The 53,353-nt window shown below is 64.7% G+C and carries 50 protein-coding genes (1 of these 50 running past the window's edge); 29 read left to right on the top strand and 21 right to left on the bottom strand.

The features are described from left to right. Positions 1–187, bottom strand: a 187-nt coding sequence (locus A3AS_RS0126120) for a helix-turn-helix domain-containing protein (RefSeq protein WP_026202372.1), incomplete at its 3' end; no start/stop codon positions are given. A 122-nt stretch (positions 188–309) separates the two neighbouring features. Here A3AS_RS0126120 and A3AS_RS0126115 point away from each other — a divergent pair. Next, positions 310–1,053, top strand: a complete 744-nt coding sequence (locus A3AS_RS0126115) for a DUF2786 domain-containing protein (protein WP_018320488.1) — start codon at positions 310–312, stop codon at positions 1,051–1,053. Positions 1,054–1,136: 83 nt separating this feature from the next. Here A3AS_RS0126115 and A3AS_RS0126110 read toward each other — a convergent pair whose 3' ends face one another. Next, entirely contained in the window at positions 1,137–1,745 is a 609-nt protein-coding gene (locus tag A3AS_RS0126110) for a hypothetical protein (RefSeq protein WP_026202371.1), read from the bottom strand. 268 nt (positions 1,746–2,013) lie between these two features. Here A3AS_RS0126110 and A3AS_RS0126105 point away from each other — a divergent pair, with 268 nt between their 5' ends. The 3 genes from A3AS_RS0126105 to A3AS_RS0126095 all read left to right on the top strand — a co-directional run bounded on the left by A3AS_RS0126105 (position 2,014) and on the right by A3AS_RS0126095 (position 5,091). After that, the gene (locus tag A3AS_RS0126105) at positions 2,014–4,047 is read left to right on the top strand and encodes a VTT domain-containing protein (protein ID WP_018320487.1); all 2,034 of its coding nucleotides are present in this window, start codon (positions 2,014–2,016) and stop codon (positions 4,045–4,047) included. Beyond that, on the top strand, positions 4,047–4,739 hold the full coding sequence (locus tag A3AS_RS0126100) for an endonuclease/exonuclease/phosphatase family protein (RefSeq protein WP_018320486.1): 693 nt from the start codon (positions 4,047–4,049) through the stop codon (positions 4,737–4,739). Before A3AS_RS0126105 ends, A3AS_RS0126100 begins: the two co-directional genes overlap by 1 nt. 160 nt (positions 4,740–4,899) lie before the next feature. Beyond that, complete coding sequence (locus A3AS_RS0126095; RefSeq protein WP_018320485.1) at positions 4,900–5,091, top strand: hypothetical protein; 192 nt, start codon at positions 4,900–4,902, stop codon at positions 5,089–5,091. Between the two features lie 58 nt (positions 5,092–5,149). Here the strand turns inward: A3AS_RS0126095 and A3AS_RS0126090 are convergent, their stop codons facing one another. After that, positions 5,150–5,374: a hypothetical protein gene (locus A3AS_RS0126090; RefSeq protein ID WP_018320484.1), complete on the bottom strand. Its 225-nt coding sequence runs from the start codon at positions 5,372–5,374 to the stop codon at positions 5,150–5,152. 259 nt (positions 5,375–5,633) lie between these two features. On the opposite strand from A3AS_RS0126090, the gene A3AS_RS0126085 reads away from it, so the two are divergent. Next, complete coding sequence (locus A3AS_RS0126085; protein ID WP_038970337.1) at positions 5,634–5,954, top strand: DUF1476 domain-containing protein; 321 nt, start codon at positions 5,634–5,636, stop codon at positions 5,952–5,954. A gap of 17 nt (positions 5,955–5,971) precedes the next feature. On the opposite strand, the gene A3AS_RS0126080 is transcribed toward A3AS_RS0126085, so the two are convergent. Then, positions 5,972–6,550: a TIGR00645 family protein gene (locus A3AS_RS0126080; protein ID WP_018320482.1), complete on the bottom strand. Its 579-nt coding sequence runs from the start codon at positions 6,548–6,550 to the stop codon at positions 5,972–5,974. Between the two features lie 158 nt (positions 6,551–6,708). On the opposite strand from A3AS_RS0126080, the gene A3AS_RS0126075 reads away from it, so the two are divergent. Beyond that, positions 6,709–6,999 carry a hypothetical protein gene (locus A3AS_RS0126075; protein ID WP_018320481.1) on the top strand — a complete coding sequence of 97 codons (291 nt, stop codon included), beginning with the start codon at positions 6,709–6,711 and terminating at the stop codon, positions 6,997–6,999. Between the two features lie 17 nt (positions 7,000–7,016). Here A3AS_RS0126075 and A3AS_RS49820 read toward each other — a convergent pair whose 3' ends face one another. After that, entirely contained in the window at positions 7,017–7,145 is a 129-nt protein-coding gene (locus tag A3AS_RS49820) for a hypothetical protein (protein WP_018320480.1), read from the bottom strand. 786 nt (positions 7,146–7,931) lie between these two features. Between A3AS_RS49820 and A3AS_RS0126055 the strand changes: the two genes are divergently transcribed. Then, complete coding sequence (locus tag A3AS_RS0126055) at positions 7,932–8,858, top strand: septal ring lytic transglycosylase RlpA family protein (RefSeq protein ID WP_049814989.1); 927 nt, start codon at positions 7,932–7,934, stop codon at positions 8,856–8,858. On the opposite strand, the gene A3AS_RS0126050 is transcribed toward A3AS_RS0126055, so the two are convergent. After that, entirely contained in the window at positions 8,855–9,808 is a 954-nt protein-coding gene (locus tag A3AS_RS0126050; protein WP_018320478.1) for an alpha/beta fold hydrolase, read from the bottom strand. The genes A3AS_RS0126055 and A3AS_RS0126050 overlap by 4 nt on opposite strands. Before the next feature lie 153 nt (positions 9,809–9,961). On the opposite strand from A3AS_RS0126050, the gene A3AS_RS0126045 reads away from it, so the two are divergent. The 9 genes from A3AS_RS0126045 to A3AS_RS0126005 all read left to right on the top strand — a co-directional run bounded on the left by A3AS_RS0126045 (position 9,962) and on the right by A3AS_RS0126005 (position 19,758). Continuing rightward, positions 9,962–11,224 (top strand): D-alanyl-D-alanine carboxypeptidase family protein, encoded by a 1,263-nt coding sequence (locus A3AS_RS0126045; protein WP_018320477.1) that lies wholly within the window; start codon positions 9,962–9,964, stop codon positions 11,222–11,224. Between the two features lie 2 nt (positions 11,225–11,226). Next, entirely contained in the window at positions 11,227–11,913 is a 687-nt protein-coding gene (tmk, locus tag A3AS_RS0126040) for a dTMP kinase (RefSeq protein ID WP_018320476.1), read from the top strand. After that, positions 11,910–12,956 (top strand): DNA polymerase III subunit delta', encoded by a 1,047-nt coding sequence (locus A3AS_RS0126035; RefSeq protein ID WP_018320475.1) that lies wholly within the window; start codon positions 11,910–11,912, stop codon positions 12,954–12,956. Before tmk ends, A3AS_RS0126035 begins: the two co-directional genes overlap by 4 nt. 107 nt (positions 12,957–13,063) lie before the next feature. Next, a complete protein-coding gene (gene metG / locus A3AS_RS0126030) occupies positions 13,064–15,067 on the top strand; it encodes a methionine--tRNA ligase (RefSeq protein WP_020508741.1) in 2,004 nt (667 codons plus the stop codon). 12 nt (positions 15,068–15,079) lie between these two features. Next, positions 15,080–15,856, top strand: a complete 777-nt coding sequence (locus A3AS_RS0126025) for a TatD family hydrolase (protein WP_018320474.1) — start codon at positions 15,080–15,082, stop codon at positions 15,854–15,856. A 13-nt stretch (positions 15,857–15,869) separates the two neighbouring features. After that, positions 15,870–16,667 (top strand): MBL fold metallo-hydrolase, encoded by a 798-nt coding sequence (locus A3AS_RS0126020; protein WP_018320473.1) that lies wholly within the window; start codon positions 15,870–15,872, stop codon positions 16,665–16,667. 211 nt (positions 16,668–16,878) lie between these two features. Continuing rightward, the gene (locus A3AS_RS0126015; protein WP_018320472.1) at positions 16,879–17,427 is read left to right on the top strand and encodes a TRAP transporter small permease; all 549 of its coding nucleotides are present in this window, start codon (positions 16,879–16,881) and stop codon (positions 17,425–17,427) included. A gap of 2 nt (positions 17,428–17,429) precedes the next feature. After that, a complete protein-coding gene (locus A3AS_RS0126010; protein WP_018320471.1) occupies positions 17,430–18,743 on the top strand; it encodes a TRAP transporter large permease in 1,314 nt (437 codons plus the stop codon). A gap of 37 nt (positions 18,744–18,780) precedes the next feature. Next, complete coding sequence (locus tag A3AS_RS0126005) at positions 18,781–19,758, top strand: TRAP transporter substrate-binding protein (RefSeq protein ID WP_026202368.1); 978 nt, start codon at positions 18,781–18,783, stop codon at positions 19,756–19,758. Between the two features lie 90 nt (positions 19,759–19,848). Here the strand turns inward: A3AS_RS0126005 and A3AS_RS0126000 are convergent, their stop codons facing one another. The 4 genes from A3AS_RS0126000 to A3AS_RS0125985 form a co-directional block, all read right to left on the bottom strand. After that, positions 19,849–21,498, bottom strand: a complete 1,650-nt coding sequence (locus tag A3AS_RS0126000; protein ID WP_026202367.1) for an acyl-CoA synthetase — start codon at positions 21,496–21,498, stop codon at positions 19,849–19,851. Positions 21,499–21,519: 21 nt separating this feature from the next. Further along, the gene (locus A3AS_RS0125995) at positions 21,520–23,409 is read right to left on the bottom strand and encodes a TRAP transporter large permease subunit (RefSeq protein ID WP_018320468.1); all 1,890 of its coding nucleotides are present in this window, start codon (positions 23,407–23,409) and stop codon (positions 21,520–21,522) included. 15 nt (positions 23,410–23,424) lie between these two features. Next, positions 23,425–24,456: a TRAP transporter substrate-binding protein gene (locus A3AS_RS0125990; protein ID WP_018320467.1), complete on the bottom strand. Its 1,032-nt coding sequence runs from the start codon at positions 24,454–24,456 to the stop codon at positions 23,425–23,427. A gap of 475 nt (positions 24,457–24,931) precedes the next feature. Further along, on the bottom strand, positions 24,932–25,807 hold the full coding sequence (locus A3AS_RS0125985; RefSeq protein ID WP_018320466.1) for a ferritin family protein: 876 nt from the start codon (positions 25,805–25,807) through the stop codon (positions 24,932–24,934). A gap of 251 nt (positions 25,808–26,058) precedes the next feature. Here A3AS_RS0125985 and A3AS_RS0125980 point away from each other — a divergent pair, with 251 nt between their 5' ends. Genes A3AS_RS0125980 through A3AS_RS0125950 form a run of 7 tightly spaced genes read left to right on the top strand, consistent with a single transcriptional unit; the run spans position 26,059 to position 34,935 of the window. Beyond that, positions 26,059–28,284: a NosR/NirI family protein gene (locus A3AS_RS0125980; protein ID WP_245283287.1), complete on the top strand. Its 2,226-nt coding sequence runs from the start codon at positions 26,059–26,061 to the stop codon at positions 28,282–28,284. 22 nt (positions 28,285–28,306) lie between these two features. Then, entirely contained in the window at positions 28,307–30,253 is a 1,947-nt protein-coding gene (gene nosZ, locus A3AS_RS0125975; protein ID WP_018320465.1) for a TAT-dependent nitrous-oxide reductase, read from the top strand. Positions 30,254–30,295: 42 nt separating this feature from the next. Next, complete coding sequence (locus tag A3AS_RS0125970; protein WP_049814987.1) at positions 30,296–31,633, top strand: nitrous oxide reductase family maturation protein NosD; 1,338 nt, start codon at positions 30,296–30,298, stop codon at positions 31,631–31,633. Next, positions 31,630–32,550: an ABC transporter ATP-binding protein gene (locus tag A3AS_RS0125965; protein WP_018320463.1), complete on the top strand. Its 921-nt coding sequence runs from the start codon at positions 31,630–31,632 to the stop codon at positions 32,548–32,550. The genes A3AS_RS0125970 and A3AS_RS0125965 overlap by 4 nt, the downstream gene beginning before the upstream one ends. Further along, entirely contained in the window at positions 32,547–33,374 is an 828-nt protein-coding gene (locus A3AS_RS0125960) for an ABC transporter permease subunit (RefSeq protein ID WP_018320462.1), read from the top strand. Before A3AS_RS0125965 ends, A3AS_RS0125960 begins: the two co-directional genes overlap by 4 nt. After that, positions 33,371–33,943: a nitrous oxide reductase accessory protein NosL gene (locus tag A3AS_RS0125955; RefSeq protein WP_018320461.1), complete on the top strand. Its 573-nt coding sequence runs from the start codon at positions 33,371–33,373 to the stop codon at positions 33,941–33,943. Before A3AS_RS0125960 ends, A3AS_RS0125955 begins: the two co-directional genes overlap by 4 nt. Further along, positions 33,940–34,935, top strand: a complete 996-nt coding sequence (locus A3AS_RS0125950) for an FAD:protein FMN transferase (protein WP_018320460.1) — start codon at positions 33,940–33,942, stop codon at positions 34,933–34,935. Before A3AS_RS0125955 ends, A3AS_RS0125950 begins: the two co-directional genes overlap by 4 nt. A gap of 9 nt (positions 34,936–34,944) precedes the next feature. On the opposite strand, the gene A3AS_RS0125945 is transcribed toward A3AS_RS0125950, so the two are convergent. The 5 genes from A3AS_RS0125945 to A3AS_RS0125925 form a co-directional block, all read right to left on the bottom strand. Then, positions 34,945–35,772, bottom strand: a complete 828-nt coding sequence (locus A3AS_RS0125945) for a hypothetical protein (RefSeq protein ID WP_018320459.1) — start codon at positions 35,770–35,772, stop codon at positions 34,945–34,947. An 85-nt stretch (positions 35,773–35,857) separates the two neighbouring features. After that, positions 35,858–37,147 carry a siderophore utilization protein FsrB gene (fsrB, locus tag A3AS_RS0125940; RefSeq protein WP_018320458.1) on the bottom strand — a complete coding sequence of 430 codons (1,290 nt, stop codon included), beginning with the start codon at positions 37,145–37,147 and terminating at the stop codon, positions 35,858–35,860. Between the two features lie 56 nt (positions 37,148–37,203). Further along, on the bottom strand, positions 37,204–39,198 hold the full coding sequence (locus tag A3AS_RS0125935; protein WP_026202365.1) for a TonB-dependent siderophore receptor: 1,995 nt from the start codon (positions 39,196–39,198) through the stop codon (positions 37,204–37,206). A gap of 625 nt (positions 39,199–39,823) precedes the next feature. After that, the gene (locus tag A3AS_RS0125930) at positions 39,824–41,821 is read right to left on the bottom strand and encodes a primary-amine oxidase (RefSeq protein WP_018320456.1); all 1,998 of its coding nucleotides are present in this window, start codon (positions 41,819–41,821) and stop codon (positions 39,824–39,826) included. Between the two features lie 15 nt (positions 41,822–41,836). Beyond that, on the bottom strand, positions 41,837–43,027 hold the full coding sequence (locus A3AS_RS0125925; protein ID WP_018320455.1) for a serine hydrolase: 1,191 nt from the start codon (positions 43,025–43,027) through the stop codon (positions 41,837–41,839). 181 nt (positions 43,028–43,208) lie between these two features. On the opposite strand from A3AS_RS0125925, the gene A3AS_RS0125920 reads away from it, so the two are divergent. Next, positions 43,209–44,195 carry a helix-turn-helix domain-containing protein gene (locus A3AS_RS0125920; RefSeq protein ID WP_018320454.1) on the top strand — a complete coding sequence of 329 codons (987 nt, stop codon included), beginning with the start codon at positions 43,209–43,211 and terminating at the stop codon, positions 44,193–44,195. Between the two features lie 6 nt (positions 44,196–44,201). Here the strand turns inward: A3AS_RS0125920 and A3AS_RS0125915 are convergent, their stop codons facing one another. The 4 genes from A3AS_RS0125915 to A3AS_RS0125900 all read right to left on the bottom strand — a co-directional run bounded on the left by A3AS_RS0125915 (position 44,202) and on the right by A3AS_RS0125900 (position 48,636). Next, positions 44,202–44,867 carry a methionine ABC transporter permease gene (locus A3AS_RS0125915; RefSeq protein WP_018320453.1) on the bottom strand — a complete coding sequence of 222 codons (666 nt, stop codon included), beginning with the start codon at positions 44,865–44,867 and terminating at the stop codon, positions 44,202–44,204. Continuing rightward, on the bottom strand, positions 44,857–46,008 hold the full coding sequence (locus A3AS_RS0125910) for a methionine ABC transporter ATP-binding protein (protein WP_018320452.1): 1,152 nt from the start codon (positions 46,006–46,008) through the stop codon (positions 44,857–44,859). The genes A3AS_RS0125915 and A3AS_RS0125910 overlap by 11 nt, the downstream gene beginning before the upstream one ends. A 237-nt stretch (positions 46,009–46,245) precedes the next feature. Further along, positions 46,246–47,718 carry a DASS family sodium-coupled anion symporter gene (locus A3AS_RS0125905; protein ID WP_018320451.1) on the bottom strand — a complete coding sequence of 491 codons (1,473 nt, stop codon included), beginning with the start codon at positions 47,716–47,718 and terminating at the stop codon, positions 46,246–46,248. A 111-nt stretch (positions 47,719–47,829) separates the two neighbouring features. Then, the gene (locus tag A3AS_RS0125900; protein WP_026202364.1) at positions 47,830–48,636 is read right to left on the bottom strand and encodes an enoyl-CoA hydratase/isomerase family protein; all 807 of its coding nucleotides are present in this window, start codon (positions 48,634–48,636) and stop codon (positions 47,830–47,832) included. Between the two features lie 121 nt (positions 48,637–48,757). Here A3AS_RS0125900 and nthA point away from each other — a divergent pair, with 121 nt between their 5' ends. Genes nthA through A3AS_RS0125885 form a run of 3 tightly spaced genes read left to right on the top strand, consistent with a single transcriptional unit; the run spans position 48,758 to position 50,429 of the window. Then, positions 48,758–49,393, top strand: a complete 636-nt coding sequence (nthA, locus tag A3AS_RS0125895) for a nitrile hydratase subunit alpha (RefSeq protein ID WP_018320449.1) — start codon at positions 48,758–48,760, stop codon at positions 49,391–49,393. After that, positions 49,390–50,052, top strand: a complete 663-nt coding sequence (gene nthB / locus A3AS_RS0125890; RefSeq protein WP_018320448.1) for a nitrile hydratase subunit beta — start codon at positions 49,390–49,392, stop codon at positions 50,050–50,052. Before nthA ends, nthB begins: the two co-directional genes overlap by 4 nt. Further along, positions 50,049–50,429: a nitrile hydratase accessory protein gene (locus A3AS_RS0125885; protein WP_018320447.1), complete on the top strand. Its 381-nt coding sequence runs from the start codon at positions 50,049–50,051 to the stop codon at positions 50,427–50,429. The genes nthB and A3AS_RS0125885 overlap by 4 nt, the downstream gene beginning before the upstream one ends. 156 nt (positions 50,430–50,585) lie before the next feature. On the opposite strand, the gene queC is transcribed toward A3AS_RS0125885, so the two are convergent. After that, positions 50,586–51,299: a 7-cyano-7-deazaguanine synthase QueC gene (gene queC, locus A3AS_RS0125880; protein ID WP_018320446.1), complete on the bottom strand. Its 714-nt coding sequence runs from the start codon at positions 51,297–51,299 to the stop codon at positions 50,586–50,588. Positions 51,300–51,425: 126 nt separating this feature from the next. On the opposite strand from queC, the gene mazG reads away from it, so the two are divergent. Both mazG and A3AS_RS0125870 read left to right on the top strand, forming a co-directional pair. After that, entirely contained in the window at positions 51,426–52,244 is an 819-nt protein-coding gene (gene mazG, locus A3AS_RS0125875) for a nucleoside triphosphate pyrophosphohydrolase (RefSeq protein WP_018320445.1), read from the top strand. Positions 52,245–52,255: 11 nt separating this feature from the next. Continuing rightward, on the top strand, positions 52,256–52,714 hold the full coding sequence (locus A3AS_RS0125870; protein ID WP_018320444.1) for a GNAT family N-acetyltransferase: 459 nt from the start codon (positions 52,256–52,258) through the stop codon (positions 52,712–52,714). A gap of 106 nt (positions 52,715–52,820) precedes the next feature. On the opposite strand, the gene hflX is transcribed toward A3AS_RS0125870, so the two are convergent. Next, positions 52,821–53,353: the final stretch of a GTPase HflX gene (gene hflX, locus A3AS_RS0125865; RefSeq protein WP_018320443.1), read on the bottom strand. 850 nt of this gene lie beyond the right edge of the window; the window shows 533 of its 1,383 coding nt (coding positions 851–1,383); the start codon falls outside the window, past its right edge; its stop codon occupies positions 52,821–52,823.

Here is a 53,353-nt window from a genome sequence, read left to right as displayed (position 1 = left end):
GGACCGGCCGCCGGGAGCGATCGCTCAGGGCCTCGAGACCGTACTCCTTATAGCGATCGAAGATCTTGTAGCCGGTCTTGCGCGATATGCCGAACTCGCGGCAGACCTCGGACATGGCTTCTCCTTCCAGAAGCCGGGCGACAAAGCGAAGGCGTTCTTCCATGACCGAACTCGCTCTCCACGGCATCGCCACCTCCCGCAGAACAAAAGCGGAAAGTGTAACCCATGTGTCCGGTACGTTCTGTCACCTATGTCTCGGGCCGCTCACGAACGGGGTCTCTCGGTCGGGCTTTCCCGAGCAGGTGATCGGTGGACCAGGCGTTAAATCCGGACGGGCTCGGCAAGCTCAAGCTCCGCATTCAGGCGTTGCGCGCCAAGACCATCGCCAATGGCTGTACCGAGGACGAGGCGCTGTCTGCCGCCGCCAAGGTTGCCGAACTGCTGGATCGCCACGATTTGTCGCTCTCCGACGTCGAGTTGCGCGCCTCGCCGTGCGAACGGAGGGTCTTTGAGACCCATCGCAAGAAGCGAATTCCGCTCGACGACTGCATCGGCGCGATCGCTCATTTCTGCGATTGCCGGGTCTGGCGCGAGAAGAACCCGGCCGGCGAGAACATCTATGTGTTCTTCGGTCTCGGCGCCGATGTCGAGGTCGCGCATTACCTGGCCGAGCTGATCGACGGCGCCGTGCGCGCCGAACTTGGCCGCTTCAAGACCTCGGTCGACTACGCCCGGTTCCGGCACCAAGAGCGGCATCTGGCCAATGCCTCCTTCGCGCTCGGGATGGTGGCGTCGATCGCGGACAGGCTGGTGGCAATCAAGGCCAGTCGCGATCAGGTCAACGAAGGCACCGGCCGCGGGCTGGTGGTCCTCAAGACCTCGGTGGTCGATGCAGAATTCGACAAGCTCGACCTCAAGCTCCGGACCCAGCGCAGCACCGGACGGATGGTGTCGATGACGGCCTATGAAGCCGGTGGCGACGCCGGAGCGTCGCTAGCCATTCATTCCGGCCTTGGTAGAGCGCGGTCAGGGGCCACTGCCAAAGGAAGCTGAGCGCATCAGGGCGCGTGAGCTACGCCGTGCCACAGCCCTACGCCCGTCTTTTTCGAGTGGGCAGCCTTGGCAAACCGAAAACCTCAGCTCTTCGGACCGCCACCCTTCAGCGCGTTCCAGGCGGCCTGGTTCGCCTGATCGAACGCCTTCCGGGACTCGGCGAGCGCCTCGCTCAGGACCGACCAGGATTCGCTGCCGGCCTGCTTCAGCTTCTGCAGACGCGCTTCGGCTTCGGACGCATCGGATTTCATCTGCTTGAGCGCGGCATCGACATCGACGGTGCGGGCTGCGGTCACTTTACCCGCGGCCTCGCGGAATTTGTCCGCCGCTTCGCGCCAGGCCTTGGCCTGTGCCGCTGCAACGTCCTTGAAGGTGGCCTGCTGCTGCTCCAACTGTTTGCCGGCGCCTTCGAAGTAGGTTTTCACCTGGGCCTCGAATCCAGCCCACTGCTTTTCCAAATCGGCCTTGGCGTCCGTCCAGGCGGCTTCACCTGCTTCCGCCTGGGTCTTGAGCATCGCCTGAAACGCGTCACGGCGCGTCGTCAGATCGGACAGAAGTTGATCCGTCTTCACCTTGGACTCGGCCTTGGCCTGACCTGCCTTGACCTCAAACGAAGCCAATGCGGCGTCCATCTCGTCGATCCGCTCCTTGGCCCAATTGAGGTAGAAGTGCATGCTGCTCTGCTGTGACATGGCCGTCTCCATCTGCTTTCCGACGTGAGGTTCCCAGAGCTTCGGCCTGCTCGTATTGACCTGTCTCAATGATGTTGCGGTCTCACGAAATTGCGACGGCGCACAGCGCAGACTCAGTGCCTGGCAACCTCGACCTCCTGGATTCGTGGAACCCCTTGAGCATTCAGCGCGTTTAGACGCGAATGCAAATTGCGAGGTCCACCTGCTTCAGAGCTCATCCACCCTGATACCCGGCGACACCGTCTGGCGGCGGTGCAAGGCGCGGCGCGTGGCGGTTCTGAACGATGCGGCCGCTTATTTCGCGGCCCTGCGCGAGGCGCTGCTCGCGGCGCAGGATCTCGTCTACATCGTCGGGTGGGATATCCATAGCGAGACCAGGCTGGTCGGATCGTCGGGGCGGGCGGATGACGGCTTGCCGGAACAGCTCGGCCCATTTCTGTGCGCCCTCGTTCACCGCCGGCCGGACCTGCGGATCAACATTCTGGTCTGGGACTTCGTCTCGTTCTACGCCTCCGAACGGGAATGGAATTCCGCGGCCAAATTCACCGCCGACACGGACGGCCGCGTCCGATTTCATCTGGATTCCACGCTTCCGTTCGGCTCGGCCCAGCACCAGAAGATCGTCTCTATCGACGGTTCACTGGCGTTCGTCGGCGGGCTCGATCTGACGATCAGACGCTGGGACACGAGCGATCATCGCGTCGATCACGAACTGCGCTGCGACCCCCAGGGCAAGCCATACCCGCCGTTTCATGATGTTCAATGCGTGGTCGACGGGGATGCTGCCGCCTCGCTGTTCGAACTCGCCGAGGAGCGCTGGCGTGCGGCAGGCCAACAGATGCAGGATCGGCATGCGCAAAAGAGTATGCGCTGGCCGTCGCATGTGCCGGTCGAGGCTGAGCTCATGCCGGTTGGGATCGCCCGGACCGAGGTGGTCTGTCCTGCAGGTTCGACCATCAGGGAGGTCGAACGCTCCTTGATTGCAGCGATCCGGTCCGCGACGAGCTTCATCTACATCGAGAACCAGTTCACCAGCGCGATCAAGATCGCGCATGAGTTGGCGGAGCAGATGCAGCGCGTGCCGTCGCTCCGGGTTCTGGTCGTCGCTCCAAAACTGCATTCCTCGTGGCTGGAATCCCAGGCCATGCAGAACGGCCGTGGCGCGTTCATCGACTGCTTCAGCGAGGCTGGCGTGGCAGATCGCATCCGCTTCGTCTACCCGGTCACACGAGAGGGAGACACGGAAGCGGCCGTGATGGTGCACAGCAAGCTCATGATCGTCGATGACAGGATCTTGAGGATCGGCTCGGCCAATTTGAACAACCGGTCGATGGGCGCCGACAGCGAATGTGATCTGATCTTTGAAGCCGCATCCGACGAACATCGCGAGTTCGTCGCTTCAGTTCGGCATCGCCTGGTAGCCCATTTTTGTGGCCTCGACGAACAGAGCGTCAGGCAAAACGACGATCGTCTTCTTGCTCTTATGGACGAGGTGTCGAAAGCCGATGGCCCGAAGACGCTGCGGGCAGTGGAAGCCTCCGTCCTGACCAGCACTCTGGCCACGATGGTTCAGCCGGTGGCGGACCCTGAGCGGCCCCTTCATCTCGAGCGGGCGGCATCGCGCATGTGGAGCACGAAGACCGTCATCGGGATCGTATCGATCGCCGTGGCGCTTTTTGGCTTGGCAATAGCCTGGTCGTACACCTCCTTGAGCGATTTGGCCGACACGGGCCGCGTCTCGAATTTGCTGTCGACTTACTCCCAGTCCGTCTGGGGGCCGCCACTCGCAATCGCGGCTTTTGTCGTTGGCGGGCTGGTGGTGTTTCCGGTGCTCGTGCTCATTGCAGCAACGGCTGCCGCGCTTGGGCCATGGCTGGGTTTCGCCACGGCGATCGCCGGCGTCTTGCTCAGCGCCTTCGTCCTTTTCGTGATCGGGCGGGCCCTCGGACGGCAGCGGCTCCAGCAGTTGCTCGGACGACGCGCCGCGCGGATCCAGGACCGCGTTGTCGGCAAGGGCGTCCTGGCTGTCGTCGTCATCCGGATGATTCCCATCGCACCGTTCTCGGTCGTGAACGTCGTGGCTGGCGCGAGCACGCTGCCTTTACGCGACTTCCTGCTCGGAACCCTGCTTGGCATGACGCCCGGTATTCTTGCCATGGCCGTGCTGGGGGCTCAGATCGCGGATTTGGCCCGCAATGCATCCTGGAGCAGCATGTTGCTGTTGGTGCTGGCGTTCCTGGGCTGGCTCGGCGTCTGCGCAGGCGCGCAATTCCTCGCGACCTGGCTCGCCGGGAGGCGCTGATGGCGCCGGTGCGTTTCATGACGTGGAATGTGCACGGCACGTTCAATCTCAATCCGAAGTTCGATCTGGAGGGGGTCTGTTCCATCCTTCGCAAATGGGCTCCTGATGTCGTCGCGCTTCAGGAGGTGGATTCGCGATCGAGGTCCGACGATCCGTTTGCGAAGCTGGCGAGTGTCGTCGGCGATCATCGCGTTCACGCCAAGTCGATTGTCACCGCGGATGGCGACTACGGTCAGATGCTCCTGAGCCGCTTTCCGTTCTCCGGGGTGCCCGAAATCGTCGACGTGTCGTATCGGGAGCGCGAGCCACGCAGGGCCATTGCCGCTGGCCTCCTGACGCCGGTCGGTGACGTGCGCGTGGTTGCCACGCATCTCGGCCTGAGCATCCACGAGCGGCATGCCCAGGCACAAACCCTGGTGAGCCTGGTGAAACCCGAAAGGACCGTCGTCCTCGGCGATTTCAACGATTGGTTTTGGGTCAAGTCGGTGCGGCGCGTGCTCGCGCAGGCCTGCCCCAACCGTACGCGGCTGCGCACCTTCCCATCGCGCTTGCCCCTGATGCGGCTCGACCGGATTTATGCGACCTCTGATAGCCGGATCGCGAAAGTCTGGACCGACACGGAGGCGAGGGCGTTCTCGGACCACCTGCCCGTCATCGCCGAGGTTGATATCCAGGGGCCTTCGAGAGCCTAGAAAAAGCTTTATTCTACAACGGCATAGCTACTGTGCATGGGGTTGTTTTTCGATATTTGTTGGGGCGGCGTTCGGGCGGGGCGGACCGCTCGAGTTCCAATTTGCAGGGCCGCCGGGTCCGCCCAGTGGAACCCTTTCGCCGGGTCTGCGTTGTCTCCGCATGACTGAAGACCTTTCCTTCCGACGCAAACCCCTGACCCCCGAGCAGCGCCAGGCGCGCGATGCGGCACGCCGGATCGAGGCCGAAAAGGCCATGCGCGACCATGAAGAGGCGCAGAAGGCGTTTTACGCCAACAAGGAGCGGCTGAAGGCCGAACGGCTGGCGCGCGAGGCGGCGGCGGCGAAGGCCTGATCCAGCGCGGGTCCCGCCCGCAATCTTCTGATGCGATCTGTCCGGGCGATGCCGCCGGCTAGTGCCGTTTCGGCGTCCGCGTCGCGCTCCAAGCCAGCTTCAGCGCCTGGACGGCCCCTGTGAACGCGCCGCGGGGCGATTGCGCCTCGATGGCTTCGGCTGCGATGCGGCAATCGTCGGCGACCTTGAGCAGCCCGCTTTTCGCGAGGTCCATGGTGGAGAGGGCGGCCTGCTCCAGGCAGACCCGTTCAAGCCGTCGAAACTCCCGCAGCTCTTTGTTCATGCGTCAGCTCTCGGTATGCCCCAAGCCATGCGGCGCTGAGTCTGCTTAACGATCAGTAAACGATCTCTGCCTAGCCGAGCCGGCTGGCGCCGGGCTTGTGCGGGCCATGCACGCGCCCGGCGCGGGGGCGCATCGGCAGGCTTGACGGCGTTTGGCTTCCGCCGGAAGCTTCAACTGATCCGAACTGACGTGAAGCACGGGAGACGTTCGCCCCCAGCCAGTCCGACACCCATCAGCGCAAGCGCAAATGGAGCTGACCATGACCACGTTCGACAAGCGCGAGCAGGGTTTTGAGGCCAAGTTCGTCCACGACGAGGAATTCATGTTCAAGGCCACCGCCCGGTCCAACAAGCTGCTCGGGCTTTGGGCTGCAGGCCAACTCGGGCTGAGCGGCGATGCCGCGGCAAGCTACGCCACCACGCTGGTGACGGACCATCTGGAGAGCCGGGCGATCGCCGATGTCGTAGACAAGGTGTCAGGCGATCTCGCCGCCAAGGGCATCGCGCGTGAGCAGGTCGCGCTGAAGCTTCAGGAGTGCCTGCACCAGGCGCTGGCGCAGCTCGAAGTGGACAAGCAATAAGGTCGACGTTGGTAACCTCACTCGGCCTGCTTGCGCGTGCCGGAGTCACCGAGCCTGTCGACATAGGCAATGCCGATCGCCGAAACGACGAAGGTGAGGTGGATCAGCACCTGCCACATCACGCCGGTCTCGGTGAAGCCGGCGCGGTTCGAGCCGAGATTGCCGGCCTCGATGAAGGTGCGCAGCAGCGCGATCGAGGAGATGCCGATGATGGCCATGGCGAGCTTGATCTTGAGCACGCTCGCATTGACGTGGCCGAGCCATTCCGGCTCGTCGGGATGGCCCTGCAGGTCGAGCCGCGAGACGAACGTCTCGTAGCCGCCGACGATCACCATCACGAGCAGGTTGGAGATCATCACGACGTCGATCAGCGCCAGCACACTCATCATGATCTGCTGCTCGGTGAGGTCGAGGGCGTGCCAGGAGAGGTGCCAGAGCTCTTTCAGGAACAGCGCGATGTAGACGCATTGCGCCACGATCAGTCCGAGATAGAGCGGCAGTTGCAGCCAGCGCGAGCCGAAGATGATCATCGGCAGCAGGCCGAGGCGCGGCGAGGGCGAACGAGGTTCGGATTGGGGTGAAGGCTCAACCGACATTCAGGCTGCATCCTCGCAATCGAAACGATCGCTTTCATCTAGCCCGACAACATGGCCGGCGGAAGACGCGCCGCACGTCCCGCCATCGGCTGATCGCGCCATTTCGTGCTAGCGTGCCGAACGGCCATCGCGCGACGGTGTGGATCGGGAGGCGGGGAGTGACGAGGAGCGGCTTTCGCAGATGGTCCGGCGGCATCGCGCTCGCCGGCGCAATCATGATTGGCGCGGGCACCGCGGAGGTCTCGGCGACACCGCTGACGCCGTTTCGCTACGAGGCGCAGGCGCAGCGTCATTGCCCGCACGACAAGGTGGTCTGGCTCGACTTCCGGAAGGGCATCTACTACCGCAAGGGTCAGAAGCGGTACGGCCAGGGGTTCGACGGCAGCTTCGTCTGCCTGAACGAGGCCCATGACAGCCGCTATCGCCGCTCCCTGCTGGGTCTGCGCTGAGTGGCGCGTGACGCCGGCTATTTCTGCGCCGGCAGCCTGACCGGCACGTGCGGGGAGGTGCTGATGACCCGGGGGCTTCCGTCCGGATAGGTGCGGTCGCCGCGGATCAGGGATTCCAGGACCAGGAAGAATTTCTCGGCAAGCATTTGTGTCACCCTCGTTGGTGATGGCCTCTGGAAATGAGTCGAGGCACCGAACGCGGGAATTCAATCAACAGATTGGGAGCGGGACATTGGCGCATACTGCGCCGCGGTGGAGCTGTGCTGGAGGGTAACGAAGCGGGGCTCAGGCGAACGCCAGTGCCACCAGGCTCGAGCAGAGCAGAACCAAGCCGCCGGCGGTCAATGCCAGGAAGCCGTCAGATACCAGGTCATGGTTACGCATGTGACACCTGCCGCTCTCGTTTTCGATGCTCGCTCGGATCGATCAAAATTGTCCGAACTCGCCGCTTGAAAGAGGTGATGCTTGCCGTCGGCGCGAGTGCCCTTAGGCCCTCGTGCGGTAGCCTTCAAACGCATGGGCCAGGAAGATCCCCGCGCTTACCAGACCCATCAGTGCCGAAACCGTCTCGATCATCGTTAAATTCCAAATCCCGCCCTTGCAGCCGAGAGAACGCGTGCGGCCTTGCACAGTCAAAAGAATTCCAGTGAAGGCAGCGACAATGGGGGTGGAGTGAGGATTTGGCGCAACAGAATGTCCAGCCGTGGCACAGGGTTGGCGCCATCGCTCCGTAGAACAACGGAAAAATGCGAACGTCTCGTTTACCATCCCGGCGGGATCGCTGTGGGCTCCCCATTTCCGCCGTGTTCGGGTTGCGTTATCGTTACCGCATCCGACGCGGTGGTGGGCCGCCTCGGATTAAAGGACCGGACAGCGCTCCCCGTAGCCAAAGCGGGGTGGGTACACCTCCGGCAAAGTGGTATTTGGGGCGCATGGGGATCCGACGGTCAGATTCGGTTTTGCGGGCCGCGCGTGGCGCTGCGGCGGTCGCGGCCTGCGTTGCGCTGGCCAATTGCGCCTCCTCCAACAAATTCGCCAGCCGCGTCGATCCGAAATACGGCGTGTCCTCGAGCCCCCGGGTCGTGGCGTTCGGGGACCCGGTCCCGAAGGGCGGCGGCACCTACCGCGTCGGCAAGCCCTATGTCGTGGCCGGCCGGACCTACGTGCCCGAGGAGGACGTCAACTACCGCGCCGAGGGCATGGCGTCCTGGTACGGCGATGACTTCCACGGCCGCCTGACCGCCAATGGCGAAGTGTTCGACATGACCTCGCTGACCGCGGCGCATCCGACCCTGCCGATGCCGTCCTATGCGCGGGTGACCAATGTCTCGAACGGCAAGTCGCTGATCGTGCGCGTCAATGACCGCGGCCCCTATCACGGCAACCGCCTCATCGATGTCTCGAACAAGGCCGCCGAACTGCTTGAATTCAAAGGCAACGGCGTCGCCAAGGTTCGCGTCGAATATGTCGGCCGGGCGCCGCTCGAAGGCTCCGACGACCGCCAGCTTCTGGCGACCCTGCGCACCGGCGTTCCGGCGCCGTCGCCCTCGATGGTCCGGGTCGCCTCGGCCAAGCCCTTCGTGCCGGAATTGCCGGGATCGAGCCGCGGTGCCATTCGCGGCGACGTGCCGATGCCGGAGGGGCGGCCCTATAATCTCGGCACCACCTCCGCCGACATGGCCTCGCTCAATGCGACCTCGGAAATGTCGGCCTCGAGCCGCGGCCGGGGGCGGGCGGTCCACAACGCGCGCGCCGTGTCCTATGACGCGGACGGCCGCTACGCGGCGGAGAACGCGCCGTCATCGGCCGACGGGGCCGCCGAGGCCCGCAGCATCCTGAGCGGCCGCGGGCTCTATTAGGCTGCGCTTTCCTTCAGGAATTGCACCAGCGCCGCGTTCACCTCGTCGGGCCGTTCCTGCTGCACCCAATGGCCGGCGCCCTCGATGATCAGCTTCTGCTTCAGATTGGGCAGCACGCGCTCGAGCTCGTTGACGCGCTTGGCACCGATCAGGCCGGTGATGACGGCGTCCCTGGAGCCGGCGATGAACAGCGAGGGCTGATGGATCTGCGCGTCCTGCCAGGGCGCCGTCAGCTCCCAATTGCGGTCGATGTTGCGGTACCAGTTCAGCCCGCCGCGAAAGCCGGACTTGCGGAAGCTTTCGGTGAAATAGGCGAGGTCGGCCTCGCCGAGCCAGCCGGGCAGCGGCTCCTCGGTGGTGGCGTGGCTGAGAAAGCCCTTGCCCTCCTGCACGAACATGGCGGCAGTGGGATCGGCAAGGCCGCGTCCGCCGAGCACGATGCGCATGGTGCGGGCGACGTCTCGTTCCAGCTCGGCCTCGGCGACGCCGGGCGCCTGGAAGTACTGCCAGTAGAAATTGGTGACGCCGCCCTGGCGCAAGAGGTCGAGCGGCTTGCCGCGGCCGCGGAACGGCGGCGGCACGCTGAGGCCCGCGACCGCCGTGAAGATGTCGGGCCGGAACAGCGCCGCATGCCAGGCAACCGGTGCGCCCCAATCGTGGCCGACCACCATCGCCTTGGTCTCGCCGAGCGCCTGCACGAGACCGACCATGTCGCCGACCGTGTCGAAAATCGAGTAGGCTGCGACCTCAGGCGGCGCGGCGCTCTGGCCGTAGCCGCGCATGTCGGGGGCGACGACGTGAAACCCGGCCGCGGCCAGCGCGGGGATCTGGTGGCGCCAGGAATAGGAAAGCTCCGGCCAGCCATGGCACAGCACGACCAGCGCACCCTGGCCGGCTTCGCGGATGAAGAGATCGATGCCGTTGGCCTTGATCACGCGGGTGGAGGACATCGCTTTTCCGCCTTGTTTCAGGGGTTTGGTCGAAAAACATAAGGCGCCACGATAGGGGCGCGGCGAGAATCGTGCAATCTCAGGGACAGGCGTCGAACCGCGTGTTGTTCGCATCTGTTCCAACTGTTAGAACGCCTCTCTCAGGGCTTCGCCATGGCATTTCGTCTTCCTTTGCTTAGTCGTAACTGGCTCACAGCCGGAACACTGGCGCGCGGGCTGGTCGCCGCGATTCTGGTGGCAAGCATCGGCTGGAGCGGGGCGCTTCTGGCCGCCAACCAGAGCATCCAGGGCGCCAAGAAGCCTGATGATGCCGGATTCGACGGCGATGCCCCGACCGCGATCCTGATCGAGGCCTCCTCAGGCAGCGTGCTGTTCGAGAAGAACGCCGACGAGCTCCGAGCGCCCTCCAGCATGATGAAGCTGATGACGGCGGAGGTCGTCTTCAATGCCATCAAGAAGGGCGACATCAAGCTGACCGACGAGTACCGGATCAGCGAGAACGCCTGGCGCCGGGGCGGCGCGCCCTCGGGCGGCTCGACCATGTTCGCCGCCATCAACAGCAAGGTCTCGGTCGACGATCTCCTGCACGGCGCGATCATCCAGAGCGGCAACGATGCCTGCATCGCGCTCGCCGAGGCCATGGCGGGCAACGAGAAGATTTTCGCGGCGGACTTCATGACCAAGCGCGCCCGCGAGCTCGGCATGACCAAATCGACCTTCGGCAACTCCAACGGTTTGCCCGACCCCGCCAACAAGATGACGGTGCGCGAGCTTGGCATGCTCGCCCGGCACATCATCCTGGACTTTCCGGAGTTCTACAAACTGTTCGGCGAGAAAGAGTACACCTGGAACAAGATCCGCCAGCCCAACCGCAATCCGCTGCTCAATTCGATGGAAGGCGCCGACGGGCTGAAGACCGGCTATACCAAGGAGGGCGGCTACGGCATGGTCGGCTCGGCGGTGCAGAACGGCACGCGGCTGATTGTCGTCGTCAACGGACTGGAAGACCCCGAGGATCGCGCGACGGAAGCCAAGAAAATGCTGGAATGGGGTTTCCGCAATTTCGAGACCCGCACGCTGATCGCGGCCGAGCAGCCGGTCGGCTACGCCAAGGTGTTCGGCGGCGAGAGCCGCTCGGTCAAGCTCGTCGCCAAGACTCCGGTGAAGGTGATGGTGCACAAGAACGGCAGCGACAAGCTGATTGCGCGCGTCGTCTATAGCGGTCCGGTGCGGGCGCCGGTCGAGGCCGGCCAACGGGTCGGCGTGGTCAAGGTCTGGCGCAGCGGCAACATCGCGGTGGAGACGCCGGTCTATGCGGCGGAAGCGATCGGCACTGGCTCGACCGTGCGACGCGCGATCGACGGCGCCAGCGAGCTCGTGATCGGCATGTTCCGCGCAGGCGCCGAGAAGCTCTGATCATGAGTGAGAGCGCGCTACAGCGGCCGTCCGGACGCGGACGCTTCGTCACCTTTGAAGGCGGCGAGGGCACGGGCAAGTCGACCCAGATCAAGAAGCTTGCCGACCGCCTCAAGGCGGCAAAGCTCCGCATCCGCGTCACGCGCGAGCCGGGCGGCTCGCCGGGCGCGGAGATCATGCGTCATCTGGTGCTGTCGGGCATGGGCAAGCTGCTCGGCCCCGAGGCGGAAACGCTGCTGTTCGCCGCCGCGCGCGATGACCATGTCCGCACCGTGATCCTGCCTGCGCTCAACCAGGGCACCTGGGTGCTGTGCGACCGCTTCGCCGACTCGACGCGGGCCTATCAGGGCAGCCTCGGCCAGGTGCCTGAGGGCCTGATCAACGCGATGCAGCGGGTCACGATCGGCGATCTCAAGCCGGACCTCACCATCATTCTCGATCTGCCGGTCGAGATCGGCCTGCAACGCGCCGCCGCGCGCCGCGGCAACAGCACGCCCGACCGGTTCGAAGGCGAGAAGCTCGGTTTTCACCAGGGCCTGCGCGAGGCCTATCGCAAGATTGCCGAGGACGATCCCGCACGCTGCGTGCTGATCGACGCCAATTCCGACCCTGACACGGTCGCAGGCCGTGTCTGGACGGCGCTGCGCGATCGTCTCCTTCCCACACCAGCCTCGGTGGTTTCCGTATGAGCCCGCGTCAGACCGAGCGTGAAACCGCCATTCCGCATCCGCGCGAGACATCGAAACTGTTCGGTCATCGCGAAGCCGAGACCGCGCTGCTGACGGCCTATCGCAGCGGCCGCATCCCTCACGCCTGGCTGATCGGCGGTCCGCAGGGCATCGGCAAGGCGACCCTGGCCTATCGAATGGCGCGCTTCGTGCTAGCCCATGGCCAGCCGCTGGGGGAAGCCGTGCAGCGCGCCGAAGACCTCGCGATCGATCCCGATGACGCCGTGGCGCGGCAGGTGGCGGCCGGCTCGCATGGCGGCCTGCTGACGCTGGAGCGTACCGCCAACGATCGCGGCGTGATGCGCACCGTGATCACCGTGGACGAGACGCGCGAGACGATCGGCTTCTTCGGCTCGACTGCTGCGGCCGAAGGCTGGCGCGTCTGCATCGTCGACACCGTCGACGAGCTCAATCCGAATGCAGCCAACGCGCTGCTGAAAATCCTTGAGGAACCGCCGCAGCAATCGCTGTTCCTTTTGGTCAGCCACGCGCCCGCGCGCGTGCTCGCCACCATCCAGTCGCGCTGCCGCAAGCTGCGCCTGCGATCGCTCGCCACGGATGATGTGATTGGCGCTGCGGCTTCGGCCGCCGATCTCGATCCGAGCGATCCCGCGCTGCGCGAGGCGGCGGAGGCCTCCGAGGGCAGCGTTGCACGGGCCCTGACGCTGCTCGGCGGCGATGCGCTCAAGCTCCAGCAGCGCACGGCGGCGCTGCTCGCGCGCCTGCCGCAGGTCGATCCGCGCGAATTGCACACGCTCGGCGATTCGCTTCCCACCAGCGACCGCGTCGCGCTCGCCGCCTTCATCGACGGCATCGATCGCTGGATCGCGGAACGCCTGCATGCGGATGAGGCCAATGCCAACCAGAACCTGCCGCGCCTTGCGCGCCTAGCTGAGGTATGGGAAAAGATCGTCCGCGCCGCGCGCGACACCGAAACCTATAATCTGGAGCGCAAGCCCTTGGTGTTCTCGGTGTTCGGCTGGCTGGCGGACGCAACGCGCTAAAGCATGATCCGGAAAGTGCGCAGCGGTTTTCCGAAAGATCATGCGCAAATCAATAATCGAACCCAGGTTCGTTTCCAGATTTCGAGAAGCCGGTAAAGGAATTCGTCGTGGCAACGCGAGCTAAGAAAACTGCTAAAGGCAAGGGCCGCAACAAGGCTGCGAAGAAAGCCGCAAAGAAGGCCGTGAAGGCGCGTGCGTCCAAGGCCAACGCCAAGGCGGCCAAGAAAGTCAAGAAGACCAAGAAGGCCACGGCCAAGAAGGGCGCGAAGAGCACCGTGAAGACGGCAAAGAAGGCGGTCAAGGAGGCTGCGAAGAAGCCGGCCGCCGCCAAGAAGCCAGCTAACAAATCAGCCAAGAAATCCGCCAAGAAATCCGCCGAGGCTCCCGCGAAGACGGTGGCCAAGAAGGCGAGGGTGGTCGCGCCTGTGATCGCAGCGCCGGCCCCCGCCGCCACGCCGCCGAAGGTTGTCAAGCCGAAGGCACCCCGCGCGCCGAAGCCCGCTGCGGCTCCGCAAGCCGCAATGCCCGCAGCCACACCAAAGGCTGCAGCGCCCGTGGCCGCGCCCGCGCGCGACAATGTCTTCTACATCACGACAGCGATCGCCTATCCCAATGGCAGTCCGCATATCGGCCACGCCTATGAAGCGATCGCGACCGACGTGCTGGCACGCTTTGCGCGGCTCGACGGCAAGGACGTGTTCTTCCTGACCGGCACCGACGAGCACGGCCAGAAGATGGTGCAGACGGCGGCCGGCGAGAACATGGCCGTCTCAGCGCTCGCGGCCCGCAATGCCGGTCGCTTCAAGGAGATGGACGAGCGTCTGAACGTGTCGTTCGACCGCTTCATCCGCACCACCGAGGAGCAGCATCATCGCTCCAGCCAGGAGATCTGGCGGCGCATGGAAGCGAACGGCGATATCTATGCCGACATCTATGCCGGCTGGTATTCCGTGCGGGACGAGGCGTATTACGCCGAGGATGAGACGCGCTTGAACGATGACGGCGTCCGGCTCGGCCCGCAGGGCACGCCGGTCGAATGGGTCGAGGAGAAGAGCTATTTCTTCCGGCTGTCGGCATACCAGGACAAGCTGTTGAAGCTCTATGCGGATCAGCCTGACTTCATCGGGCCGGACTCCCGCAAGAACGAGGTGGTGAGCTTCGTCAGAGGCGGCCTGCGTGATCTCTCGATCTCGCGCACCACCTTCGATTGGGGCGTCAAGGTGCCTGGTGACGAAGAGCACGTGATGTATGTCTGGGTCGACGCGCTGACCAACTACATCACCGGCGTCGGCTTCCCCGATGAGAACGACGGAAACTGGCGCTATTGGCCGGCCGACGTGCATATCATCGGCAAGGACATCATCCGTTTCCACGCGGTGTATTGGCCGGCGTTCCTGCTGTCGGCCGGGATTCCGCTGCCGAAGCGCGTCTATGCCCACGGCTTCCTGTTCAGCAGGGGCGAGAAGATGTCGAAGTCGGTCGGCAACGTCGTCGATCCCTTCAATCTTGCCGACCAGTACGGCGTCGACCAGGTGCGCTATTTCTTCCTGCGCGAGGTGCCGTTCGGACAGGACGGCAACTACAATCACGAGGCCATCGTGGCGCGCATCAACGCCGATCTCGCCAACGATCTCGGCAACCTCGCGCAGCGTTCGCTGTCGATGATCGCCAAGCAGCTCGGCGGCGTGCTGCCCGAGCCCGGCGAATTCAGCGACAACGACAAGGCAATCCTGGCAATGGCCGACGGCATGGTCGCCGCATCGCGCGAGGCCATGGCAACGCAGCAGATCCATCACTGGCTCAACGCCGTCTGGGCCGTGGTCGCGGAGGCCAACCGCTATTTCGCGGGCGAGGCGCCGTGGGCGCTCGCCAAGACCGACCCGGCCAGGCAGAAGACGGTGCTCTACGTCACCGCCGAAGTCGTGCGCCAGATCGCGATCCTGGCGCAGCCCGCGATGCCGACCGCCTCGGGATTGCTGCTCGACAGCCTCGGCGTCCCGGACGGGGAGCGCAACTTCGCCATGCTCGGCGGTGCCAAGCGCATCGCGCCCGGCTCGTCCCTGCCGGCACCGACGCCGGCGTTCCCGCGCTACATCGAGCCGGCAGCCTAGGACGTTTGCGCGATGCTGGTCGACAGCCACTGCCATCTGGATTTTCCGGACTTTGCGGAAGATCTCGACGGGATCGTATCGCGGGCCCGCGCGGCCGGCATCGGCCGCATGGTCACGATCTCGACCCGGGTGCGGAAGCTCGACCAGCTTCTGGCCATCACTGGGCGCTATGACGACGTCTACTGCTCGGTCGGCACTCATCCGCACAATGCGGATGAGGAGGACGGTATCGCATCGGATGAGCTGGTTGCGCTGACGGAGCATCCGAAGGTCGTAGCCCTCGGCGAAGCCGGGCTCGACTATTTCTACGACAACGGCTCGCCAGAGGCGCAGGCGAGGGGCTTTCGCGCCCACATCGCCGCCGCCCGCACCACCGGCCTGCCGCTGGTGATCCACACCCGCGAAGCCGACGAGGACTGCGGGCGCATCCTGGAAGAGGAGGCGGCCAAGGGCGCGTTTCGCGCCGTGCTGCATTGCTACACCGGAGGACGCGAGCTAGCGCTGAAGGCGGTGTCGCTCGGGCTCTATATCGGTTTCACGGGCATCCTGACCTTCAAGAAATCGGAGACCTTGCGGGCGCTGGCGGCCGAACTGCCGGCCGATCGCATCCTGGTCGAAACGGATTCGCCCTATCTTGCGCCCGGCAAGTTCCGGGGAAAACGCAACGAGCCCGCTTACGTGGTCGAGGTCGCCAAAGTGCTGGCCGAAACGCGCGGCATATCGTTTGACGAGATCTCGCGCCAGACAAGCGAGAACTTCTTCCGCCTGTTCTCGAAAGTGAAAGCCTGAAACCGGGAGCCGCATGACGCTGACGCTGACGATCCTGGGCTGCGGCTCCTCCGCCGGCGTGCCGCGCCCGGCGCTCGGTTGGGGCGCCTGCGATCCCAATAATCCCAAGAACCGCCGCCGCCGCTGTTCGCTACTGGTCGAGCGGAAGTCCGAGCACGGCACCACGCGGATCGTGATCGACACCTCGCCGGACCTGCGCGAGCAACTGCTCTCGACCAATGTCGATCACATCGACGCGGTGTTCCTGACCCATGAGCACGCCGATCAGACCCACGGCATGGACGATCTGCGTTCGGTCGTGATGCACATGCGCCGTCGTATCCCGACCTATTTCAACCTGTCGACCGCCAAGGACATCATGGCGCGGTTCTCGTATTGCTTCATCTCGCCGGAGGGCAGCGACTATCCGCCGATCCTGACGCGGCATTCGATCGAGGCGGGCGAAAGCCAGACCATTCTGGGGAAGGGCGGCGCGGTGACGATGACAGCCTTCCTGGTGCAGCACGGCGCCATTCCCGCGCTCGGCTATCGCATCGGGGACGCCGCCTATACGCCAGACCTCAACGACATCCCGCGCGAGAGCTGGGGCGCGCTGGAAAATCTGGACCTCTGGATCGTCGACGGCCTGCGCTACACCAGTCATGTCAGCCATTTTAGCATCAACGATGCGCTGTCCTGGATCGAACGGTTCAAGCCGAAGCGCGCAGTCATCACCAACATGACGGCCGATGTCGACTACGAAGTCATCCGGCAATCGCTGCCCGCGGGCGTCGTGCCCGCTTATGACGGGCTGCGGCTGGAAACGCACTGAACCTGCGGTAGAAATTCCCGCCACAAGCAGGCATAGTCCTTGCTTGCACCGGTTGCATCATGTTGATCTAACGTCTGAAAGACAGTCGTTGGGCAACGGCGATATTGAAGAGGATCGGCGGCGCGCGATATGTGACCGCCGGGTCGGCTGAATCGCCCACATGTGAGATGGGGATCGCGTGGCAGGGGACGACGTAACGACTGGAGGACCGGTGCGCCGCGCTCTGGATCTCCTTTATCTCGGGGCAGGCTACGCCGCCGGCGTCTTCCTGGTTGCGATCTTTGCAATCATGATGGCCATGTCGGTCGGGCGCCAGTTTGCGATCAACATTCCCGCCGGCGATGATTTCGCGTCCTGGTGCATGGCCGCGATGGCGTTCCTCGGCCTTGCCCATACCTTCAAGCGCGGAGAGATGATCCGCGTCGGCCTGCTGCTGGAACGTCTGCAGGGGCGGACCAAGCAGATCGCGGAGATCATGGCGCTCGGGATCGCCACCGCCTTCATTCTCTATTTCACACGCTATGCCGTGCAGATGACCTACGATTCCTGGCGCTTCAACGATATGGCGCAGGGCGTCGTCCCGCTTCCGCTCTGGATTCCGCAGCTCGGCTTCGCCGGCGGACTTGCGATCCTGTCGATCGCGTTGATCGATGAAATGGTCAATGTCGTCGCCGGCAACCGGCCGACCTACGAAAAGGGCTCGCCGGACGAGACGCCGGATGAATTCATCGAGCGTATCTCGCAGGGCGGCGGAGGTTGACCATGGCCAATCTCGGCATGATCGAGCTGTCGTTCATCCTGCTCGGCGTCATGATCCTGCTGCTGGGAAGCGGCGTCTGGATCGCGGTCTCGCTCGGGCTCGTCGGTTTCGTGGCGATGGCGCTGACCACGAGCCTGCCGCTCGGCGCCGTGCTCGCCACCACCACCTGGAGCGCCAGCTCGTCGTGGACGCTGGCCGCGTTGCCGCTGTTCATCTGGATGGGCGAGATCCTCTTCCGCACCAAATTGTCGGAAGAGATGTTCCGGGGCTTGTCGCCCTGGGTCCAGTGGCTGCCCGGGCGCCTGACCCACGTCAACGTAATCGGCTGCGGCATCTTCGCGGCGGTGTCGGGCTCTTCGGCAGCGACCTGCGCGACGATCGGCAAGATCGCGCTGCCCGAGCTCGACAAACGCGGCTACGACAAGGGCTTGAGCCTCGGATCGCTCGCAGGCTCCGGCACGCTCGGCCTCCTGATCCCGCCCTCGATCCCGATGGTGGTCTACGCGGTCACGGCGAATGTCTCCGTGCTGCAGGTGTTCCTCGGCGGCTTCCTGCCGGGCGTACTCGTGATGGCGCTCTATTCGGGCTACATCATCATCTGGTCGCTGCTCAATCCCAAGAAGGTCCCGCCGCGCGATCCGCCGATGCCATTCCGACAGAAGCTGCGGGAGTCGGCAAAGCTCGCGCCCTGTATGCTCCTGATCATGGCGGTCTTCTTCTCGCTGGTGCTGGGCTTTGCGACCGCCACGGAATGCGCGGCATGGGGCGTCACGGGCGCGTTGCTGCTGGCCTGGTGGAGCGGCACGCTCACGCGCAAGAACTTTCTCGAGAGCATCATGAGCGCGACGCGCCTGACCTGCATGATCATGCTGATCCTGGCAGGCGCAGCCTATACCACGGCCGCGATGGCCTATACGGGCATTCCTGCCGCGCTCGCCACCTGGGTCCAGGGGCAGCAGCTCACGCCGAGCATGCTCGCACTGTATTTGAGCATCATGTACATCATCCTCGGCTGCCTGATCGACGGCATCTCGATGATCGTGCTGACCGCCGTCATCGTGCTGCCGATGGTCAGGCAGGCCGGACTCGATCTGGTCTGGTTCGGCGTCTACCTTATCATCCACGTCGAGATGGCGCAGATCACGCCGCCGGTCGGGTTCAATCTGTTCGTGCTGCAGAACATGAGCGGGCGCGACACGTTCACCGTTGCGCGGGCGGCGTTTCCGTTCTTCATCCTGCTGCTGGTCGCCGTCTTCATCATCACGGAGTACCCGCAGATCGTGATGTTCCTGCCCAAGCTCGCTTTCCCAGACTGAGCGTACCGGTGTTCAAATTGAGTGAGGAGAAAGTCCGATGATGTCTCGTTTATTCCGCGCATCCTTGATCGCGGGCCTCGTGGCGGCTGCGACACCCGCTTTGGCGCAAACCAAATGGAATCTGCCGGCGGCGTACCCTGCAGATAATCCGCACTCCGAAAACCTGGCCGCTTTCGCCAAGGACGTCGAAGCCGCCACGTCCGGGAAGCTCCTGATCACGGTCCATCCCGGCGCCTCGCTGTTCAAGGCGCCGGACATCAAGCGCGCGGTGATGACCGGGCAGGCGCAGATGGGCGAGGTGCTGCTCTCGATCCACGAGAACGAGGATCCGATCTTCGGCATCGACGTCGTGCCGTTCCTGGCGACCAGCTTCCCGGACGCGATGAAGCTGTATCAGGCCTCCAAGCCTGCGATCGCCAAGAAGCTCGATGCGCAGGGTCTCAAGCTGCTGTTCGTCGTGCCGTGGGCGCCGCAGGGGGTCTATGTCAACAAGCCGCTCGCCACGATCGAGGACATGAAGGGCCTGAAGTGGCGGGCCTACAATGTCGGAACCTCGCGCATCGGCGAGCTGGTCGGTGCGCAGTCGGTCACGATCCAGGCCGCGGAATTGCCGCAGGCGCTTGCCACCGGCGTGGTGAATTCCTTCATGTCGTCGGGCGGGACGGGCTACGACGCGAAGGCGTGGGAGTCGCTGAAGTATTTCTATGACGTGCAGGCCTGGATTCCCAAGGACTACACCTTCGTCAACAAGGCCGCGTTTGACGCGCTCGACAAGCCGACCCAGGAGGCCATCCTCAAGGCGGCGGCAACGGCGGAGACGCGCGGCTGGAAGGCCTGGCAGGACAAGAGCACCTGGTACATCGATCAGCTCAAGGCCAAAGGCATGACCGTCGAGCCGCCGAGCCCGGCGTTGAAGGCCGGCTTCCAGAAGATCGGCGAGCAGCTCACGGCCGACTGGCTCAAGAAGGCCGGCGCCGATGGTCAGGCGATCGTCGACGCCTATAAGAAGATGTGAGGACGACGAAGCCCTCCGTTCACCGCTTTCCGGCGTGTGGGCGGAGGTGGCTTCTGCGATATCGAGACAGCCTGCTCGTGACGTACCGACTTAGGTCGAGATCGCCTTCGCGGATCCGACCTCGTTGCGCAGCAGGAATTTCTGGATCTTGCCGGTCGAAGTCTTCGGGATAGGTCCGAACACGACGGCTTTCGGCGTCTTGAAGCCCGACATGTGGCTGCGGCAGAACGCGATGATGTCGGCTTCGCTGGCGCTGGCGCCGTCCTTCAACTCGACGAAGGCGCAAGGCACTTCGCCCCATTTCGGATCGGGCTTTGCGACCACGGCGGCGAACAGCACGGCCGGGTGCTTGTAGAGGATGTCCTCGACCTCGACGGAGGAGATGTTCTCGCCGCCGGAAATGATGATGTCCTTGGAGCGGTCCTTGATGATGACATAGCCGCGCTCGTCGAGCACGCCGAGATCGCCGGTGTGAAACCAGCCGCCCTCGAAGGCTTCCTTGGTCGCCTTCTCGTTCTTGAGATAGCCCTTCATCACGATGTTGCCGCGGAACATGACCTCGCCGATGGTCTCGCCGTCGCGCGGCACCTCTTGCATCGTCTTCGGATCGATGACGGTGACGCCTTCCTCGAGCGGGTAGGGCACGCCCTGCCGGCGCTTCATGCGTGCGCGTTCGGCGGGCGGAAGCTCGTCCCAGCCGGGCTGCTCGGCGCAGACGGAGGCGGGGCCGTAGACCTCGGTCAGGCCGTAGACATGGGTCAGCTTGATGCCGATGTTCTCGGCGCCTTCGAGCACCGCGACCGGCGGCGCGGCACCTGCGATCAGGCCGACGACCCGGCGCGCCGCGTTGCCTTTGGGCGCATCGGGCGCGTTGATCAGCGTGTTGTAGACGATCGGCGCGCCGCACATGTGGGTGACGCCGTGCTGCTTGATCAGCTCGAAGATCCTGGTCGGCTCGACCTTGCGCAGGCAGACATTGATGCCGGCGGATGCCGCGATGGTCCAGGGAAAGCACCAGCCGTTGCAGTGGAACATCGGCAGCGTCCAGAGATAGACCGGATGCTGGCCGAGATTGCCGGCAAGGATGTTGCTGACGGCGTTGAGATAGGCGCCGCGATGATGGGTGACGACGCCCTTGGGATTGCCGGTCGTGCCCGAGGTGTAGCTCAGCGCGATCGCGTCCCACTCGTCCTGCGGCAGGATCGCCGTGAACGCAGGATCGCCTTCCGCGACTGCGGCTTCATATTCGATCTCGCCGATGCGACTGCCGCCTTTGAATGATGCGTCGTCGACGTCGACGACGAATGGCTTTGGCCCGCTCATCTGCGCCAGCGCATCGCTGATCACGCCCGAAAACTCAGGATCGACCATGATGATTTTTGCGCCGCCATGGTCGAGCTGGAATGCGATCGAAGGCGCATCGAGGCGGATGTTGAGCGCGTTGAGCACGGCGCCGGTCATCGGCACGGCAAAATGCGCTTCGTTCATCGCCGGGATGTTCGGCAGCATCGCCGCGACGGTGTCGCCGACGCCAATGCCCTTGCGCGCGAGCCAGGACGCGAAACGCTTGCAGCGCTCATAGGTCTGCGTCCAAGTGAAGCTGCGGCCTTCATAGACCGTGCTGACATGATCGGGATAGACGGCGGCGCTGCGCGCGAGGAAGCTTAGGGGGCTCAGCGGCACGTAATTGGCGGGGGTCTTGTCGAGGCCGATATTGTACTGGTTCTGCCGCTCACTCATCGACACCCTCCGTCAAACGCCTCAAAGGAATCCGATCGAGATCCACGGGAAGATCGCGACGATGATCAATCCCACCAGCAGCGCCAGCAGATAGCCCCAGATCGGGCGGATGCCCTCGGCCGGATCGACGCGTCCGATGGCGCAGGCGGCATAATAGCCGACGCCGAAGGGCGGGGCGAATAGTCCGATTCCCATAGCGAGAATGATCACCATGGCGTAGTGCACCTCGTGCACGCCGACGGCCCGGGCGATCGGAAACAGCAGCGGCCCGAACAGCACGATCGCCGGGATGCCCTCCAGCACGCTGCCGAGGATGGTGAAGGCCAGGATCGAGACGGCGATGAAGGTCGCCGCTCCCCCGGGCAATCCGGTCATGGCCGCCGCCAGCGAGCGCGAGAAGCCTGATTGGGTCAGGCCCCAGGCCATGCCGGTCGCCGTGCCGATGATCAGCAGAATAGCGCCCGACAGCGCCGCGGTCTCGACCAGCATCGGAAACAGCCGCGACCAGTCGAAGCGGCGGTAGACGAGGAGGCCGACCAGGGCGCCATAGACGATGCCGATGGTGGATACCTCGGTCGCGGTCGCGATGCCCTCGACCACGGCGTAGCGGATCACGAAGGGCAGTGCGAGCGCGGGCAGGGCGATGACGAAGGTCTTGCCGATCTCGCCACCGCTGGCGCGGCGCACGTGGCTCATGTCCTCGTGGCGGTAGCGCCACCACACCAACATGCAGAGCGTGATCGCAAGCACGACGCCGGGCAGGAGGCCGCCGGTGAACAGGGCGGCGATCGAGACGCCAGTCACCGAGCCGATCGTGATCAGCACGAGGCTCGGCGGAATGGTTTCGGTTTGGGCTCCGGTGGCCGCCAGCAGCGCGACGAGATCGCCGGGCTTGGCGCCGCGCTGCTTCATCTCCGGAAACAGCACGGGCGCGACGGCCGCCATATCCGCGGCCTTGGCGCCGGATATGCCCGAGACCAGGTACATGGCGCCGACCAGCACGTAGTGCAGGCCGCCGCGGACATGGCCGAGCAGGCTCGCCAGGAACGCCACCATGGCCCGCGCCATGCCGGTCATCTCGATCAGCAGCCCCAGGAACACGAACAACGGCACCGAGAGCAGGATGAGGTGGCTCATGCCCTCGTCCATCCGCCCGACCAGCACCATGACAGGCGTGCGCGTGGTCAGCGCGAGATAGCCGAAGATCGCAAGGCCGAACCCGAACGCAATGGGAACGCCGGCGAAGACGCAGAAGCCGGCGACGCCGACGAAGAAGATGACGAGGTTGAGATTGCCGAGCGGCCGCAGCAACGGCTCCGCCAGCCAGAACAGGCCGATGATGACGGCAACGCTGACGACGGCGGCTGCGACCATCCGGTAATCGGCCGCGCGCAGCAGCCGCAGCAAGGCAAAGGCCGCCATCAGCCCGATGCCGGCCGGCAGCGCGGCGGCGCGCCACATATTGGAGATCTGCAGCGCCGGCGTCGTGATGTAGCTTTCCTCATAGGCGTAGTCGCAGGCGGGCCAGACGATCAGGACCAGGAACGCCAGCGCCGCCGAGGTCGCGACCAGATCCAGATAGGCCCGCATCGCAGGCTTGGCGCTGGCGACGACCGCCGTCATGCGCATGTGCTCGGAGCGACGGAACGCAACCGCCGCGCCCAGCATGGCGAGCCACAGGAACAGGATCGAGGCGAGCTCGTCCGACCAGATCAGCGGCCGGTGCAGGCCGTAGCGCGCGACCACGCCGGCAAACAGGATCACGATCTCGGCGACGACCAGGATCGCCGCCGGGATTTCGACGACGAGACCGAGCGCGCGCTCGAGCGAACCCAGCAACGAAGGTCGGCGAGGGGACTGAAACGCTGCCTCGCCCGCCACTGCGGTCACCTCGACCTCGACATGAGCCATGATGGCCCCAACGCGTTACGACAGCTTGCCGACGGCCTTTTCCAGAAGGTCCCAGGCCTGGTCGCCATACTTCCCCTTCCACTCGGCATAGAAGCCGGCGGTCCGCAGCTTGTCGCGGAACGGCGCCACCGTGGGCTGATTGAAGGTCAGGCCCTTGGCCGCGAGCTCCTGCTGCAGATTGGCATTGAGCTTGGCGGTGTCCTCACGCTCCTTGACGGCAGCGGCATTGATGTTCTTGGCGACGACGGTGCGCACATCCTGCGGCAGCTTTTCCCAGGCTCTGCGGTTCGCCAGGAACCAGAAGCCGTCCCACATGTGGTTGGTCAGCGAGCAGTATTTCTGCACCTCGTAGAGCTTGGCGGTCGAGATGATCGCCAGCGGGTTCTCCTGGCCTTCGACGATCTTGGTCTGGAGCGCCGAATAGACCTCGCTGAAATTGATCGAGGCGGGCGCCGCGTCGAACGCCTTGAACATCGAGGTCCACAGCGGCGACACCGGCACGCGGATCTTGAAGCCCTTGAGGTCGTCAGGACCGGTGATCGGCTTGCTCGACGAGGTGGTCTGGCGGAACCCGTTGTCCCAGATCTTGTCCATCACCTCGAGGCCGGCCTTCTTGATCTCGCCGCGGACATGGGCGCCGAGGTCGCCGTCCATGGCCTTCCAGACCGTGTCGTAGTCCGGGAACGCGAAGCCGATGCCGTTGATGGATGCCGCCGGCACCAGGGTCGACAGGATCAGGCCGGACAGCGTGAAGAACTCGACGCCGCCCGAGCGGATCTGGCTCAGCATGTCGGTGTCGGACCCGAGCTGGTTGTTCGGGAAGATCTGGAGGTCGAACTTGCCGTTGGTCTCGGTCTTGATCGCCGCCGCCATCTCCTTGGCGCGTACGTTCAGCGGATGGGTGTCCGGCAGGTTATTGGCGTATTTGTAGGTGAACTCGGCGCTCTGGGCGCGGGCCACATGGGGCGCACCGATGCCGCCCAGGACCGCGGTCGCGGCGGAGGCCTTGAGAAGCGTGCGTCGGGAAAAGCGCGTTGAAAAGACCATGGGTCTGCTTCCTCGGAAGGTTTGTTGTTGTTCTGAGATGCAAACCTATACGGACGGAAGGCCTGAAGGTCATCTGCGATCTCGCGAGGCCTCGCTTATTGCAGCCGGACAAGGTCCCGGCAATATCGGCTTTCGCAGAGATGGGCCGGATTCAAAATCTGAAAAACAACCCCATGCACAGTAGCCGTCGAGACCCGGGGCGGCGTCGCGGCCCGGACTGAAAATCGCGCTTGGGCGAAGGTGCGGTGGCAGGAATTGCAGCTAAATAACTGATCTCATTGTATATAAATATATTCCATAATATACCTTATGCGAATTATGGATTAGGCTGTGGCCGCGTCGGATCTCCGCCTGAAGCGAGCGCCTATCGCCAAATCTGTGCGTCTTTTCCGCCAGTGAAGGACGTGCGGCCACTGCCCCGGCCGACGGCTATGCGGCTCTGGTGTGCAGCAGCTCTGAGGGTGACGTAAGCGCGTCAGTCGGCCGAAAGCGATCGCAGCCAGGCCAGCCGCGAGATCGCGCGCTCGGCAAGTTGCTGCAGGCGTTCGAGATGGGCCGCGTCGCTCGACCGCTCGGCGCCGTCGAGGTAGCCGTCGACCAGGGCCTCGGCGATCTCCAGTGGGCCTTTGCGCTCCATGGACGCCGGAAAGCTCCCGAGGCCCCCGGTGGCGTCGGCCATCTCGATCGTCTGCTGGCGAATGTTCTGGGTCCGGATTGCTGCCGGCCCGCTCAGGCGTTGTTCCATGTCGCTGAGCTGCAAGACCAGGCGAAGCTCGAGCCTTTGCGCATCAATTTGCCGCAGAGGCACGGACGATGCCTCGGCGCCGCTCCGTTCGTGCTCGCGATGATAGGCGCGGCGCCTCTCCTTCCGCAGCGTCGCGACATGGCCGAGCTCTTCCTTGGCCATTGCCTCGGACGCCTTCTTGATATCGCGGTCATCGGAATAGGCGGCGAGATAAGACCAGAACGCAAAGGCGCGCTCCTCGTTGCGGACCGCCATCGCGAGCGCGCGGTACGGCGTCATCAAGCGCGACGTTTTGACCTCAGCGGCGGATTCCGGGGCGAGCGTTTCCGGCGCCTCCCAACGCACCATGGCGGGATCCGGGATCTTGCCGCGCCGAGATTGCGACCACCGCGTGACGCTGTCGACATGCTCGCGCTCGGCGGCGGCGAGCTTCGCGAACACGTCTGCGAGATCATCCTTGCCCTGCCCGCGCATGTCATCAGCAAGAGCATCATACCTTTTGGCTGCCTCCTGCTCCATTGCATGCGCTAGCGCAAAGAGTTCGTCGAGCGACTGCAATACACCTGCGGGCTCAGCGCTCAGCAATGAAGTGCGCAGGAATGGCATGGCAAGGACTCCAAATGCAGGCTTCTGATTCAGCTCAGCGCGAATACAAATATTTTCGCTGGCCTTGACAGATGTGGGCACGCGCGATGACTTTGACACGTCAGCGGCGACAAATCATCGAAGAAGAATCTCAAGGCACGCGCGTCCCGGTGGGTCGCGCAGATCGCATTTGAACCGATATGTTGAAGCGACCGGATGACGATACCGCCTTCACAAGGCGTGCGGCGCTAGCGCTTGCGGGCTTGCTGCTGATGTGTCTGGCGTACGTCTCGCCCGCATGCGCCGCCGGTGACTTACCAACATACCTGCCGAAGCTTACGCCTGCCGAATTTTTCCCGGATGCGGATCGTTTCGGCCCGCCGCAAGGCGATCCGCCCATTGTACCGGTGTACCGCGGCGATCAGCTTCAGGGATTCGTTTTCCTCAACTCCGATTTTGCGAACTCTGTCGGGTACTCGGGCAAACCGATTCACTTGCTTGCCGGAATTGATCCGAAAGGCGTCATCACCGGGATCAAGCTCGTCGATCACAAGGAGCCGATCGTGCTGGTCGGCATTCCGGAGGCGCGCATCGTCGCCGCCATGAACTCCCTGATCGGCAAGGACATGAAGCCTGTCGCAAGTGGTGCCGAGAAGCCGCCGCAGGTCGACATCGTGAGCGGCGCGACCGTCACCGTGCTGGTGATGGGTGACAGTGTCGTCCGCGCCGCGTCCAAGCTCATCCGCGGCGGACGCATCGGCGGCGGTGACGGCGCGGCGGCTTCGGCCGCCCTTCCCCCTGTCGTCAAGACGCTCGATCTCGGGCGCAGTGAAGTGCGTGACTGGGAGAGCCTCGTCGGCGACGGCTCGGTGCGCCGGCTTCAGCTCGGCATCGGCGACATCAACGAAGCCTTTGCGAAGTCCGGCAGCGCCGCGGCGAGCCAGTATCCCGAACCTGGCGAGGCGAGCGAAACCTTCATCGACCTCTACGTAGCGCTGGTGACCGCGCCCACGATCGGCCGCAGCCTGCTTGGCGAGGACGGCTATCAGCGGCTGAAGGACAGCCTGAAGCCCGGGCAGCAGGCCATCGTCGTTGCCGGCAACGGCCCCTACTCGTTCAAGGGGTCGGCCTATGTCCGCGGCGGCATCTTCGATCGCATCGAAATCCTGCAGGAAGGCAACAGCACCCGCTTCCGCGACCGCAACCACACCCGGCTCGGCGCACTGGACGCGGTCGGCGCGCCCGAGTTCAGGGAAATCGGCCTGTTCGTCACCCCGCCTGAGTTCACCCTGGATCCGACGCAGCCGTGGCAGCTTCAATTGCTGGTGCAACGCAGTCTCGGCGGCCGCGACAAGGCGTTCCTGACTTTCGATCTCGGCTACACCCTGCCCGACAGTTATATACGCCGCGAGCAGCGTGCGGTGACGGTACCGGAGAGCGCGGCGCCTCCGGCCTCGCAGCAGGCCAACGCTGCGGCCGCACCGCCCCCGGAGGCGGACGAACCTCTGTGGATGCGGATCTGGCGGTCGAGCACCGTCTCGATCGGCATCACCGCGTTCATGCTGGCCGTCCTCACCGGCATCTTCTTCTTCCAGAACCTGCTGGTGCGCCGACCGGTGTTCTACACCTGGGTGCGGCGGGGATATCTCGCCCTCGTTCTGGTCTGGCTCGGCTGGTACGCCAACGCGCAGCTCTCCGTCGTCAACGTCGTCACCTTTACCAATGCGCTGGTGACGGGCTTCCGCTGGGAATTTTTCCTCGCCGCACCATTGATCTTCATTCTGTGGGCTGCAACGGCCGGCGGGCTTCTGTTCTGGGGCCGAGGTCCGTTCTGCGGTTGGCTGTGTCCCTTTGGCGCGCTCCAGGAGCTCACCAACACGGCCGCGAAATGGCTGAAGGTGCCCCAGATAACGGTGCCGTGGGGGCTGCACGAACGGCTATGGCCGATCAAGTACATCATCTTCCTCGGTCTGTTCGGCCTGTCGCTCTATTCGGTCGACATGGCTGAGCGGTTCGCCGAGGTCGAGCCGTTCAAGACCGCGATCATCCTGAAGTTTTCGCGAAGCTGGCCGTTCGTCGCCTACGCAGTCGCCCTGCTCGTCATCGGCCTCTTCATCGAACGCTTCTTCTGCCGCTACCTCTGCCCGCTCGGCGCCGCGCTCGCGATCCCCGGCCGCATCCGGACGTTCGAATGGCTCCGCCGGTGGGAAGAATGTGGGTCACCCTGCCAACGCTGCGCCAAGGAATGCCCGGTGCAGTCGATCCATCCTGAGGGGCACATCAACGTCAATGAGTGCATCTACTGCATGCATTGTCAGGAGCTCTATTACGATGATCACCGCTGCCCGCACATGATCCAGGTGCGGCTCAAGCGCGAGAAGTTCGCGGCGATGTCCTCGCCCGCGATGCGCCCAGGCGGCAAGGGTCCAGCGACTGTCATCACCGCCGGCGGCAAACCTGTCGGCGTTTCACCCGTCGCAACTCCACCCCCAAACTGAACCGAAAGCCGAGGAGGCAATCATGAGTGAAAACGAAAAGGCAAAGGGCGTCAGCCGACGAACCGTGCTGGGAACGACGGCGGCCGCAGCGGGCGTGGGCCTGGCTGGCGGGGCGGCGATCAAGGACGGCGGCTTCGTCTCATCTGCGGACGCGCAGACCAAGAATGCTGCTCCGAAAGCGCCGGCGGCACGGCCGGCCGTGCAGAAGACCGAGGTCGCGCCCGGCGAGCTCGACGAATATTACGTGTTCTTCTCGAGCGGCCAGTCCGGCGAGATGCGAATCGTCGGCCTCCCCTCGATGCGCGAATTGATGCGTGTTCCGGTGTTCAACCGGTGCAGCGCGACCGGTTGGGGCCAGACCAATGAAAGCCTCAAGGTTCTGACCGAAGGCATGCAGCCCGCGACCCGCGAATTCCTCAAGACCCGCGGCGGCACGTTCATGAACGGCGACCTCCACCACCCCCATATTTCGTTCACGGACGGTACCTATGACGGTCGCTATGCCTACATGAACGACAAGGCCAACAGCCGCGTCGCGCGGGTGCGGCTCGACATCATGAAATGCGACAAGATTGTCGAACTGCCGAACCAGCACACGGTCCACGGCCTGCGTCTGCAGAAATATCCGCGCACGGGCTATGTGTTCGCCAACGGCGAGGACGGCGTGCCCTTGCCCAATGACGGCAAGGTCCTCGACGATCCCAAGCAGTATCACTCCATCTTCAGCGCGATCGACGGCGAAACGATGAAGGTGGCCTGGCAGGTGATCGTCAGCGGCAACCTCGACAATGTCGACGCCGACTACCAGGGCAAGTATTGCTTCGCGACCTGCTACAACGGCGAGGAAGGTGTCACGCTCGCGGAGATGACCGCCAGCGAGCAGGACTGGGTCGTCATCTTCAACATCAAGCGGATCGAAGAGGCCGTAAAGAAGGGCGACTTCAAGGAAATGAACGGCGTGCCCGTGATCGACGGCCGCAAGGGGTCGGCCTACACGCGCTACGTTCCGGTCTCGAACAATCCGCACGGCATGAACACGGCTCCGGACGGCATCCACATCGTGGCGGCCGGAAAGCTCTCCCCCACCGTGACCGTGATGGACGTGCGCCTGTTCGACCAGTTGTTCGACGACAAGATCAAGCCGCGCGACGTCGTCGTCGCCGAGCCTGAGCTTGGCCTCGGCCCGTTGCACACCGCCTACGACGGCAAGGGCAACGCCTACACGACCCTGTTCCTCGACAGCCAGGTCTGCAAGTGGAACCTCGACCTCGCCAAGCGGGCTTTCAAGGGTGAGAAGGTCAACCCCATCATCCAGAAGCTCGACGTCCATTATCAACCGGGCCACAACCATACCTCGATGGGCCAGACCAAGGAGGCCGATGGAAAATGGCTGATCTCGCTGAACAAGTTCTCGAAGGACCGCTTCCTGAACGTCGGGCCGCTCAAGCCTGAGAACGATCAGCTGATCGACATTTCGGGCGACCAGATGAAGCTGGTGCATGACGGCCCGAGCTTCGCCGAGCCGCATGACGCGACCATCGTCCACCGCTCCAAGATCAACCCGATCTCGATCTGGGATCGCGCGGATCCGATGTTTGCGGATGCGGTCAAGCAGGCCAAGGCGGACGGCATCAACCTGGAGGCCGATTCGAAGATCATTCGCGACGGCAACAAGGTGCGCGTCTATATGACGTCGACCGCGCCAGCGTTCGGCCTCGAACAGTTCCAGGTCAAGCAAGGCGAGGAAGTCACCGTCTTCATCACGAACATCGACGCAGTCGAGGATCTCACGCACGGCTTCTGTATCGTCAACTACGGTATCAACATGGAGATCGGGCCGATGGCCACCTCGTCGGTGACCTTCACGGCCGACAAGCCGGGAGTCTACTGGTACTACTGCTCCTGGTTCTGCCACGCCATGCACATGGAGATGAAAGGCCGGATGTTCGTCGAGCCCAAATCGGTTTGAAGTCGGTCTGATCGGAGCGACCTCGTGGGTCTGTTGTCACGCATGTTTCCGGCGGCGCTGGTCGCCGCCGGATTGTCCGGCTTCGCCGATGCGGAGACCTTGACGGCTGCGCCTGGGCAGCCGCTGCAAGCGGTGCTGGATGGTGCGCGCGCCGGCGACGTCGTCGAGCTTGCTCCCGGCGAATATCACGGCTCGATCCGGATCGACCGTCCCCTGGAGTTGGTCGGGAGCCGAGGCGCGGTGCTCGACGGCGACGGCTCCGGCAACGTCATCACCGTCAGCGCGCCCGACGTCACAATCCGCGGCGTGACCATCCGGGCATCCGGCCGCGATCTGCAGCAGATGAATTCCGGGATCTTCCTGCAAAAGACCGCGGAGCGCGCCAAGATCGAGGACAACCACCTGGTGGGAAACCTCTTCGGCGTCTATGTGCACGGCGCCAGGGGCTCCCGGGTCGTCCGCAACGAGATCGAGGGACTGCGCGGCGGGCGCCTTAGCGAGGCAGGCAACGGCATCTCGCTGTGGAACGCGCCCGACGTCACCATCGCGAACAACATGTTCCGCTACGGCCGCGACGGCATCTTCTCGATCTCCAGCAGCAAGGACCGCTTCATCGACAATCGCTTCGAGCAGGTTCGTTTCGCCGTCCACTACATGTACACCAACGACAGCGAGATCAGCGGCAACGTTTCGATCGGCAACCATGTCGGTTACGCCATCATGTATTCGAATCGTCTGGTGATCCGCGGCAACTCCTCAGATCACGACCGCGACTATGGGCTGCTCTTCAACTACGCGAACTATGCCCAGATCGAGGGCAACCGGGTCACGGGCGGCCCGCTCGGCTCGATGACACAGAGGGCGGAGGACGGTCCCGCGGACGAGCGAGGAATGCTTCCGCAGCAGGCACGGGACAGCACGCTCAAGAGCGGCCCGGAGAAATGCGTGTTCATCTACAACACCAATCACAACAAATTCCGCAACAACTGGTTCGAACGCTGCGCCATCGGCGTGCACTTCACGGCGGGCTCCGAAGGCAACGAAATCACCGGCAATTCCTTCGTCAGCAATGCCAACCAGGTGAAATATGTCGGCACCCGGCACCTCGACTGGTCGACCGGAGGGCGCGGCAACTATTGGAGCGATAATCCGGCATTCGATCTGAATGGCGACGGCATCGCCGACACGGCGTACCGGCCGAACGACCTCATCGACCGCGTGCTGTGGACGGCGCCGGCTGCGAAGGTCCTGATCAACAGTCCCGCCGTCCAGGTGATCCGCTGGGCGCAGGCACAGTTTCCCGCGCTGCTGCCGGGCGGCGTGGTCGACAGCCATCCGCTGGTGTCGCCGCCGCGGACCCCGGTGAAGGAAACACGATGACCAGCACGGTACGTGTCAGCGACGTCACCAAGGTGTTTGGCCGGGTCGAGGCCGTGCGCGGTGCGTCGTTCACGCTTGGCCAGGGCGAGCTGGTGGCCTTGATCGGGCACAACGGCGCCGGCAAGACCACGCTCATGAAGCTCATGCTCGGGTTGATCCGGCCGACCAGAGGCGCCATCGAGGTTCTCGGAGATAATCCCGCCGCCGGCGAATTCGCAGGCCGACGGCAGCTCGGCTACCTCCCCGAAAACGTCTCCTTCGACCCCGCCCTCACCGGCCGCGAGACGCAGGCCTTCTACGCCAGGCTGAAACGAGAGCCGGTTGCCAAGGCGCTGGAGCTGCTCGACGCGGTCGGACTGGGAGCCGCCAGCCGCCGCCGGGTCAACACCTATTCGAAGGGCATGCGCCAGCGGCTGGGGCTCGCGCAGGCACTGCTTGGCGAGCCGCGCGTGCTGCTGCTGGACGAGCCGACCACTGGTCTCGATCCGGAGCTGCGGCAGACCTTCTACGACATCATCGCGCGGCTCGCGGCGCGCGGCGCGACCGTGCTGCTGTCGTCGCATGCGCTGACCGAGCTGGAGGAGCGCGCCGGGCGCGTCATCATCATGAACCGCGGCATCAAGGTCGCGGACGGATCGATCGACGAGCTGCGTCGTCTCGCCCGGCTCCCTACCCGGATCCGTCTCAAGGTGGCTGGCCTCGCGCCCAGCGAGATGCCGGGCTGGGCTCCGCAAGACGCCACCTGCCGCCGTCTGAACGGCCACATCGTCGAGATCGACGCCGCGCCGGAGCGGAAGATCGAGCTGCTGCATCGCGCGACGGCCGCCGGCAATTCGGTCGAGGACGTCGACGTGGTCCCGCCCACACTCGACGAGCTCTATGCTCATTTCCTCCGGCAATCGGAGCAGGCGCCATGAATGTCCTGATCATCGCCGCCAAGGAAGTCCACCAGGCCATCCGCAATCGCTGGGTGCTTGCCGCAACGCTCCTGCTCGCCGGGCTTGCCCTGTCACTGACCTTTCTCGGCAGCGCGCCGACCGGAAACGTGGGTGTTCGCACCCTGGATGTGGTCATCGTCAGCCTGTCGAGCCTGACGATCTTTCTCGTTCCGCTGATCGCGCTCCTGATCTCCCACGACGCCATCGTCGGCGAGATGGAACGGGGGACGATGCTGTTGCTGCTGAGCTATCCGGTGGCGCGATGGCAGGTGCTGCTCGGCAAGTTCTTAGGCCACCTCGCCGTCCTCGCTTTTGCGACCTGCCTCGGCTACGGCGCGGCGGTCGGAGCGCTGGCGGCGACGGGCAGCCAGATTGATAGCGACAGTTTCCTGGCGTTCGCGGCGATGGTGGGCTCCTCGGTGCTGCTCGGCGCCGCTTTCGTCGCCATCGGATATCTGGTCAGCGCGCTCGTGCGCGACCGCGGAACGGCAGCCGGCATCTGCATCGGATTGTGGCTGCTGCTGGTGCTGATCTACGACATGGCGCTGCTGGGCGTGCTCGCGCTCGATCAGGGGCGCAGCATCTCGGCGAGCGTGCTCAACGCCATGCTGCTGTCGAATCCGACCGACGCCTACCGGCTGATCAACCTGACCGGGTTCGCCAATGTCAGCACCTTCGCCGGCATGGCTGGCCTTGCCCAAACCACGTCCCTGACGATACCGGTCCTTCTGACCGCCCTGCTCTGCTGGACGCTGCTGCCGCTGGGGCTGGCCGCGCTCGCCTTCTCGCGGAGGGAGCTATGAGGCGCCGAACGATCCTCCTCGCCTTGCTCGTGCCGCTCGTGCTCGCCGGCTGCAACGAGAAGCAGGCCGCGAAGATCCCGCCGCCGCATCGGATGACCGCGGAGGACATCGGCCATTACTGCGGCATGAACGTGCTCGAGCACCCGGGACCGAAGGGCCATGTCTTTGCCGCGAGCCTGATCGAGCCCGTCTGGTTCTCGTCGGTGCGCGACACGATCGCCTTCACCATGCTGCCCGACGAGCCCAAGGACATTCAGGCGATCTACGTGTCCGACATGGGCAAGGCGCCTGAGTGGGACAAGCCCGGCGCCGATAACTGGATCGAGGCACGCAAGGCGCTCTACGTGATCGAGAGCCGGGTCAAAAGCGGCATGGGCGGTGACGAGGCCGTTCCGTTCTCGGACCGGGCGGCGGCCGAGAAGTTCGCCGGAGAAAACGGCGGCAGGATCGTCGGCTTCGACGAGGTGCCCCGGGACTATGTCCTGACGTCGGCGAATGCCGCCGGCGCCGTTGCGGCCGACGAAGCGGCCGAAGGGCCGCCGGGCGAACGATCGAGGAGAACGCCATGACGCGAACACTGACGCGCCGACGCTTCATCCGGATCAGCGCGGCGGCCGCGGGCCTCGGCGCGCTGGCTCCGGGACACTCCGTTCGTGCAGAGATCGCGCCGGTCACCTGGCGTGGCACGATGCTGGGCGCGGTGGCCACGATGGAGATCCACGACGAAGACCGCAGCCGGGCGGAGCGACTGATCTCGCTGGCCTGCGCCGAGGCGCGGCGGCTCGAGCGGCAGTTCAGCCTTTACCTGAACGATTCCGCCCTGGTTGCGCTGAACCGCACCGGTGTCCTGATCGATCCCGCCGCCGAAATGGTCGATCTGCTATCGACCTCGCAGCACTATTCCACGCTGACGGGCGGTCTGTTCGATGTCACGGTGCAGCCGCTGTGGGAGCTCTACGCGAGCCATTTCGCGCGAGATGACGCGGATCCGGCCGGTCCTGCGGCAGCCGCGATCGAGGCCGCGCTCGCGCGCATCGGCAGCAGCCGGCTGTCGATCAGCCGCGACCGGATCGTGATGCCCAAGGGCATGGCCGTCACCCTGAACGGGATCGCGCAAGGCTACGTCACGGACAAGGTGGTCGACCTGTTGCGGGCGCACGGCATCTCTCGCAGCCTGGTCGACATGGGCGAGGCCCGCGCGATCGGCGCGCGTCCGGACGGAGGGCCCTGGGAGATCGGCATCGCCGATCCCGACATTGCGGGTCACACGAAAGCGGTGCTGCCGATCGTCGACCGCGCCGTATCCACCTCCGGCGGCTACGGCTTCCAGTTCGATTCCAGCGCGCGCTTCAACCATCTGTTCGATCCGCGATCGGGCGGCTGCGCTCTCCGCTATCGCAGCGTGACGACGGTGTCCCGCTGCGCGACCGCGGCGGACGCATTGTCAACGGCGTTCAGCCTGATGCCTGAAGATAAGATTCGATCGCTCTTGCCGCATGTCGACATCGACCGCGTGCATCTGATCAATGGTGCCGGTCAATCGATCGAATTGTCGGCGTAACCTTGCGCGCTACTGCAGTGGCAGCAGCTCCAGCTGGCTCTGCGCCTTCTTGACGGCCGCGGCGTACCAGCCCTGGCTCGGCGCTTCCCTGGCGAAGCATTTCGTGTAGGCGTCCATGGCCTGATCCTCGCGGGCCATGTCGCCGCGCGGGTCCTTCTTGTTGACGGGTTTCGCCATCATCTGCTTCCACACGCGCTCGCATGCCGGGATTTCAGCCGTCTTCACCGCGTTCGATGTGGCGAGGAAGTAGACCTTGTCGCCCTTGGTCGCGACGACGTCGATTTCATCCGGCGGTCCCTTGAGCCCGCCATTGCCGCGCACGCCGAGCACCGCAACTGCAGCGCTCGCGGATGCGGGTTTTGTGATCGGCAGCTCGGCATATTTGGCGAAGGCGGCGTCCTGGATCGCATGATAATAGAAGCGGTCGGACTTGAACGCGGCGCCGCTCTCCTGCGGCATGCCGTCCTCGCGATGCTCGCGCAGCCAGTGCGCCAGAAGCGGGCTCGTGGTTACGACGGCTTGCGTCTTGTAGCCTTCCGAGGCGAAGCTTAGCCCGTCGAGATGGCCGAAGCCGATATCACTCTTGAAAAGTGTGTCGACGTTCGACTTGCCGTCTGCGGGGAGCCCCTTGATTGTGACCGGCCCTACCAGGCCGCGCAGCACGCCTGCCAGCTCCTTCAGCGCCGCATCATGCTGCTTGTAGATCTCGTCGCTCTCCTTGGCACTCGAGAATTTTGCGATGTAGCGGTCGCGCAGGTCGAGATAGTGCTGCTCGGGCGTGGCCGCATGGACGGGCGTCGCCAGGACGAGCAGGCAGAGCAAGGCAAGCGATTTCATTCGATGTCCGCGGACTGGGAGCGATCTCCAGTCTTTGTGCCGGCTGGAGGCGGGAAGGTTCATCCCCAACGACCGTGCGGGGGCCCTACTCCGCCGGCGTCAACTGCCGGGTCAGACGCACCGCCGCGGTCTCGCGCACGCGGATGCGGGCGCGGCGCTTGCGCCACCAGATCACGACGCCGGTGACCGAGAGTGCCGCCACGACCAGCCCCATGATCGAGATCAGGATGCGGCCGAACAGTCCGACGATGCGGCCCGAATGCAGCGGAAATTGTGCCTGGACGAAGATGTCGGCGGCGGTACCGACCCAGGGCAGCCGCTCGCCGATCGGGCGGCCGTCCTCGCTGTCGTAATAGAGCTGCGCCGGGCCGACACCGCCGGCGCCGTGGTCGTCGCCGGGGTGGAAAAAAGCGGCGGCATAGACGCCATGGGCCGGGCCGTAATTGACCGAGCCGACCGGGATCGTCCACCCCCGCGCCTTGCCGTCGGCGGCGGCGCGGGCGGCGATGTCGGCGAAGGTCACCTTGGGCTCGATGGGATCGTCGAGATCGCGATACGGCCGCTGCTCATAGGGTGTCGGCGTGTAGTTCGACACCATCTTCATCAGCGGCGAGAACACCTCGAAATAGAGGTTCAGCGAGAACGCGGTGAAGGCGATGATGAAGAGCACGCCCCAGGTCCACAGGCTGAAGGCGCGATGGATGTCGAAATTGATCCGGTAGGCGCTGCCGGACGTCTTGATGGTCCAGGCCGGCGCCCATCGCGCCCAGAAGCCGCGCTCGAGCTGGCGCGTGACAACAGGCGCCCGCGCCGCCTTGGCGCGTCTGCGCGAGGGTAGTGTCAGGTAGAAGCCGACGAAGCAATCGATGGTCCAGATGATCGCGATCACGCCGAGCACGCGCATGCCCCAGCGATCGCTGCCCCAGAACTCCGGAATGTGCATCGTGTAGTGCAGCTTGTAGAGAAACGAAACGAAATTCTCCCGCGTGACGGGCCACACCGCGCCCCAATAGCGCCGGCCGAGCTCTGCGCCGGTGTTGGGATCGAGGAAGATCTGGTTGTAGTCGAGGGCGTAGCGCTTGCCGGTCGCGGGATCGATCCGCGGCATGACGAAGAACCACAGCGAGTGGCCCTCCTCCGGCGTCATGAAGAGGTAGACGACGCGCGCGCGGGGATCGCGCTGCTCGATCATCTTGGCGAGCTCGATCGAGGGGATCGCCGGGCCTTTGCTGCTGACGTCGAACAGATGGCTGTTCAGGACGTCGTCGATCTCGTGATCCCAGGAGATGATCGCCCCGGTGATGCCGGAGAAGAACAGGAATCCGGCCGTGAGCAGTCCCGCCCAGCGATGCAGCTTGCCGAATATCGCTCTCATCGTCTTGCACTCTCATCCAGCAGGTCCGGCCCGCCATCGTCGGACCGTCTTCGATTTCACCAGCGATAAGTCAGCTTGCCGATGGCTTTCCGTCCCTCGGCATACATGCAGCCCGAAAGGCCGTAGCACGCCGCGACATAGCGCGTGTCCGCAAGGTTGGTGACGTTTAGCGACAGCCGCCAATTGTCACGGGTATAGGCAAGAAGCGCATCCAGCACTGTGGCCGATCCCACCTTGAAGGTGTTGGCATCATCGCCCCAGGTCGCGCCGACATAGCGAACGCCGCCGCCGAACTGCAAGCCCGCCAGCATGCCGTTCTGAAGCGTGTAGTCGCTCCACAGCGAGGCGCGGTTGAGCGGCACGGTGACCGGCGCCTTGCCGACATTGACCGGATCTTGCGTGACCATGGCATCGATATAGGCGTAGGCCGCCCGCAGATTCCAGCCGTCGGCGAGCGACATCGAGCCTTCGAGCTCGATACCGCGCGACTTCACCTGCCCGATCTGTTCGTAAAAGGTGGTTGCAGGCACGTACACAGCGACGTTGTCACGCGTCAGGTCGAAGGCGGCGAAGGTGAACAGCGCATTCCAGCCGACCGGTTGATACTTGACGCCCACCTCGTACTGCACGCCGGTCTCGGGATCGAGCATCTGTCCGGAAGGACTGGTCGCGAGCTGCGGCAGAAACGACTCGGAATAGCTGAAATAGGGCGCGATGCCGTTGTCGAAATTGTACATGACGGCAGCGCGGCCGGTGAAGGCCGAGGCGTCCTTCGATGTCGAAGTATCGGCCGGGGGCAGATTGGTGTCGAGCCGCGTCGTCACGAAGTCCTGGCGGCCGCCGAGCTGGAACGACAGCCGGCCGAGCTTGATCTGGTCCTGCGCATAGAGGCCGAGCTGCGACTGCTTGATGCCCTTGTTGTCGTACATGCCGCCGAGGGCCCAGTCGTAACTGTAGACCGGGTTGAAGACGTTGATCTCCGGCGCTGACGTTGTGACGGCGAAGGCCGTATCGCGGAACGTGGTGTTGCGATAGTCGAGCCCGACCAGGGTGGTGTGGCTGAGGATGCCGGTATTGAACTTGCCCTGGAGCTGGTTATCCACCGCGAAGGAGTTGATGTAGGAGTTGCTATAGCTGCCGAAACGCCCCAGCTGCCCCGCCGCTTCGTCTGTGTATCCGGTGCCGTAGAAGGTCTTTTCCTCGTTGTGCTGATAGGCGTAGCGCAGGTTCTGCCGGAACGTGATGTTGTCGGTGAAATTGTGCGACAGCTGATAGCCGGCGGTCGCAATCTCGGTGTTGAACGCATTGAAGCCCGGCACGCCCGCGAAGAACGAGACCGGGATGGTGCGGCCGTTGTTCGGCCACACCGTGCCCGAGGCCGGCAGGAACTGCAGGCCCCACCCTGCCCGGTCGCGCTGGTAGTTGGCCAGCAGCGTGACGGTGGTGTCCTCGTTCGGCTTGAAAGTGACGGCGGGCGCGATGAAGACGCGGTTGTCCTTGGTGAAGTCGACCTGGGTCTGGCCGTCGCGGACGACGCCGGTGAGGCGCCACAGCACGGTGCCTTCCTTGTTGGCGGGGCCGCCCATGTCGAACTGGCCCTGATAGCGGTTGAAGCTGCCGCCGGAGATCGAGACTTCGCCGAACTGCTGCGCCGTCGGCAGTTTTGTCACGTAGTTGAGAATGCCGCCGGTGCCGCTGCCGCCATACATCGCCGATGACGGTCCCTTGAGCACCTCCAGGCGCTCGGCCCCGTAGGGATCGAGGCCATTGAAGTGCACGTAGTTGCTCGAGGGGATCCGCAGGCCGTCGACGTAGAGACCCGACATGGTCGTGTCGAAGCCGCGGATCTGGAGCGCGCCGAAGCGGGTGTCCGAGCCGCCATTGACGTCGCCGCTGACACCGGCGGTATAGCGCAGCGCCTCGCCGATCGAGACAGCGCCCTGATTCCTGACCTGGTCGGTGGTGACGACGGAAACCGACTGCGGAGTTTCGATCAGCGGTGTATCGGTTTTGGTGGCCGTGCCGCTCCGCGTGGCGACGAAACCGCGCACCGGACCATTGGCACGTTCGCCCGTTGCGCCGTTCGATGATGCCGACTGGGTCGGCGCGGCGGCCTGCGCAGGCGAGCGACGATTGGCGCGAGAGGTGCGTGTCGCCGCCCTTCGCGACGAAGCAACCCCCGCAGGACGGGCGCGCTGAACCGGCGCGTCGACGGTGACAGCGGGAATTTGGGTCTGCGCCTCCACGGAACCAAAGGGAACCACGAGCGAGAATGTGCTGACTGCCCCGAGCAGCAGCACACGAATCTGTCGACGACGCGCGCGTTCACGCGAAGAAAGTTGGTAGTCGGTCACGTCTTTCGAGGCCCCACGCACTGCCGGCTTTGCCGGTATCATTTTTGGTGCCCCGCCCTAACTCAGGCGGTTTCGGAGTGCGATAGGAACGAGGTTAGAATCTCTCCAGAGGCGTGCGCGGCGCGTGCGACGAATGCGCTCATGCCGAATTGCCGCGTCCGGTGCCACGCAGCCGTCGTGCCCACAGATTTGGAATGCTTCTAGACAGAAACGCTCCCTCACCATTCGGCAATGGCTGGAAACGATCAGCCTGCTACCGCGCGAGAATCGCCAACTACGACGGTCGGCGCTGCCGGGAAATCCGATCGAGCTCGATCCGGCTCTATGACTTGCCGGCGCGACAACACGATTCGTCGGCAGTGTTGCTCGTGTGTGCCAGCACGCTGCGGCTGTTGCGGTCCGGCGGGATGTCGCCGGCCGCATTGGCGGCGAAAAAGCCGGTCGGCTTCAGCAGGAAGCCGGCATATTCCACTGGCATGATCGGGAAGTCCTCGGGCTTGCAGACATGGGTGTGGCCGAAAGAGTGCCACACCACGATATCGGCATTCTCGATGTTGCGGTCCTTCGCGGCATAACGCGGCAGGCCATCGCCGCCGGCATGGACGTTGGGATAATCGCCGCTTGCGTATTTCTCGGCCGGATCGAATGCTGTCACCCAGACATGCTTGGTGGCGAAGCCGCCGCGCTTGCGCACGTAACTGCCCTCCTGCGCCAGCATCAGCGGGCTCGGATTGACGACGAGCTTGTAGGCCGGAGCATTACCGACCGAGTTGGTCTCATTGGGATTGCTGATCTTCCAGAACCGGCCGGTTTGGCCGTTGGCGATCGCAGCCGCGTCATGCTCGCGCGACAACACCCGCGCCGTGGTGTCGAAGACATTGCCGTGCGGATTGTCGTCACCCCAGGGCCGCGGCACGAAATCGTGCTCGGTGACGGTGTTGCCGCCGCCGTCGAGATCCATGTGCAGGCGCACGTTGAAGAAGTGCTGGTGCGTCGGTCCGCCCAGATTGTCGTCGACCATGCCGCCCCATTTGTACGTCTCGCCAGATCGCACCGCGGCGGTCTGGATGATGCCGGTCAGCTTGGTCTCCAACTGGATCGTGCCGTCCTGGTAGAGATACCAGTAGAAGCCGTAATCGTAATTGCCGACGGTCGCGAAAAACGAGATCACAAGCCGCCGCGAGCGGCGGATCTCGAACAGGCCGTTGCGGAACTCATAGTGCTTCCAGGCGATCCCATAGTCTTCCTCATGCATGCAGATGGCGTTCTGCATGACGAACGGCTCGCCCTTGCTGTCGGCGGCCGGCACGTCGAAATAGCGGATGTTGCCGAGACAGTCGCAGCCGAGCTCGAGCGCGTTCGCAAGCATGCCGAGGCCATATTCCCCGGCATCGAACGCCGATTTCCAGAAATGGTTCGCGGTCGGATCGGCATAAGGCACCACCATCTCGGTAACGCTGGCGCGATGGATCAGGGAGCGCTTGCGCGCGCCGTCCTGGTAGGCGAGCTGATGCAGCACGAGGCCCTCGCGCGGCGTGAAGCCGATGCGAAAGCTCCATTTCTGCCAGTCGACCTTCCAGCCCTCGACGCGAAAGCTCGCACCCTCCGGCTGCTCGATGTGCAGCGGCTTGATGTCGGCGCGCGGATTGGCCACCTCATGCGCGCCGTAGTTCCGCTTCTTGCGCGGAATCGGCACGATCGGATCCTCATCGGTAAGGTCGATGACCTTGCCGCCGATCAGGTCAACGACAGCGACCACGCCCTCGATCGGGTGCGCATAGCCATTGTCCTGCAAGTGCTCGCGAAAATAGCTGACGGCACGCACGATACGGGCGCCGCGCTCGAACTCCTTGTCGAAGAAACCCGACGAGAACGGATCGACCTGGACCAGTTCGATGTCCTTGTCGGAAAGCCCGCGCCGCACCATCGCCGCCCGCCAGCCCGGATCGGCCTTGACCACGGCCTCGCACTTGAAGAATTCCTCCAGCATCACCGGCGGCTGCCCATAGGGCGCCTCGCGGTTCGGGACGACCTTGCGCCCGACGATCTCGCCACGGCCGAGATCGACGATGTGCTCGATGGCCTCGCCCGTGGCGACGTCGAGCGTCAACGCAAAGGCGCGACGCCCTACGCCGCCTGCGGCCAGCTCCTGCTTGGTTGGTTCTTCCAGCCGCACCGCCGGGAATCGGCAGTTCTCCGGCGAGGCCACGGCGGCGCGCACCAGCGTGCAGGCGGCGGTGATCTCCTCGGCCGTCAGCGGATCGAGCGGATGCGGCTCCGCGGTCTCTGTTTGCGATTTGGCTTTGACGGTATCGAGCATGGGGATGTCCAGAAATCAGGCGAGATGCGCGGTGATGGCGCTGAAGGCGGCGAACCAGCGCTGGTCAATCGGCACGTCCATCGCCTTGGGCTGGGTCGCGAGCTTGACGATGACGGTGTCCGAGTCGAGGTCGACATAGAGGTGCTGGCCGTGAATGCCGATCGCGGTGAGCGCGTTGCGCGACGGATCGATCGTGAACCATTTGCTGCGGTAGCGCGCGCCCGGGAAGAACTCGGCGAGGTCGCCGTCGGCCCAGGCTTTGGGATCGCCGTTCTCGCGGATGTCGTCGATCCACCAGCCCGGCACCACCTGCCGCCCCTCGACCACGCCGCGGCAGCGGATCATCTCGCCGAAACGGATGAGGTCACGCGCGGTGACCGAGATGCCGCCGGCGATGCGGCCCATGCCGTGGCTGTCGAGCGTGAGCGAGCCGTCGTCTTCTGCGCCCAGGGGCTGCCAGAGATAGTCGGAGAGGATGCGATGGTAGGGCATGCCGCAGGCACGCTCATAGACCCAGCCGAGCACCTCGGTGTTGGGCGAGACGTAGTGGAACACCTTGCCGTGCGGCTCGCCGGTGCCGCGCAAGGTTGCGAGATAGGCGCGCTGGTGGCCTGCCTCGACGCCCGGCGGCGGCACGTCCCAGCCCGAGGAGAACCGATAGCGCGCAACGTCGCCGGCGGGGTCCTCGTAATCCTCCTCGAACTTGATGGCGACGGCCATGTCGAGCAGGTTGCGAACGGTGCAGCCGGCGTAGACCGACGTCTCCAGCTCCGGCACGTAGCGCACCACCCTCGCCTCCGGATCGAGCAGCCCGCGCGCGGCCAGCACGCCGCCAAGCGTGCCGGCGATCGCCTTGCTGATCGAGCAGATCAGATGCGGCGTGGCCACGCTCATGCCGTCGCCGTACCATTCGTGGATCAGCGTGCCCCGGTGCATGACGAGGAGCGTATCGGCAAACGTCTCGCGGAGGGTGGCTTCGAGCGTGGTCTCTTTGCCATCAGGCGCGGTGAAAGCGAGTTTTGCCAGTTCGCGCGGCGCGCTTCGCATCAGCGTCGGCTGCGCCGAGCGGCGGATCTCTGCGGTCGGCAGCACTTCACGGGTGTGGGTAAAGCCCCAGCGGATCGCGGGAAAGCTGCGCCAATTGGCGCGCGTCACCTGCGCCTCGGGCGCGGGCGGGCTGCCGCGCATGATCTCGGTCGGTCGCATCTCGATCCCTCCGCAAAGCGCTGTCCCGGCTGCGATGTCGGAACGGCAGGACCGAAGCCTGCACCGCGGCGCCAACGGGCGTTATCGAGATCCGGCAATATTTTGCTGGACAGCGCCTATGGCCGTGCCAGTCTGGCGTGGTTCTTGCCCGCTGTCGGGTGGTGAATTTCGACGTGTTGTCATGCCCTTAGGCGCAACTCTTCCGACTCTGGACTCGGCTGTCGGCCTGTTTCAGGCCAGCAGTACCGATGTCGACGAGCATTGCGCTTCGCTCGGTCGCTGGCGGCTCAGCTACGACCAGATCAGCGCCGGAGCCTTCAGGGGCAGCTTCACCCAACTCTCCCTGCCCCAGCTTGACGTCTTCCGCGAGATCACCAGCCAGCAGGTCCGCCAATACGGCCAGCTGGGGGCCGACAGCTTCGGCATCGGTCTGCCCTGGCACGGTGACGGCGAGGTCAATTGCAACGGCGCCAGCGTTGCAGGCGCCCAGGTCATCGCCTGCATCGACGCCGAGGTCGATATGTGCACGCCGAAATCATTCGAGCTGCGCGGTGTCGTCGCCAGCGCGGCGCTGATCGAGGAGCTTGCCGCCCGGCTCGATATCGAGCTGCCGCGTGCGGTCTGGCACCAGTTGCGGGTGATCGAGATGGCGCAGGCACCGGTCGCGCGATTGCGCGCTCACCTTGCCGCGATCCACGAGACCATCTCGACTGCCCCCGAACGGTTCGACGATCCGGCCGTCGGGCAGGTGCTGGAAGACGCGCTTCTCGTCGAGATCATGGACATGCTGCCGACCGCACGCCCCAGCGATCCCGGCCGCAGCGCCGCGGCGCGCAAGCGCACGGTCGATCGTGCGCGGGCGCTGATGCATGGCAGCGGCGATCGCTCGCTCTCGCTGCTGGAGGTCTGCAAGGCGGTCGGCGCCAGCCCGCGCAAGCTCGGCTATTGCTTTCAGGAGGTGTTGGGCACGAGCCCGATGCACTATTGGCGGGCGATGCGGCTGAACCGCGTGCGGCGCGATCTCAAGCGCGCCGGCGGCACCGATGCCTCTGTCTACGACGTCGCCGTGCAGCACGGCTTCTGGCACTTCAGCCAGTTCTCGCTCGACTACAAGCGCCACTTCTCCGAAAAGCCCTCGGAGACACTGCGGCGCGCGAGGTGTACCTGATCCGGCTCAGCGATGCCGCAGCCGGCGATTGACCCGGCGCGCCAGATAATCGCCGGCGCTCTGGACGAGCTGCACCAGTGCGATCAGCACGACGACGACAGCCAGCATCATCTCCGGCATGAAGCGCTGATAGCCGTAGCGGATGCCGAGATCACCCAAGCCACCGCCACCGACCGCGCCGACCATCGCGGAGTAGCCGAGCAGACTGACCACCGCGAGCGTCAGTGCCAGCAGAAGTCCCGGCAGTGCCTCGGGGATCAGCACCTTGAACACGATCTGCATGGGCGAGGCCCCGAACGAGGACGCCGTCTCGATCAGGCCGCCATCGACCTCGCGGATGGCGGCTTCGACCAAACGCGCAATGAACGGCGCCGACGCGATCGTCAGCGGCACGATTGCGGCGGTCGATCCGATCGAGGTGCCGGCAACGAGACGTGTAAACGGGATAATGGCGACGACGAGGATGATGAAGGGCGTGGACCGCGTCGCATTGACGACGATGCCGAGGACGCGATTGACGATGGGAGCCGCGAACAGCTCCCCTTTCCGGCTGGTTGCGAGGAAAACGCCGAGCGGAAGGCCGAAGGCGGTGCCGAGCAGCGCCGCGATGCCGACCATGTACAGGCTCTCGAAGGTGGCCTGGACGATCAGGTTGATGAGTTCAGGCGACATAGCCGAGATGCTCCGCCGGGAATTGATGTTGAGAGAGAAAGGCGAGCGTGCGCGCCGTCGCGTCCTCGCCGCCAGAAATACCGAGAGGAATGCCGAGAACGAGCGAGCCGACATGCTGGCCGCCGATCTCGTCGATGCGCGCCGCCCGCAGCGACACGTCGAGGCCGAGCTCGCGGGCGAGCCGCGCGACCAGGGTGTCGCCGGCCCCTGCCCCGCGCACCCCGAGGCGGATCACGGCCTGCCCGCCGGCGGACGGCTCAGCCACGATCCGGCTGGCAAGCGAGACGGGCAAGCTATCGCCGGTCACCTCGGCCAGGAAGGATTGCGTGATCGGATGCTTGGGGTGGGTGAAGATGTCCGCGACATGGCCGCTTTCGACCACATGGCCGGCGTCGAGCACCACGACGTCCCGGGCGAGCTGGCGCACCACGGACATTTCGTGGGTGATCAATACGATGGTCACCCCGAGCTCGCGGTTGATATTCGCGAGCAGATCGAGGATCGCGCGCGTGGTCTGCGGATCGAGTGCCGAAGTCGCCTCGTCCGACAGCAGCACGCTCGGCCGCGTCGCCAGCGCCCGCGCGATGCCGACGCGCTGCTTCTGGCCGCCGGAGAGCTCCGACGGATAGCGGTCATGCTTGTCGGCGATGCCGACAAGCGCGAGCAGCTCGGCAACGCGGGCCCTGATGTCGGCGTTGGACCAGCCGGCGATCTCGAGCGGCAACGCGATGTTGTCCGCTGCCGTGCGCGACGACAGCAGGTTGAAATGCTGGAAGATCATGCCGATCGAGCGCTGCGCCAGCCGCAGCTCGCGCCCCGCCAACGCGGAGATGTCGCGGCCGTCGACGATCACGCGCCCCGTGGTCGGCTTCTCCAGCCCGTTGATGAGCCGCACCAGGCTCGACTTGCCGGCGCCGGAGCGGCCGATCACGCCGGTGATGGAACCGCGCGGGATCGCGAAGTCGATGTCTTGCAGCGCGTTGACGCCGGGCTTGCCGCGATAGGCCGGATAGGTCTTCGAGATGCCGGCGAAACGGACCATCGCGTCCGGCTCAGCTGCGGCAGGTGAAATCGCTTCACACCTCTCGATCGGCTGTCCGACCGCGAGCGATTGGTGGGCATTCATGGAAGCGGCCTTCATGCACAATAGTTCGCTTGCCCGCCTGCCCTTGGGCGTACGGGAACCGGGTCGCGTCGAGCGACGGGGGTGAAATCGCGGTGAGGGTTCGCGAGGAACGCGCTGCACCGCAGCACGCACCATCGCCCTTTCAGGACTGTGTTGCAATGTCAGATATTTGGAAGGAGTTGGACGAAATTTTCCCAAACTCTCCCCGGAGAAGAATATTCCTCCACCGGGGCTATCAGCGCCCCACCCGGCTCATCCCATCTGCAACCAGGGCAGCACGATCAGCAGGAGCCCGGCGAAATAGAGCAGTCCAAAGATCAGGCCAAAACCCCAGAATTGGCCCTTTCCGATATAGCCGCTGCCGAAATACATCGGCGCCGGTCCGGTCGCGTAAGGCGAGATCACGCCCATCAGGCCGAGCGAGTACATGCAGAGCATCGCGAGTGTCGTGACCGGCAGATCGGGGATGCCCGATCCGACCGCGAGCACGACGGGCAGCACGGCGGCGGCATGCGAGGTGATGCTCGAGAAGAAATAGTGGATCCAGAAGAACAGCGCGACCAGCAGCAGCATCGCGGTCGACGGCGACAGCCCGGCAAGCGGTTTTGCGTATTCGGTCGCGAACCATTTGATGAAGCCGATCTCGTTGAGGCCGGAGGCCAGCGTCAGCAGCGATGTGAAATAGAAGAACACCTCCCAGGCGCTCTTCTCGCTGACAATGTCGGCAAACTCGATCACGCCGGTCACCAGCATCAGGGAGATCACGATGAACACGACGGTGGTGGCATTGACGAAGTTCGAGCCGAGCACGGGAATGTGGATGTCCGGGCTGGAGCCCGCGATCCACAGGAACATCGCGAGCACGATCAAGCCGAGCATGATCCACTCGTTGCGCGACATCGGGCCCATGGCGCCGAGCTCTTTCGCGGCCCATTCGGAAATCTCAGGGCTGCTTTTCACCTCCGGCCGGCACACCAGATAGCTGAGCAGCGGCACGAGCACCATCAGCAGGATGCCGAGCGGCGCGAAGCCGAGAAACCACTGGCCCCAGCTGACCTCGACCCCGGCGGTCTTCTTGGCGATCGCCAGCGCCGCCGCGTTGGGCGCAAGCGCGGTGAAGAACAGCGAGCTCGTGACGGCGGTCGCGGCAAAGGCGGTCCACATCACGTACGTGCCGATCCTGCCGGCGGTCGGCCCCGGCTCGGAGCCATAGATGCGCGGGATGTTGCTGATGATGGGATAGACGATGCCGCCGCTGCGCGCGGTGTTCGACGGCGTCGCCGGCGCGAGCAGGAAGTCGGACATCGCCACGGCATAGCCAAGGCCGAGCGTGTTGCGGCCAAGGCGCTGCACCAGCACCAATGCAATGCGCCGGCCGAGCTGGCTCTTGCGATAGCCGATCGAGAACACGAAGGCGCCGACGATGAGCCAGACCGTGCTCTCGGCAAAGCCCGCCAGCATCCAGCGCAGCGACTTGGTCGGATCGGGGTCGATATAGCCGGCAACGCCCGCGACCGTGAGACCGATGAAGCCGACCGCGCCCACCGGCATCGATTCCAGGATGAGCCCGGTGATGACGGCCGCGAACACGGCGAAATAGTGCCACTGATTGACATTGAGCCCTGCAGGCACCGGCCACAGATAGATCACCAGCCACACCGCGAGCGGCGCGACCAGTTTCCAGCGAAAGCCTTTCGCCTCCGGCGCCTGTGAGCTAGCAGTCATGGACCCTCCCCTCGATCGTCGTTGCCTGTGCGGCCCGTGCGCGCAGCCTGCTCTTGTCCCTGCGCCGCGTATAGGGACTGCCGGTTGTGCGATCAATGGCCGGGCATAGATCTAGCGCCCCTTGAAGCGCGGCTTGCGGCGGCCCAGGAACGCCTCGACGCCCTCCTTGTGATCTTCGCTGAAGCTGGCGAGCGCGAACTGGTCGACGTCCATGTGGCTGGCGAGATCGTCCAGCGCATGCGCAAGCCGGTTGACGGTGAGTTTCGTCATCGCGACCGAGAGCGGCGGCTGCGCGGCGACCTTCCGGGCGAGATCCATGGCGGCCTCGAAGGCATGGCCGGGATCGACCACCTGCTCCACCAGGCGCCATTCATGGGCCTCATCCGCTGAGATGCGCTCATCAGCCAGGATCACCGCCTGCTTGGTGCGGGCGGGCCCCATCAGATGCAGCATGCGCGGGATGCTCTGCCAGCTCATGTTCATGCCGAGCCCGATTTCCGGCACGCGCAGATGTGCATCGCGGCCCATGATGCGGAAGTCGAGCGCGACGGCGAGGGCCACACCGCCGCCGACACAAAAACCCTCGATCGCCGCGATCGTGATCTGCTCCATCTCCTGCCAGGCGTGCGTTAGACGCGGCCCGAGCTTGAGGTGCCGCCGCAGCGTGCCGAGGTCCATCTCCTTGCGCGAGCGCCCCTCGGCGTCCTTGAGGTCGAAGCCGGCGCTGAACGCGCCCGAGCTGCCGGTCAATACGACGACCGACGTCGCGGCATCGTCCTCGAAGCTGCGCGCCGCCGCGGTCAGCTGCCGCAATGCCTCGGGTGACAGTGCATTGATGCCGTCACCCCGATCGAAACGCACCACCGCAATCCGCCCCTCGGGCCCGAGGCCCCTTTCGATCTTCACGTAGTCCGTCACCAACGTCTCCCCGTCTGCTCTGCCGCGATGCTAGCCTACATCCGGCCTCACGAATATGGGACCCGGATGCGCCGCAGCGGATACTCGACAGGCCTGGGCCATTGCGCCTATCTTCGACGTCATGAGCCACGATCACGACCATCACCACCACCACGATCACGACCATTCCGAGCTGTCGGAGACCGAGCTGCGCGTGCGCGCGCTCGAGACGATCCTGACCGAAAAAGGCTATGTCGAGCCGGCCGCGCTCGACGCCATCATCCAGGCCTATGAGACCAAGATCGGCCCGCACAACGGCGCACGCGTCGTCGCCAAGGCCTGGACCGATCCGGCGTTCAAAAAGGCGTTGCTGGAGGACGGCTCCAAGGCGATCGGCACGCTCGGCCATGTCAGCCGCGTCGGCGATCATCTCGTCGTGGTCGAGAACACGCCCGCGCGTCACAACATGGTCGTGTGCACGCTTTGCTCCTGCTACCCCTGGGAAATGCTGGGCCTCCCGCCGGTCTGGTACAAGGCGGCGCCCTACCGCTCCCGCGCGGTGAAGGATCCGCGTGGCGTGCTCGCCGATTTCGACGTCACCCTGCCGAAGGACATCGAGATCCGGGTGTGGGATTCCACCGCCGAGACGCGCTTCCTGGTGCTGCCGATGCGCCCCGCGGGCACGGAGGGCTGGAGCGAGGAGCAGCTCGCCGAGCTCGTCACGCGCGATTCCATGATCGGCACCGGCTTTCCCAAGACGCCCGGAGCGCCGTCATGAACGGCGTGCACGACATGGGCGGCATGGACGGTTTCGGCAAGGTCGAGCCGGAGCCGAACGAGCCGATGTTCCACGAGGAGTGGGAGTCCCGCGTACTGGCGATGGTGCGCGCGATGGGTGCGGCCGGCGCCTTCAACATCGACACCTCGCGCTTCTATCGCGAGACGCTGCCGCCGCACGTCTATCTGTCGAGCTCCTACTACAAGAAGTGGTTTCTCGGGCTCGAGGAGATGCTGGTCGAGAAGGGTTATCTCACCCGCGAGGAGGTCGCCGCCGGCCACGCGATGCAGCCGGCAAAGGCGCTCAAGCACGGCAGGTTCGATCTCGCCAATGTCGAGCGCGTGATGGTGCGCGGCAAGTTCGCTCGCCCCGCCCCGGCCCCGGCGAAGTTCAAGATCGGCGATCGCGTGCGCGCCAAGAACATCCATCCGGCCACGCACACGCGGCTGCCGCGCTATGTGCGCGGCCATGTCGGCGTGGTCGAATTGAACCATGGCTGCCACGTGTTTCCGGATTCGGCAGCGATGGAGCTCGGCGAGAACCCGCAATGGCTTTACACGGTGGTGTTTGAGGGCCGCGATCTCTGGGGCGAGGATGGTGATCCCACCTTGAAGGTCTCGATCGACGCGTTCGAGCCCTATCTGGATCCGGCGCAGTGAGTGGTACCGCTGCTGCCGCAGCCACCGCGGCCATACCCAGCATTCCCCGCGATGACGACGGCCCGGTGTTCCGCGCACCCTGGGAAGCGCATGCATTCGCGATGGCCTTGAGCCTGCACGAACGCGGCGTATTCACCTGGCCGGAATGGGCCGCGAGCCTGGCCGACGAGATCAAGCGCGCGCAGGCCGCCGGCGATCCTGATACGGGCGAGACCTACTATCTGCACTGGCTCGCCACGCTGGAAGGTCTGGTTGCGCGCAAGGGTGTCGCCTCGACGGAAACCCTGCACCGCTACCGCGATGCCTGGGACCACGCCGCCGACCGCACCCCCCACGGCAAGCCTATTGAGCTCAGGCCGGAGGATTTTGCGGAGTAGTTGGTTCGTGCGTGGCGCGAGCGCTGCCCAACACAGCTGTCATCACCCGCGAAGGCGGGTGATCCAGTATTCCAGAGACGCTCGTGGATACGACGAAGCCGCGGCGTACTGGATTCCCCGCCTTCGCGGGAAATGACAATGGAAGTCGGAGCGCCATCACCTCCCCGCCACAAACTCCCGCCAGCCCTTCGCCCGCAGGCTGCATGCCGGACACTCGCCGCAGCCAAAGCCCCAATCATGCTGCGCGCCGCGTTCGCCGAGATAGCAGGTGTGGGAGTGCTCGCGGATCAGATCGACCAGCCCGTCGCCGCCGAGATCCTGCGCCAGCTTCCACGTCGCGGCCTTGTCGATCCACATCAACGGCGTGTGCAGCTCGAATGGTCTGGCCATACCGAGTGAAAGCGCGGCCTGCATGGCGCGGATGGTGTCGTCGCGGCAATCGGGATAGCCCGAATAGTCGGTCTCGCACATGCCGCCGACGATGTGGGTGATGCCGCGCCGGTAGGCCAGCGCGGCGGCGAAGGTCAGGAACACGAGGTTGCGGCCCGGCACGAAGGTGTTGGGCAGACCGTCGGCGCCCATCGCTATCGCGACGTCGCGTGTCAGCGCCGTCTCGGAGACGGCCGCAAGCGTCGGGATCGACAGCGTGTGGCTCTGGCCGAGCTTCGTGGCCCAATCCGCGCGCAGCGCCTTCACCCCGTCGAACAGCCGCCCACGGCAGGCCAGCTCGATGGCATGGCGCTGGCCGTAGTCGAACCCCAGCGTCTCCACGCGAGAAAAGCGGCTGAGCGCCCAGGCGAGGCAGGTGGTGGAATCCTGACCGCCGGAAAACAGCACCAGCGCGGTTTGTGATGAAAATGCGTCACTCATGACCAGCGCTTTAGCACTGCCGACGCGGCCCGCCAATCAGTGGAAATCGGCCTGTTCCGGCCCGCCGCGCTGGGAACGGCGGGCCGCTTTTGGCATAAGGTTTTGGAGCCAGGAGAGCGCCCCGCAATGACCCCTTCCCGCGACATATCCCGCCTGATCGAGATCATGGCGGCGCTGCGCACGCCGGTGACCGGCTGCCCCTGGGACCTCGAGCAGGATTTTGCGACCATCGCGCCCTACACGATCGAGGAGGCCTATGAGGTGGTCGAGGCCATCAGCCGCGGCGATCTCGACGATCTCAGAGAGGAGCTCGGCGACCTCCTGCTCCAGGTGGTCTTCCACGCCCAGATGGCTTCGGAGCAGAACGCCTTTGCTTTCGGAGATGTGGTCGAGGCGATCACGCGAAAGATGATCCGGCGCCATCCCCACGTCTTCGCCGACAAGGACGGCAATCTCGCCTCCTCCCACGTCAAGGAAGTCTGGGACCGCATCAAGGCGGAGGAGAAGGCCGAGCGCGCCGCGCGCCGGCCGCCGGAGGACGCGCCATCCCACAAATCGCTGCTGTCGGGCGTCAAGGCCGGCCAGCCCGCGCTGACGCGCGCGATGGAGCTGCAGCGCAAGGCCTCCACCGTCGGCTTCGACTGGAACGACCCGCGCGCGGTGCTGCAAAAGATTCGCGAGGAGGCCGACGAGATCGAGGCCGCGCTCGACCGCAACGACAAGCAGGAGATTGCGGAAGAGACCGGTGATCTGATGTTCGCCCTCGTCAACCTCGCCCGCCATGTCGATGCCGATCCGGAGGCCGCATTGCGTGCGACCAACGCAAAATTCGAGCGGCGCTTTGCCTACATCGAGCGGGCGCTGGAAGCACAGGGGCGGACGCTGGAACAGGCCTCGCTGGCAGAGATGGACGCGCTCTGGAACGCGGCGAAGACGGCGAGCTGAAAGGTAACGACGTGGACGTCAGGCAGGACGACCCGACGGCACCCTATGTCGTCGATTTGTTGGCACATCATCTGGAAGAGCTCCGCAGCGTGATGGGCGAGCACGCGCAGGCGCTGGACGCGAGCGGTCTTTCGGCCCCGTCCGTGACGTTCTGGACGGCTTGGCAGGGCGACGTGCTGGCCGGCTTTGGTGCATTGAAGCAACTGGATGAGACGCACGGCGAAGTGAAGTCGATGCGCGCCGCGCCTACTTCGCGGCGGACCGGGGTCGGGCGTGTTATTCTGCACCACATTATTGCCGAGAGCCGCAAGCGCGGATATGCGCGTCTCAGCCTGGAGACTGGTACTGCACCGCTGCACGCTCCCGCGATCTCGCTCTATCGCAGCGCCGGCTTCGTATCCTGTGAGCCGTTCGCCGACTATCAGGCGAGCCCGCACAACCAGTTCATGAGCCTTGATCTGTCCAGGTGACCCGTTGCGTAGCCCGGATGGAGCGTAGCGCAATCCGGGACCGGTGCGTCGAGGCGCGAGAATCCCGGATTTCGCTCCGCTTCATCCGGGCTACGAAGGCGATGGATCACGCCGAGAGACGCGGCACGGCGTCAAACCTGTTGACCACGATATCCCGCTTGGTCTCGTCCACCCGCACGGTCATGTCGAAGCGGCCATCATGCAGCTCTTTCGCCAGCACCTCGGCATTGCGGTGCAGCCAGCTGATGCCGGCGCCGTCGGCGGCGTCGATCGAGAGATCGAGCGTGGTGCGCTTGGCCGCCAACCGCTGCTCGATCGCGGCGAGCAGCGCGTCGACGCCCTCGCCCGACACGGCGGACACCAGCATCGCCGGATGATCCTCCGGCCTGCGTGCGGCGATGTTCAGGAGCTCTTCGCGCTGCTCGGCATCGTAGCGGTCGATCTTGTTCCAGACCTCGATGATGCGGCCGGAATCATCGGGGTTGATGCCGAGCTGGCGCAGCACGGCGTCGACGTCGCTCTGCTGCGCCTCGGCATCCTCATGCGAGATATCGCGCACATGCAGGATGACGTCGGCCTCCAGCACCTCCTCCAGCGTGGCGCGGAAGGCGGCGACGAGCTGGGTCGGCAGGTTGGAGA

It is taken from the genome of Bradyrhizobium sp. WSM2793 (genome assembly GCF_000379585.1).
Lineage (GTDB): Bacteria > Pseudomonadota > Alphaproteobacteria > Rhizobiales > Xanthobacteraceae > Bradyrhizobium.
The sequence above is the reverse complement of the archived record's forward strand: the minus strand, read 5'-3'. Positions and strand labels throughout refer to the sequence as shown.

What these genes read in the sequence shown, in the direction of transcription:
- A3AS_RS0126110 (WP_026202371.1), bottom strand. Translation starts at nt 1,745, where the DNA reads ATGTCACAGCAGAGCAGCATGCACTTCTACCTCAATTGGGCCAAGGAG.
- A3AS_RS0126100 (WP_018320486.1), top strand. Translation starts at nt 4,047, where the DNA reads ATGGCGCCGGTGCGTTTCATGACGTGGAATGTGCACGGCACGTTCAAT.
- A3AS_RS0126095 (WP_018320485.1), top strand. Translation starts at nt 4,900, where the DNA reads ATGACTGAAGACCTTTCCTTCCGACGCAAACCCCTGACCCCCGAGCAG.
- A3AS_RS0126090 (WP_018320484.1), bottom strand. Translation starts at nt 5,374, where the DNA reads ATGAACAAAGAGCTGCGGGAGTTTCGACGGCTTGAACGGGTCTGCCTG.
- A3AS_RS0126085 (WP_038970337.1), top strand. Translation starts at nt 5,634, where the DNA reads ATGACCACGTTCGACAAGCGCGAGCAGGGTTTTGAGGCCAAGTTCGTC.
- A3AS_RS0126080 (WP_018320482.1), bottom strand. Translation starts at nt 6,550, where the DNA reads ATGTCGGTTGAGCCTTCACCCCAATCCGAACCTCGTTCGCCCTCGCCG.
- A3AS_RS49820 (WP_018320480.1), bottom strand. Translation starts at nt 7,145, where the DNA reads ATGCTTGCCGAGAAATTCTTCCTGGTCCTGGAATCCCTGATCCGCGGC.
- A3AS_RS0126055 (WP_049814989.1), top strand. Translation starts at nt 7,932, where the DNA reads ATGGGGATCCGACGGTCAGATTCGGTTTTGCGGGCCGCGCGTGGCGCT.
- A3AS_RS0126050 (WP_018320478.1), bottom strand. Translation starts at nt 9,808, where the DNA reads ATGTCCTCCACCCGCGTGATCAAGGCCAACGGCATCGATCTCTTCATC.
- A3AS_RS0126045 (WP_018320477.1), top strand. Translation starts at nt 9,962, where the DNA reads ATGGCATTTCGTCTTCCTTTGCTTAGTCGTAACTGGCTCACAGCCGGA.
- tmk (WP_018320476.1), top strand. Translation starts at nt 11,227, where the DNA reads ATGAGTGAGAGCGCGCTACAGCGGCCGTCCGGACGCGGACGCTTCGTC.
- A3AS_RS0126035 (WP_018320475.1), top strand. Translation starts at nt 11,910, where the DNA reads ATGAGCCCGCGTCAGACCGAGCGTGAAACCGCCATTCCGCATCCGCGC.
- A3AS_RS0126025 (WP_018320474.1), top strand. Translation starts at nt 15,080, where the DNA reads ATGCTGGTCGACAGCCACTGCCATCTGGATTTTCCGGACTTTGCGGAA.
- A3AS_RS0126020 (WP_018320473.1), top strand. Translation starts at nt 15,870, where the DNA reads ATGACGCTGACGCTGACGATCCTGGGCTGCGGCTCCTCCGCCGGCGTG.
- A3AS_RS0126010 (WP_018320471.1), top strand. Translation starts at nt 17,430, where the DNA reads ATGGCCAATCTCGGCATGATCGAGCTGTCGTTCATCCTGCTCGGCGTC.
- A3AS_RS0126005 (WP_026202368.1), top strand. Translation starts at nt 18,781, where the DNA reads ATGATGTCTCGTTTATTCCGCGCATCCTTGATCGCGGGCCTCGTGGCG.
- A3AS_RS0126000 (WP_026202367.1), bottom strand. Translation starts at nt 21,498, where the DNA reads ATGAGTGAGCGGCAGAACCAGTACAATATCGGCCTCGACAAGACCCCC.
- A3AS_RS0125995 (WP_018320468.1), bottom strand. Translation starts at nt 23,409, where the DNA reads ATGGCTCATGTCGAGGTCGAGGTGACCGCAGTGGCGGGCGAGGCAGCG.
- A3AS_RS0125990 (WP_018320467.1), bottom strand. Translation starts at nt 24,456, where the DNA reads ATGGTCTTTTCAACGCGCTTTTCCCGACGCACGCTTCTCAAGGCCTCC.
- A3AS_RS0125985 (WP_018320466.1), bottom strand. Translation starts at nt 25,807, where the DNA reads ATGCCATTCCTGCGCACTTCATTGCTGAGCGCTGAGCCCGCAGGTGTA.
- A3AS_RS0125980 (WP_245283287.1), top strand. Translation starts at nt 26,059, where the DNA reads ATGTGTCTGGCGTACGTCTCGCCCGCATGCGCCGCCGGTGACTTACCA.
- nosZ (WP_018320465.1), top strand. Translation starts at nt 28,307, where the DNA reads ATGAGTGAAAACGAAAAGGCAAAGGGCGTCAGCCGACGAACCGTGCTG.
- A3AS_RS0125970 (WP_049814987.1), top strand. Translation starts at nt 30,296, where the DNA reads ATGTTTCCGGCGGCGCTGGTCGCCGCCGGATTGTCCGGCTTCGCCGAT.
- A3AS_RS0125965 (WP_018320463.1), top strand. Translation starts at nt 31,630, where the DNA reads ATGACCAGCACGGTACGTGTCAGCGACGTCACCAAGGTGTTTGGCCGG.
- A3AS_RS0125960 (WP_018320462.1), top strand. Translation starts at nt 32,547, where the DNA reads ATGAATGTCCTGATCATCGCCGCCAAGGAAGTCCACCAGGCCATCCGC.
- A3AS_RS0125955 (WP_018320461.1), top strand. Translation starts at nt 33,371, where the DNA reads ATGAGGCGCCGAACGATCCTCCTCGCCTTGCTCGTGCCGCTCGTGCTC.
- A3AS_RS0125950 (WP_018320460.1), top strand. Translation starts at nt 33,940, where the DNA reads ATGACGCGAACACTGACGCGCCGACGCTTCATCCGGATCAGCGCGGCG.
- A3AS_RS0125945 (WP_018320459.1), bottom strand. Translation starts at nt 35,772, where the DNA reads ATGAAATCGCTTGCCTTGCTCTGCCTGCTCGTCCTGGCGACGCCCGTC.
- fsrB (WP_018320458.1), bottom strand. Translation starts at nt 37,147, where the DNA reads ATGAGAGCGATATTCGGCAAGCTGCATCGCTGGGCGGGACTGCTCACG.
- A3AS_RS0125930 (WP_018320456.1), bottom strand. Translation starts at nt 41,821, where the DNA reads ATGCTCGATACCGTCAAAGCCAAATCGCAAACAGAGACCGCGGAGCCG.
- A3AS_RS0125925 (WP_018320455.1), bottom strand. Translation starts at nt 43,027, where the DNA reads ATGCGACCGACCGAGATCATGCGCGGCAGCCCGCCCGCGCCCGAGGCG.
- A3AS_RS0125920 (WP_018320454.1), top strand. Translation starts at nt 43,209, where the DNA reads ATGCCCTTAGGCGCAACTCTTCCGACTCTGGACTCGGCTGTCGGCCTG.
- A3AS_RS0125915 (WP_018320453.1), bottom strand. Translation starts at nt 44,867, where the DNA reads ATGTCGCCTGAACTCATCAACCTGATCGTCCAGGCCACCTTCGAGAGC.
- A3AS_RS0125910 (WP_018320452.1), bottom strand. Translation starts at nt 46,008, where the DNA reads ATGAAGGCCGCTTCCATGAATGCCCACCAATCGCTCGCGGTCGGACAG.
- A3AS_RS0125905 (WP_018320451.1), bottom strand. Translation starts at nt 47,718, where the DNA reads ATGACTGCTAGCTCACAGGCGCCGGAGGCGAAAGGCTTTCGCTGGAAA.
- nthA (WP_018320449.1), top strand. Translation starts at nt 48,758, where the DNA reads ATGAGCCACGATCACGACCATCACCACCACCACGATCACGACCATTCC.
- nthB (WP_018320448.1), top strand. Translation starts at nt 49,390, where the DNA reads ATGAACGGCGTGCACGACATGGGCGGCATGGACGGTTTCGGCAAGGTC.
- queC (WP_018320446.1), bottom strand. Translation starts at nt 51,299, where the DNA reads ATGAGTGACGCATTTTCATCACAAACCGCGCTGGTGCTGTTTTCCGGC.
- mazG (WP_018320445.1), top strand. Translation starts at nt 51,426, where the DNA reads ATGACCCCTTCCCGCGACATATCCCGCCTGATCGAGATCATGGCGGCG.